The 57671-nt window shown below is 36.8% G+C and carries 61 protein-coding genes (2 of these 61 only partly in view); 48 read left to right on the top strand and 13 right to left on the bottom strand.

Annotated features, from left to right (window positions below; all coding sequences use genetic code 11):
* Nucleotides 1–357: the 3' portion of a 5'-methylthioadenosine/S-adenosylhomocysteine nucleosidase gene (gene mtnN / locus NC799_RS01590; protein WP_272444561.1), read on the top strand. Its footprint begins 339 nt before the window's first position; only the last 357 of its 696 coding nucleotides appear in the window; the start codon falls outside the window, past its left edge; the stop codon is at nucleotides 355–357.
* An 82-nt stretch (nucleotides 358–439) separates the two neighbouring features.
* Nucleotides 440–679 (top strand): YrhC family protein, encoded by a 240-nt coding sequence (locus NC799_RS01585; protein WP_272444560.1) that lies wholly within the window; start codon nucleotides 440–442, stop codon nucleotides 677–679.
* 69 nt (nucleotides 680–748) lie between these two features.
* On the opposite strand, the gene NC799_RS01580 is transcribed toward NC799_RS01585, so the two are convergent.
* The 9 genes from NC799_RS01580 to sda form a co-directional block, all read right to left on the bottom strand.
* Entirely contained in the window at nucleotides 749–952 is a 204-nt protein-coding gene (locus NC799_RS01580; protein WP_272444559.1) for a sporulation protein YjcZ, read from the bottom strand.
* An 86-nt stretch (nucleotides 953–1038) separates the two neighbouring features.
* On the bottom strand, nucleotides 1039–1755 hold the full coding sequence (gene sigK / locus NC799_RS01575; RefSeq protein ID WP_272444558.1) for an RNA polymerase sporulation sigma factor SigK: 717 nt from the start codon (nucleotides 1753–1755) through the stop codon (nucleotides 1039–1041).
* A 272-nt stretch (nucleotides 1756–2027) separates the two neighbouring features.
* On the bottom strand, nucleotides 2028–2402 hold the full coding sequence (gene mnhG, locus NC799_RS01570) for a monovalent cation/H(+) antiporter subunit G (RefSeq protein ID WP_272444557.1): 375 nt from the start codon (nucleotides 2400–2402) through the stop codon (nucleotides 2028–2030).
* Complete coding sequence (locus tag NC799_RS01565; RefSeq protein WP_272444556.1) at nucleotides 2383–2694, bottom strand: Na(+)/H(+) antiporter subunit F1; 312 nt, start codon at nucleotides 2692–2694, stop codon at nucleotides 2383–2385. Before NC799_RS01565 ends, mnhG begins: the two co-directional genes overlap by 20 nt.
* The gene (locus NC799_RS01560; protein WP_272444555.1) at nucleotides 2691–3167 is read right to left on the bottom strand and encodes a Na+/H+ antiporter subunit E; all 477 of its coding nucleotides are present in this window, start codon (nucleotides 3165–3167) and stop codon (nucleotides 2691–2693) included. The genes NC799_RS01565 and NC799_RS01560 overlap by 4 nt, the downstream gene beginning before the upstream one ends.
* A 4-nt stretch (nucleotides 3168–3171) precedes the next feature.
* Nucleotides 3172–4653 (bottom strand): Na+/H+ antiporter subunit D, encoded by a 1482-nt coding sequence (locus tag NC799_RS01555; protein WP_272444554.1) that lies wholly within the window; start codon nucleotides 4651–4653, stop codon nucleotides 3172–3174.
* Complete coding sequence (locus tag NC799_RS01550; RefSeq protein ID WP_272444553.1) at nucleotides 4646–4984, bottom strand: Na(+)/H(+) antiporter subunit C; 339 nt, start codon at nucleotides 4982–4984, stop codon at nucleotides 4646–4648. The genes NC799_RS01555 and NC799_RS01550 overlap by 8 nt, the downstream gene beginning before the upstream one ends.
* A 2-nt stretch (nucleotides 4985–4986) precedes the next feature.
* Nucleotides 4987–7320 (bottom strand): Na+/H+ antiporter subunit A, encoded by a 2334-nt coding sequence (locus NC799_RS01545; RefSeq protein WP_272444552.1) that lies wholly within the window; start codon nucleotides 7318–7320, stop codon nucleotides 4987–4989.
* 220 nt (nucleotides 7321–7540) lie between these two features.
* The gene (gene sda / locus NC799_RS01540; RefSeq protein ID WP_272444551.1) at nucleotides 7541–7684 is read right to left on the bottom strand and encodes a sporulation histidine kinase inhibitor Sda; all 144 of its coding nucleotides are present in this window, start codon (nucleotides 7682–7684) and stop codon (nucleotides 7541–7543) included.
* A gap of 385 nt (nucleotides 7685–8069) precedes the next feature.
* Here sda and NC799_RS01535 point away from each other — a divergent pair, with 385 nt between their 5' ends.
* The 8 genes from NC799_RS01535 to NC799_RS01500 are packed head-to-tail and all read left to right on the top strand — an operon-like array spanning nucleotide 8070 to nucleotide 13106.
* On the top strand, nucleotides 8070–8585 hold the full coding sequence (locus NC799_RS01535; protein WP_272444550.1) for a YqeG family HAD IIIA-type phosphatase: 516 nt from the start codon (nucleotides 8070–8072) through the stop codon (nucleotides 8583–8585).
* Nucleotides 8573–9685 carry a ribosome biogenesis GTPase YqeH gene (yqeH, locus tag NC799_RS01530; protein ID WP_272444549.1) on the top strand — a complete coding sequence of 371 codons (1113 nt, stop codon included), beginning with the start codon at nucleotides 8573–8575 and terminating at the stop codon, nucleotides 9683–9685. Before NC799_RS01535 ends, yqeH begins: the two co-directional genes overlap by 13 nt.
* 27 nt (nucleotides 9686–9712) lie before the next feature.
* On the top strand, nucleotides 9713–10555 hold the full coding sequence (gene aroE, locus NC799_RS01525; protein WP_272444548.1) for a shikimate dehydrogenase: 843 nt from the start codon (nucleotides 9713–9715) through the stop codon (nucleotides 10553–10555).
* A gap of 1 nt (nucleotide 10556) precedes the next feature.
* Nucleotides 10557–10847: a ribosome assembly RNA-binding protein YhbY gene (gene yhbY, locus NC799_RS01520; RefSeq protein ID WP_272444547.1), complete on the top strand. Its 291-nt coding sequence runs from the start codon at nucleotides 10557–10559 to the stop codon at nucleotides 10845–10847.
* A 10-nt stretch (nucleotides 10848–10857) separates the two neighbouring features.
* Nucleotides 10858–11421 carry a nicotinate-nucleotide adenylyltransferase gene (locus tag NC799_RS01515; protein ID WP_272444546.1) on the top strand — a complete coding sequence of 188 codons (564 nt, stop codon included), beginning with the start codon at nucleotides 10858–10860 and terminating at the stop codon, nucleotides 11419–11421.
* Complete coding sequence (gene yqeK / locus NC799_RS01510) at nucleotides 11414–12013, top strand: bis(5'-nucleosyl)-tetraphosphatase (symmetrical) YqeK (protein ID WP_272444545.1); 600 nt, start codon at nucleotides 11414–11416, stop codon at nucleotides 12011–12013. The genes NC799_RS01515 and yqeK overlap by 8 nt, the downstream gene beginning before the upstream one ends.
* Nucleotides 12006–12353, top strand: a complete 348-nt coding sequence (rsfS, locus tag NC799_RS01505; protein WP_272444544.1) for a ribosome silencing factor — start codon at nucleotides 12006–12008, stop codon at nucleotides 12351–12353. Before yqeK ends, rsfS begins: the two co-directional genes overlap by 8 nt.
* A 9-nt stretch (nucleotides 12354–12362) precedes the next feature.
* Nucleotides 12363–13106 carry a class I SAM-dependent DNA methyltransferase gene (locus tag NC799_RS01500; protein WP_272444543.1) on the top strand — a complete coding sequence of 248 codons (744 nt, stop codon included), beginning with the start codon at nucleotides 12363–12365 and terminating at the stop codon, nucleotides 13104–13106.
* A gap of 311 nt (nucleotides 13107–13417) precedes the next feature.
* Here NC799_RS01500 and comER read toward each other — a convergent pair whose 3' ends face one another.
* On the bottom strand, nucleotides 13418–14239 hold the full coding sequence (comER, locus tag NC799_RS01495) for a late competence protein ComER (protein WP_272444542.1): 822 nt from the start codon (nucleotides 14237–14239) through the stop codon (nucleotides 13418–13420).
* An 83-nt stretch (nucleotides 14240–14322) separates the two neighbouring features.
* Here comER and NC799_RS01490 point away from each other — a divergent pair, with 83 nt between their 5' ends.
* The 3 genes from NC799_RS01490 (at nucleotide 14323) to NC799_RS01480 (ending at nucleotide 17829) form a co-directional block, all read left to right on the top strand.
* Entirely contained in the window at nucleotides 14323–14916 is a 594-nt protein-coding gene (locus NC799_RS01490; RefSeq protein WP_272444541.1) for a helix-hairpin-helix domain-containing protein, read from the top strand.
* 117 nt (nucleotides 14917–15033) lie between these two features.
* Nucleotides 15034–15513, top strand: coding sequence for a ComE operon protein 2 (locus NC799_RS01485; protein ID WP_272444540.1), 480 nt, complete (start codon nucleotides 15034–15036; stop codon nucleotides 15511–15513).
* Between the two features lie 30 nt (nucleotides 15514–15543).
* Complete coding sequence (locus NC799_RS01480) at nucleotides 15544–17829, top strand: DNA internalization-related competence protein ComEC/Rec2 (protein ID WP_272444539.1); 2286 nt, start codon at nucleotides 15544–15546, stop codon at nucleotides 17827–17829.
* Nucleotides 17830–17902: 73 nt separating this feature from the next.
* Here the strand turns inward: NC799_RS01480 and NC799_RS01475 are convergent, their stop codons facing one another.
* Nucleotides 17903–18037, bottom strand: coding sequence for a YqzM family protein (locus NC799_RS01475; protein ID WP_272444538.1), 135 nt, complete (start codon nucleotides 18035–18037; stop codon nucleotides 17903–17905).
* Between the two features lie 340 nt (nucleotides 18038–18377).
* Between NC799_RS01475 and holA the strand changes: the two genes are divergently transcribed.
* A complete protein-coding gene (holA, locus tag NC799_RS01470) occupies nucleotides 18378–19424 on the top strand; it encodes a DNA polymerase III subunit delta (RefSeq protein ID WP_272444537.1) in 1047 nt (348 codons plus the stop codon).
* A gap of 133 nt (nucleotides 19425–19557) precedes the next feature.
* On the opposite strand, the gene rpsT is transcribed toward holA, so the two are convergent.
* Nucleotides 19558–19824, bottom strand: a complete 267-nt coding sequence (gene rpsT / locus NC799_RS01465; RefSeq protein WP_272444536.1) for a 30S ribosomal protein S20 — start codon at nucleotides 19822–19824, stop codon at nucleotides 19558–19560.
* A gap of 176 nt (nucleotides 19825–20000) precedes the next feature.
* On the opposite strand from rpsT, the gene gpr reads away from it, so the two are divergent.
* From gpr to deoC, 13 genes are all read left to right on the top strand, one after another.
* Nucleotides 20001–21095: a GPR endopeptidase gene (gene gpr, locus NC799_RS01460; RefSeq protein WP_272444535.1), complete on the top strand. Its 1095-nt coding sequence runs from the start codon at nucleotides 20001–20003 to the stop codon at nucleotides 21093–21095.
* Between the two features lie 225 nt (nucleotides 21096–21320).
* Nucleotides 21321–22475, top strand: a complete 1155-nt coding sequence (gene spoIIP, locus NC799_RS01455) for a stage II sporulation protein P (protein ID WP_417006659.1) — start codon at nucleotides 21321–21323, stop codon at nucleotides 22473–22475.
* Between the two features lie 11 nt (nucleotides 22476–22486).
* Complete coding sequence (locus NC799_RS01450) at nucleotides 22487–22834, top strand: DUF3679 domain-containing protein (RefSeq protein ID WP_272444533.1); 348 nt, start codon at nucleotides 22487–22489, stop codon at nucleotides 22832–22834.
* A gap of 218 nt (nucleotides 22835–23052) precedes the next feature.
* Nucleotides 23053–24870: a translation elongation factor 4 gene (gene lepA / locus NC799_RS01445; RefSeq protein ID WP_272444531.1), complete on the top strand. Its 1818-nt coding sequence runs from the start codon at nucleotides 23053–23055 to the stop codon at nucleotides 24868–24870.
* 157 nt (nucleotides 24871–25027) lie between these two features.
* The gene (gene hemW / locus NC799_RS01440; RefSeq protein ID WP_272444530.1) at nucleotides 25028–26185 is read left to right on the top strand and encodes a radical SAM family heme chaperone HemW; all 1158 of its coding nucleotides are present in this window, start codon (nucleotides 25028–25030) and stop codon (nucleotides 26183–26185) included.
* A 77-nt stretch (nucleotides 26186–26262) separates the two neighbouring features.
* Nucleotides 26263–27285, top strand: a complete 1023-nt coding sequence (gene hrcA, locus NC799_RS01435) for a heat-inducible transcriptional repressor HrcA (RefSeq protein WP_272444529.1) — start codon at nucleotides 26263–26265, stop codon at nucleotides 27283–27285.
* A 230-nt stretch (nucleotides 27286–27515) separates the two neighbouring features.
* A complete protein-coding gene (grpE, locus tag NC799_RS01430; RefSeq protein WP_272444780.1) occupies nucleotides 27516–28085 on the top strand; it encodes a nucleotide exchange factor GrpE in 570 nt (189 codons plus the stop codon).
* 30 nt (nucleotides 28086–28115) lie between these two features.
* Nucleotides 28116–29933, top strand: coding sequence for a molecular chaperone DnaK (dnaK, locus tag NC799_RS01425; RefSeq protein ID WP_272444528.1), 1818 nt, complete (start codon nucleotides 28116–28118; stop codon nucleotides 29931–29933).
* A 331-nt stretch (nucleotides 29934–30264) separates the two neighbouring features.
* The gene (gene dnaJ, locus NC799_RS01420; protein ID WP_272444527.1) at nucleotides 30265–31386 is read left to right on the top strand and encodes a molecular chaperone DnaJ; all 1122 of its coding nucleotides are present in this window, start codon (nucleotides 30265–30267) and stop codon (nucleotides 31384–31386) included.
* Nucleotides 31387–31509: 123 nt separating this feature from the next.
* On the top strand, nucleotides 31510–32448 hold the full coding sequence (gene prmA, locus NC799_RS01415; protein ID WP_272444526.1) for a 50S ribosomal protein L11 methyltransferase: 939 nt from the start codon (nucleotides 31510–31512) through the stop codon (nucleotides 32446–32448).
* A 17-nt stretch (nucleotides 32449–32465) separates the two neighbouring features.
* A complete protein-coding gene (locus NC799_RS01410; protein ID WP_272444779.1) occupies nucleotides 32466–33221 on the top strand; it encodes a 16S rRNA (uracil(1498)-N(3))-methyltransferase in 756 nt (251 codons plus the stop codon).
* Nucleotides 33222–33226: 5 nt separating this feature from the next.
* A complete protein-coding gene (mtaB, locus tag NC799_RS01405; RefSeq protein ID WP_272444525.1) occupies nucleotides 33227–34579 on the top strand; it encodes a tRNA (N(6)-L-threonylcarbamoyladenosine(37)-C(2))-methylthiotransferase MtaB in 1353 nt (450 codons plus the stop codon).
* Between the two features lie 217 nt (nucleotides 34580–34796).
* Entirely contained in the window at nucleotides 34797–35468 is a 672-nt protein-coding gene (gene deoC / locus NC799_RS01400; protein ID WP_272444524.1) for a deoxyribose-phosphate aldolase, read from the top strand.
* 50 nt (nucleotides 35469–35518) lie between these two features.
* Here deoC and NC799_RS01395 read toward each other — a convergent pair whose 3' ends face one another.
* A complete protein-coding gene (locus tag NC799_RS01395; protein ID WP_272444523.1) occupies nucleotides 35519–36454 on the bottom strand; it encodes a Na/Pi symporter in 936 nt (311 codons plus the stop codon).
* Nucleotides 36455–36650: 196 nt separating this feature from the next.
* Between NC799_RS01395 and rpsU the strand changes: the two genes are divergently transcribed.
* From rpsU to NC799_RS01290, 21 genes are all read left to right on the top strand, one after another.
* Nucleotides 36651–36827, top strand: a complete 177-nt coding sequence (gene rpsU, locus NC799_RS01390; protein ID WP_231093381.1) for a 30S ribosomal protein S21 — start codon at nucleotides 36651–36653, stop codon at nucleotides 36825–36827.
* Between the two features lie 18 nt (nucleotides 36828–36845).
* Nucleotides 36846–37292, top strand: coding sequence for a GatB/YqeY domain-containing protein (locus NC799_RS01385; RefSeq protein WP_272444522.1), 447 nt, complete (start codon nucleotides 36846–36848; stop codon nucleotides 37290–37292).
* A gap of 218 nt (nucleotides 37293–37510) precedes the next feature.
* Complete coding sequence (locus tag NC799_RS01380; protein ID WP_272444521.1) at nucleotides 37511–38836, top strand: NfeD family protein; 1326 nt, start codon at nucleotides 37511–37513, stop codon at nucleotides 38834–38836.
* Nucleotides 38837–38856: 20 nt separating this feature from the next.
* Nucleotides 38857–39849, top strand: coding sequence for a flotillin-like protein FloA (gene floA / locus NC799_RS01375; protein WP_272444520.1), 993 nt, complete (start codon nucleotides 38857–38859; stop codon nucleotides 39847–39849).
* A 29-nt stretch (nucleotides 39850–39878) separates the two neighbouring features.
* The gene (locus tag NC799_RS01370; protein WP_272444519.1) at nucleotides 39879–40400 is read left to right on the top strand and encodes a hypothetical protein; all 522 of its coding nucleotides are present in this window, start codon (nucleotides 39879–39881) and stop codon (nucleotides 40398–40400) included.
* A 397-nt stretch (nucleotides 40401–40797) separates the two neighbouring features.
* Nucleotides 40798–41079 carry a sporulation protein YqfC gene (gene yqfC / locus NC799_RS01365; RefSeq protein WP_272444518.1) on the top strand — a complete coding sequence of 94 codons (282 nt, stop codon included), beginning with the start codon at nucleotides 40798–40800 and terminating at the stop codon, nucleotides 41077–41079.
* Nucleotides 41080–41101: 22 nt separating this feature from the next.
* The gene (gene yqfD, locus NC799_RS01360; protein ID WP_272444517.1) at nucleotides 41102–42331 is read left to right on the top strand and encodes a sporulation protein YqfD; all 1230 of its coding nucleotides are present in this window, start codon (nucleotides 41102–41104) and stop codon (nucleotides 42329–42331) included.
* A gap of 2 nt (nucleotides 42332–42333) precedes the next feature.
* Nucleotides 42334–43290 carry a PhoH family protein gene (locus NC799_RS01355; RefSeq protein WP_272444516.1) on the top strand — a complete coding sequence of 319 codons (957 nt, stop codon included), beginning with the start codon at nucleotides 42334–42336 and terminating at the stop codon, nucleotides 43288–43290.
* 76 nt (nucleotides 43291–43366) lie between these two features.
* A complete protein-coding gene (locus tag NC799_RS01350; protein ID WP_272444515.1) occupies nucleotides 43367–45523 on the top strand; it encodes an HD family phosphohydrolase in 2157 nt (718 codons plus the stop codon).
* Nucleotides 45524–45991, top strand: a complete 468-nt coding sequence (gene ybeY, locus NC799_RS01345) for an rRNA maturation RNase YbeY (protein WP_272444513.1) — start codon at nucleotides 45524–45526, stop codon at nucleotides 45989–45991. It abuts the gene before it with no gap.
* The gene (locus tag NC799_RS01340; protein ID WP_272444512.1) at nucleotides 45966–46343 is read left to right on the top strand and encodes a diacylglycerol kinase family protein; all 378 of its coding nucleotides are present in this window, start codon (nucleotides 45966–45968) and stop codon (nucleotides 46341–46343) included. The genes ybeY and NC799_RS01340 overlap by 26 nt, the downstream gene beginning before the upstream one ends.
* Before the next feature lie 196 nt (nucleotides 46344–46539).
* On the top strand, nucleotides 46540–47445 hold the full coding sequence (era, locus tag NC799_RS01335; RefSeq protein WP_272444511.1) for a GTPase Era: 906 nt from the start codon (nucleotides 46540–46542) through the stop codon (nucleotides 47443–47445).
* A gap of 108 nt (nucleotides 47446–47553) precedes the next feature.
* The gene (locus NC799_RS01330) at nucleotides 47554–47697 is read left to right on the top strand and encodes a YqzL family protein (RefSeq protein ID WP_272444510.1); all 144 of its coding nucleotides are present in this window, start codon (nucleotides 47554–47556) and stop codon (nucleotides 47695–47697) included.
* 29 nt (nucleotides 47698–47726) lie between these two features.
* A complete protein-coding gene (recO, locus tag NC799_RS01325; protein WP_272444509.1) occupies nucleotides 47727–48470 on the top strand; it encodes a DNA repair protein RecO in 744 nt (247 codons plus the stop codon).
* Nucleotides 48471–48848: 378 nt separating this feature from the next.
* Nucleotides 48849–49742 (top strand): glycine--tRNA ligase subunit alpha, encoded by an 894-nt coding sequence (gene glyQ, locus NC799_RS01320; protein ID WP_272444508.1) that lies wholly within the window; start codon nucleotides 48849–48851, stop codon nucleotides 49740–49742.
* Nucleotides 49729–51813, top strand: a complete 2085-nt coding sequence (gene glyS / locus NC799_RS01315) for a glycine--tRNA ligase subunit beta (RefSeq protein WP_272444507.1) — start codon at nucleotides 49729–49731, stop codon at nucleotides 51811–51813. Before glyQ ends, glyS begins: the two co-directional genes overlap by 14 nt.
* Nucleotides 51813–52616 carry a pyruvate, water dikinase regulatory protein gene (locus NC799_RS01310; RefSeq protein WP_272444506.1) on the top strand — a complete coding sequence of 268 codons (804 nt, stop codon included), beginning with the start codon at nucleotides 51813–51815 and terminating at the stop codon, nucleotides 52614–52616. Before glyS ends, NC799_RS01310 begins: the two co-directional genes overlap by 1 nt.
* Nucleotides 52617–53171: 555 nt before the next feature.
* Complete coding sequence (gene dnaG, locus NC799_RS01305; protein ID WP_272444505.1) at nucleotides 53172–54992, top strand: DNA primase; 1821 nt, start codon at nucleotides 53172–53174, stop codon at nucleotides 54990–54992.
* Nucleotides 54993–55024: 32 nt separating this feature from the next.
* A complete protein-coding gene (gene rpoD, locus NC799_RS01300; protein WP_272444504.1) occupies nucleotides 55025–56146 on the top strand; it encodes an RNA polymerase sigma factor RpoD in 1122 nt (373 codons plus the stop codon).
* A gap of 645 nt (nucleotides 56147–56791) precedes the next feature.
* A complete protein-coding gene (gene cccA / locus NC799_RS01295; protein ID WP_272444503.1) occupies nucleotides 56792–57166 on the top strand; it encodes a cytochrome c550 in 375 nt (124 codons plus the stop codon).
* Nucleotides 57167–57479: 313 nt separating this feature from the next.
* A protein-coding gene (locus NC799_RS01290; RefSeq protein ID WP_272444502.1) for a tRNA (adenine(22)-N(1))-methyltransferase crosses the window boundary here: on the top strand, nucleotides 57480–57671 show its beginning. 513 nt of this gene lie beyond the right edge of the window; 192 of the gene's 705 nt are visible here — the first part of the coding sequence; its start codon is at nucleotides 57480–57482; its stop codon lies off the right edge, out of view.

Raw genomic sequence — 57671 nt, 5'->3', positions numbered from 1 at the left:
GGTATGCCAACGACTTTTAAAGCGAACGACGATTTAGTTTCTTTAACTGAAAAAGTGATTAATATGTCTCGTGGAATAAAAGCAGAGAAGGGTCTAATTGCAACTGGAGACTCTTTTATGCAAGACAAGCACAAAGTTGATTTTGTTCGTGATAAGTTTCCAACAATGCTTGCAGTAGAAATGGAAGCAGCTGCTATTGCTCAAGTATGTTATCAGTATCAGACACCGTTCGTTATTATCCGTGCATTATCTGACATAGCAGGGAAGGAGTCTTCGGTTTCCTTTGACGCATTTTTAGAAAAAGCAGCGACTAACGCAGCAAATTTAATTATGGCTTTGGTTAAAGAGCTAAAATAATTATTGTGTTAAGGCAATTCCATCATTTACATTTATTTTTCCCATCAGCTATATGGTATCCTTTAGTGGGGAGGGGAACTAAATGGAGATGGAGCAACAAAGGATAAAACAGAGAATAGAAGATTATAGTCGTTTTTTTATTACATTAATTGTTTTAAGTGTCTATTTTTATTTAGGTATGATTATTACTAATTATCTTGAACCTTCTGATAAAGGGATCTTGCTTGTTTGGCTATTATTGCTTAGTTTAATTAGTTCAGGTGTGTTTTTATACTTGGTTATTAAGTGGAAAAAGCAATTAAGTGATCTTTTACAAGATTAAAACCTCTGATCTATGGTAGAATCAGAGGTTTTTTCTCTTTAAAAGATAAGCAAGGCGCTTTCGCTTTTCTTATACATAATTAAAATAATAATAGGCTCCACCCAGAATTAACAATAGAACGATGCCAACAATAAATAAGGAATAACCAAATCCATTGCCGTATCCAAAACCATAACCAGGATAACCATAACCAAAGTCTCCATAGCCTAATGCATCATACCCATAGTTAGCATATCCTGTATAAGGATATCCTTGATATCCCCAGTATGGCATATTTATTCACCGCCTTTTGGATTCTTTACTAATAACTTATGAATAAAGGGCGGTTGTGTATAGGTCTTTGCCTTAATTTCAGTCAATTAATTTTCATTGCTTTTTTGCTTTTCCTTCTTGTAGTATTCATGGAATACTTTCATTAATGCACGTTTCTCTATTCTACTTACATAACTTCTAGAAATATTTAATTTTTTTGCTATCTCTCTTTGAGTCAAGTCTTCGTTATTACCAAGGCCATATCTTGCTGTAATTACTTCTTTTTCACGATCATCTAATATATCTAGGTATTCAGATATTTTAGCAACTTCCATGTTTAATTGGATGTACTCGATAACATCCTCGTTTTCTGCTTGTAAAATATCAATTAAACTTATTTCGTTTCCTTCCTTATCTTGGCCTATCGGATCATGCAATGAAACATCTTTTTTTGATTTTTTTAGTGCTCTCAAATGCATCAGAATTTCATTTTCGATACACCTAGCAGCGTAGGTAGCCAATTTGGTCCCTTTTCCACTTGAGAAACTTTCGATTCCCTTTATTAAACCAATCGTACCAATCGAGATTAAATCTTCCGTGTCTTCTCCAGTATTTTCAAATTTCTTTACAATATGAGCAACTAAGCGCAGATTATGCTCAATTAACATATCTCTTGCATGGGAATCACCATCTTGCATCTTTTCAATATATTTTGCCTCTTCTTCAGCTGATAATGGTTGTGGAAAGGCATGATTTTTAACGTAAGAAACGAAAAATAGCACCTCTTTAATTAGGAAAGTAAGCGCGCTTAGAATCGTGGACAAAACACATGCACCTCCTACAAGATTAGGCTAAGGCCTATAACATACTGTATGTGCAAAGTATGATTTTGTGCCTGTCCAGACCAAAAAAATTTACAAGCGCACAGTATTAACTCTAAAAAAAGTGCAGCTGCCTCTTCACAGCAAAGGATTATCTGTTGACATACTACTGAATTTTTTTCATTACGTAAAAAAACGACTCCAACAAATAATGTTAGAGTCGTTAACTGTATTTTAGACCAATGTAATGTTAATTAGATTTTCTAAGTTCTAGGCTAATTTTTATTTTTACTTTTCAGTGCATCGGCGAAATCATCCTTTAACTGTCCTCTTGACCAAGGCTTAACGCCGCTTTGATGCGCAGCTCTTGAGATCATATGACCAGAAACTGGGGCAGTTAACAAAACAAATACAATACCGAGGATAAGTTTTCCGCTTACTATTCCATTTTCCAAGTAAAGGAAAAGAAAAGCACCTATCATAACACCAGCAACACCAAGAGTTGCTGCTTTAGTTGATGCGTGGAGTCTAGTATACACGTCTGGAAATCTCAGAATTCCGATTGATGTTGAGAAGATAAAAAACGTTCCGACCAGTAAGCAAATGATGATGACGATATCGATGAGAAAATTAATCCAAGTCCCTGTCAATAATAACACCCTTTTCTATAAATTTTGCAATGGCTATTGTCCCTATAAATAGCAGAATGCCAATTAACAGTATGACATCATTAAACTTAGTCGTTAATAATAAAACTGCCACAAGACCTGCAAGTGCCATTAAATTTATTCCAATCGTGTCAAGTGCAATGGCACGGTCTGGGTTAGTTGGTCCAAAAATGACACGATAAAGTAGTAAAATAATCGAAAGTGAAATAACCACCATACATAAGACTGCTACGATTTGAATTAATTGTTGGGATGTTTCTAGCAAAGTACTCATCGTGTCACCTCCATAATGGCCTTTTCAAATGTATCCTTAATTGCTTGAATTGACTCCTCTACATCTCCTAAATCCATTGCGTGTATAAAAATGGTGGAGTTATCATCGGATACAGCTACAGATAAAGTCCCAGGTGTTAAAGTTATTAGGTTAGCGAGCATGGTAATTTCCCAATTGCTCTTTAACTCGGTAGGAAGAGCAAAAATACCTGGTTCAAAACTCGGCTTCGGTTTATACACTAGTTTAACTATTTCAATATTTGAAAGAAGGAGCTCTTTGAAAAATAATAAGACTAATCGAATTACTTTTACGACACGGATCATATAAAAGTTGTCTGGAATAAACCGCTGGAATGCAAGTAAGAGTAGTATTCCGATAATATAGCCTGAAATAAATGATGAAAATGTATAATTTTCACTTAAAAACATCCACATTATTGCAATGATAATGTTTAAAATCATCTGAAATGCCATAAGGTTACTCCTTTAAAACAGATTGTATATAGATTTCAGGGTCTAATAGATAGGCAGAGATATTTTTAACACCTGGGTAAAATAATTCTGCACCAACACCTAATAATACAGAGAAAAATAACAAGAAAATTGCGGGTATCGTAAGTTTATTTGCCATTTTTCTGTTAGGTTGAATTTCTTTGTTTTCTTCTCCCCAAAAAGCACGAATAAAGATTTTCATTACGGAAAATAGAATTAACAGACTCGACAGGAGACCGATAATAACAACAAGTATTTCGCCGTTTAAAAGCGCACCTTGTAGTAATAAGAGCTTGCCGATAAATCCGCTAAATGGTGGAATTCCTGCTAAAATTAAGGCAGCAAGGAACAACATCCAACCAAGCAATGGATAATGATGGATGAGTCCACCCATCTTTTTTAAATCCGTAGTACCCGTCAAGTGTACAATTGCCCCAATTAATAAAAATAAGGCAGCTTTTATAAGCATGTCATGAACCAAATAATATACTGTCCCGCTAACTGCTGTTTCATTGAGAATGCCAACTCCAAGTAACATAAAGCCCACTGCAGGAATAATGTTGTAAGCAATGATTAATTTTATATTATTTGTTGATAGAGCACCAATTACCCCAAAGATTAAGGTGAACACTGCTATCCATAGAAATAAATCATGGGTAAAAGTTGTTTGATAAACGAATATAAGTGTAAATATGCGAATGATTGAATAAATTCCTACCTTAGTTAACAATGCACCAAATAAGGCGGAAACTACCGGGTTAGGAACCGTATAGGGTTTCGGTAACCAATAATACAATGGGAATAAGGCGGCTTTTGTCCCAAAGACAAAGAATAGTAAAATAGCAATGGTTGTTAAAACACCCTTTTGTTCAACCTCACCGACTCTTTCAGCAATTTGAGCCATATTTACCGTTCCAACGACAGAATATAGAAAAGCAACTGTTGTTACAAACAGCATTGAAGAAAACAAATTGATTAGCACATATTTTATCGATTCACGTAATTGAACTCTTTCTCCACCGAGAACAATCAATCCATAGGAAGCCATAAGCAATACTTCAAAAAATACAAAAAGGTTAAACAAATCTCCAGTAATAAAAGCCCCGGACACACCAGTTATTAATAAAAAGAAAAAAGAATAGAAGTAAAACTCTTCTTGCTTTTTTGATAAAGTTAGTGGAGCATAAAAAACCGTTGCCAAGGCTATAATATTTGTCGTTAAAACGAGCGTTATAGAAAATATATCCGCTACTAAGATGATACCGTATGGAGCAATCCATCCACCGGTCTCTAGTACAACAGATCCATTATTAATCACATAATAAAAGACGTATAAAACAACAAGAAAGTTGATTATTGTTAGAACTTTCGCCAATGTTCTGACCAAAGGTAGTTTATTATGAAAAAAAGCAAGCAATACCCCGGCAATCAACGGCATGACAATTGGTAAAACAGCTAAGTTACTCATTTTCGTTACCCCTTAATAAATCCATATTGTCTGTTTCATTTCGTTTGGAAACGCGATATGCCAACACGAGTAATAAACTTGTGACCCCGAAGCTGATAACAATAGATGTTAGAATCAGAGCTTGTGGTAATGGGTCAGTATATTGACTAATGTCATATTCAAGTATTGGCGGTGCCCCTCTTTTTAACTTTCCCATTGTCAAGATGAATAGGTGAGCACCATGGGAAATTAATGCTGTCCCGATTATTATTCTAAGTAATTGTTTTTGTAACAGATTGTAGATGCCAGTTGTAAATAAAATGCCCGATAAAATAGACATGATTATTTCCATCGTTACTCACCCTCCTTTTCGCCTCGTAGCTTTACCATTCCGTAGATAGCAAGTGCAGCAATACCAAGAACAGTAATTTCAAATAACGTATCCAAGCCCCGCATATCGACTAATATGATGTTCACAATATTGTCTCCACCACCAAGCTTGTAGGATGTTTCTACATAGTAATCAGATATGGTTGGAAACCATTTACTACTGTGAGCAGAAATCGCAACCAGTGTCATCATCGTTCCAAAACTAGTAGCAATTATTCCATTTGTAAGCTTGATTCCGATTGTATCGTCTGTTTTTCTTAAATTAGGAAGATGGTAAAAGCATAGCAAAAATAATGCCACGGTTATTGTTTCGACAACTAACTGAGTTAAAGCAAGGTCTGGAGCCCGATAAATAACAAATAACAGAGATAACCCGTAGCCAACAACACCAAGGATTAGGATTGCGGCAATTTTATTTCTGGCAAAGACAGTTCCAATTGCTGCAAGCGCCATTGTAACTGCTACAAAAATCTCGGCATAAGATACTTCTGCCAAATCATCTGTCTTTATCTGAAATCCGCCGGTTGCAAAAATGGTAACAAATGTGGTCACGACAATCATTGTCATAATTAATGCTATATATCTTCTAAGTGAACCATTCATATAGCTGTTCGTAATCTTACTCGAGTATGTTTCAACCCCAACGATAATCTTGTCATAGACACGGTTAAAGCTAAGGTTACCTGGAATAACAGTGTAAACTTTTGACCACTTCTTTCTAGTCACATATAAAAGTGCTCCAAGCACAACAACTGTAATCGACATAAATAAAGGTGGAATAAATCCTTGCCAAAATACAATGTTCTTTTCAATTTGGTAGCCACTAATTGCCTCTGCGGTATGGGCTAGAAACGACTGATTAACTAGATTCGGAAATAGACCGATGACAATTACGGCAATCACTAATAGGATTGGTGACACAAGCATACCAAGTGGAGCTTCATGAGGTTTCTTAGGTAATTGATCTAATTTTGCCTTGCCTGTAAATGTACCAAAGACTAAATACATGGAATAGATAAATGTGAAAATACTTCCAATAACCGCTAAGTATGGTATTGCTTGCCCGAGTAATTGTGCTCCAACTAGTGGGTTATCATGTAATTCCAACGTTGCATCGAAAAACATTTCCTTACTATAAAAACCGTTTAGGAACGGTAAAGGCATTCCAGCCATTGAAAATGCGCCGAAAAATGCTAATGTTGCAGATATTGGTAATAAGGTCATTAACCCACCTAATTTACGAATATCTCTTGTACCTGTTTCATGATCGACTATGCCAGCAATCATGAACAAACTTCCTTTAAATGTTGCGTGATTCAAGGTGTGAAAAGCAGCAGCAAATATAGCTGTCTTCGTTCCGATACCTAACAAACTCATAATCAACCCTAACTGGCTGATAGTAGAGAATGCAAGAATCCCTTTTAAGTCTGTTTGTCTTACTGCCATAAATGATCCCCAACATAAAGTTAGTATCCCGATACCACTTACTACAACAAAGAACCATTCGTTTAAGACGAAGATAGGTAAGAAACGAGCAATCAGAAAGATACCAGCTTTTACCATCGTTGCAGAGTGCAAATAGGCACTAACTGGGGTAGGTGCTTCCATTGCATCAGGTAACCATATATGAAATGGGAATTGGGCAGATTTTGTAAATGCTCCTAGGAAAATAAATGTCATAATTATCGGCAAATAAGGACTTTCGAGAATAATATCCTTTTGTTGAATCATTGCTTGAATACTAGTAGTGCCTGTGATGACATTCAACAGAATTAATCCACCGAGCATACTTAGTCCGCCAAAAACAGTTATCATCATAGACTTTAAAGCACCATAACGGGAGGCGGCGCGGTGATGCCAATAACCAATAAGTAAGAATGATGAAATCGATGTTAGCTCCCAAAATGTATATAGTACAAATATGTTGTCAGACAATACAACACCTAGCATTGCAGCCATAAATAATAACAAATAAACATAGAAAGATCCAAGCCGCTCCGATTTATGTAGATAATAAATGGAATAAAAAGTGACTAGTGTTCCAATTCCACTAATAAGTAGTACAAATAATAAACTCAGTCCATCAAGGTAGAAAGATAAGGAAATCATTAGTGATGGTATCCATGAATAAGAAGCGGAAATTGGTTGAAAATCCTCACCAATAAATTGGAGATAGTAAATGAAAATGGATAATGGAACGAGAAGAACAAAATAGCCTGTATGAATTTTGTCTTTCCATTTTGCAAAAGCAGGTACAAAAATTGCAAATAGTAATGGGATGATAATAGTAAACAGCATCTTTAGTTAAAGTCCTCCTTTATATTGTGAAACAAGGAACAATATGAATGTACTTAACTCATCATAGTACATTTTTATCAAAAATAACAACAATATTCAACTAATGCAATCCTATAGATGACATATACTACTATCATACCAAAACAAAAAACTCTTGCCTTATATAAAAGTGACAAGAGTTCGACAAAATTTGTATTTTTCTCTACTGTTCTAGTTAGATTCAATTAGCCGAATAAATGATTTCGTGAACTAAGGAACGTTTTTCAATTTCTTTCTCAATTAAACGGATAAAATCTGGACTCAAACCTAATTCAGTTGCTTTAAAATAAGATTCAATTAACAATTCATCTGATAAGTGTTCCATATGCAGCCCCTCCTGTATTGGAAGCTTACTTCCTATACAATTTTAAAGGTTTTGAAGTTTGTCTAAGAAGTTAATAACACTTTATCATGAAAGGGATTGACGGACAAGTTGCAAGTTATCTACAGGGAATTGTATATAACTTGTTAGTAAACAGCTGTTTCTGACTAAATATATTGGTCTGTCACTGTGTATAATGTTAATAAAGTTATCCACAGCTCGACGCTTGTAGAAATTTGTCGAACGGTTTATAGAAAAAAATTAGAATTTCTGCATATACATGGTCACTTTGCTTTTTTGTTTGTATGATAAATTTTTTGAATCCTAGGAAATAAACGGGTATGATGATTAAGGATAAAAGTGGTTATTGTAAATTGAGGTGGGATTTTTGATAAAACGTTTTTTACCAAACGAGCATGTAAAGAGTGTCATGGATATAACACCTAAAACACTAAAAGAAAAAGGAATTAAAGGCATCATTACAGATCTTGATAACACACTTGTAGCGTGGGACGTGAAAAATGCTACACCCGAAATTGTAAAATGGTTTAAATCTATGGAAGAAAATGATATTAAGGTAACCATTATATCCAATAATAATGAGGAACGAGTTAAATTCTTCTCTGAGCCATTAAATACACCATTTGTGTACAGTGCAAGGAAACCATTAAGAAAAGCTTTTGTTAAAGCGGCAAAGGATATGGATTTAGACAAAACAGACATCGTTGTTATTGGTGACCAATTGTTAACAGATGTCTTGGGTGGAAATAGTTCTGGCTTTTACACCATTCTAGTTGTTCCGATTGTTGAAACGGATGGTAGGTTAACCCGAATCAACCGTTTTCTAGAACGAAGAATACTAAGTTGGATGAGAAAGAAAGGGATGGTAACTTGGAAGGAATAAATACGGAAGAAATTCATTGTCAAGGGTGTGGCGTTTTGATTCAAACAGAGAATCAGAACGAAGCGGGATTTGCCCCTAAGTCGGCTTTAGATAGGGAAGTTGTTATTTGTAAACGATGTTTTCGATTAAAGCATTATAATGAAGTACAGGATGTAGCCTTAACAGACGATGACTTTCTAAAAATGATTAGTCAAATTCGTCACAATCAAGGGTTAATTATTAAACTTGTTGATATTTTTGATTTTAATGGTAGTTTTATTTCTGGGTTACAACGACTAACTGGTACAAATCCAATTATTTTAGTGGGCAATAAAGTCGATCTGTTGCCTAAGTCTACAAACAAAAATAAGCTAAAGCAATGGTTGCAAATGTCTGCAAAGGAGTTAGGATTACCTGTTCAGGATGTGTTTCTTATCTCAGCTTATAAGGGCGTCGGAATGGAACGGTTAAAGACTGCAATGGAACAATACCGTAAGCGGAAAGATGTTTATGTTGTCGGCAGTACAAATGTAGGTAAATCAACTTTTATTAATCAGTTAATCAACCAGTCTACCGGTGTTAACGATGCGATTACTACGTCCTATTTCCCAGGAACTACATTAGGGTTTATTGAAATTCCATTAGATGACAAGAGCTCCTTATTTGATACTCCGGGTGTAATTAATCGTACACAAGTCGCTCATTATATTTCAGATGAGGATCTTAAAGTCATCACACCAAAGAAAGAAATTAAACCTAGGGTATTCCAATTAAATGAAAAACAGACATTGTTTTTCGGAGGATTAGCTCGGATTGATTTTGAACAGGGGCTACGCCAATCATTTGTCTGTTATTTTTCCAATGAATTAACCATACACCGGACGAAATTAGATAATGCAGATGAATTGTATCGAAACCATGTTGGTGAGATGCTTAAACCACCTAATCAAGATACAATCGCAAAACTACCGCCATTACGAGCTCATAACTTTCGTGTGAAAGGTAAAACAGATATTGTTTTTCCGGGTTTGGGTTGGGTTACGTTACCAGATGGAGAGGCGACAATTACTGCACATAGTCCAGAAGGTGTTCCAGTGTCGATTCGTTCATCACTGATTTAAAGCTGGATTAGAAGGGGGAGGAAACTGGTGACATTAGCTTTAGGATTAATTGGATATCCAATTGGTCATTCCTTATCACCATGGATTCATGGGCAATTTATGGACAAACTAGGAATTGACGGAGAGTATCGCTTGTATGAAACAACTAAGGCTAACCTCGGGGAAACGGTTAAGCTGTTGAAAAGTAAACAGGTGGACGGTTTTAATGTAACAGTTCCATATAAACAAGATATTATGGAATACTTAGATGAATTAGACCCAGATGCGGAAAAAATTGGAGCAGTTAACACAGTGGTTTCCAAAAATGGCACGTGGAAAGGCTATAATACAGATGGTCAAGGTTACGTTAGGTCGGTTAAAAGTGACTTTCCAGATGTGTTCCGTCCGGAAAATAAGGTCTTATTGCTCGGTGCTGGAGGTGCAGCAAGAGGGATATACCGTGCATTAGTGCAAGAAAACTTTGCATCAATTGATATAGCGAACCGCACCATAGATAGGGCTAAATCCTTTTTAGAATTAAAGGAAAATCACATAGAGACAACTATTCTATCCTTTGAAGAAGCTGAATCGATGCTCGAACACTACGATTTCCTAGTTCAAACGACATCTGTCGGAATGAAGCCTAATATAGACAGCAAAATCATTGCTTTAAATAAACTAAAGCATGATGCTGTTGTCAGTGACATCGTCTATCAACCTTTAGTAACATCCCTTCTTCAAGAAGCAAAGGTAAGAGGCGGCAGGATACATCAGGGTTACGCAATGCTTTTATATCAAGCAGAGTTAGCTTTTGAGATATGGACAAATGAAACTGTTGGGCTTGACGGTCTACTAAATAAACTAGAACTCAGATTGAGAGGTAAAGAATAATATGTTAACTGGTAAACAAAAAAGGTACTTAAGGTCACAGGCGCACCACCTTAATCCAATTTTCCAAGTTGGTAAAACAGGGGTGAACGATAATATGATTGATCAAATAAGTGACGCACTAGAAAAAAGAGAGCTGTTAAAGATTAGTGTATTACAAAATTGTCTCGAAGATAAAGATGAAGTAGCACATGCATTATCAAATGGAACGAATGCTGAATTAGTTCAAATTATTGGGAATACAATAGTTCTATATAAGGAATCTACAGAAAATAAGCAAATTGAATTACCTTAAGGAGATATAAATGAAGAAGGTTGGAATTCTTGGTGGTACATTTGATCCACCACATTATGGTCATTTGTTAATTGCTGAAGAAGTTTATCAAGCACTTAAGTTGGATGAGGTTTGGTTTATCCCGTCTTATGAGCCGCCACATAAAGAGAAGGCGACATCTACTGTTGAAAAAAGGTTGGCAATGCTTGAGGTTGCGATTGATAATAACGAACATTTTTCAATCAATAAGATTGAAGTGAATCGTTCTGTAAAGTCCTATACAATCAATACAATTTATCAATTAAACGAACAACATCCAGACATGGAATTCTATTTCATTATTGGTGCGGATATGGTCGAGTACTTACCACATTGGTATCGGATCGATGAATTGATGCAATTAGTAAAGTTTGTTGGTGTAAAACGTCCAGATTATACATTGAAGACAAACTATCCCATAATAGAGGTGGAAGTTCCTGCACTAGAGATTTCTTCAACTGAGATCAGGCAGCGGCTACAACAGGGAAAGTCCATTCGTTATTTAGTTCCTGATGGGGTATTGGCAGTAATAAAGGAGAATCAGTTGTATGGATAAAGAAAAAGCACTTGCGATTGTTAAACCTTTTTTAACAGATGCAAGATATGAGCATACGAAAAGGGTTGTCGATACAGCTGTTGAATTGGCAGCTTTTTATGAGGAGGATACTGCTAAAGCAGAAACGGCAGCCATTTTCCATGATTACGCCAAGTATCGTGATCTTATGGAGATGGAGGCTTTAATTAAAAACGAACAGAGCTTACCAAGTGAATTGTTAGTACATCACAGTGAACTGTGGCATGCTCCGGTTGGTGCTTTACTAGTCGAGCGCGAGGTTGGAATTGGTGATCCTGAAATTTTAAGTGCTATTCGCTGGCATACGACTGGAAAAGCGGATATGTCTCGGTTAGACAAGATCATCTTTCTTGCTGATTACATCGAACCTGGAAGGGATTTTCCTGGGATAGAAAAGGTTAGACCACAAGCGAAAGTTAATTTAGATTTAGCTTGTTTCCTTTCATCAAAAAATACGATAAATTTTTTGTTAAGTAAGAACCAACCTATCTATCCGGATACTATTTTTGCATATAATGATTTATTTTTAAAAGTAAAAGAAAACTTACATGGAGGGAAGGACCTGAATGGATAGTAGAAAATTAGCAGATCTTACTGCCAAGGCCTGTGATGATAAGAGAGCAGACGATATAGTCGTGTTAGATATGAAACATGTATCATTAATTGCCGATTACTTTTTAATTTGTGAAGGGTCAAGTGAAAGGCAAGTTCAAGCAATAGCTAATGAAGTGAAAGACCGTGCAGCGGAAAATGATATTGAAGTAAAAAGATTAGAAGGCTACGAACAGGCAAGGTGGATTCTTATCGACCTTGGTGACGTCGTTTGTCATGTCTTCCATAAAGATGAGCGAATGTACTATAATATTGAACGACTTTGGGGCGATGCTCCGTTAGTCGATGTTAGTCTAGATTAGAGGGTTACTATGTCTTATCAAAAAATGGCATATGTGTATGATGCTTTAATGGAAGATGCCCCGTACAATCTGTGGGAACAAATGACGTTAGCTATTTTTAATCAGTATGGTGAAAACATTCAAACGGTAGCAGACCTTGGGTGTGGCACAGGTGAAATCACCCGTCGTTTGGCAAATCATAATTATAAAATGTATGGAGTTGATATGTCTTTGGATATGCTTTCATATGCAGAGCATGCCAACGAAACCCAAACAAATTCGGTCATGTGGATTAGACAGGATATTAGGCAGCTAGATGGCTTTGAGGAATTAGATGCAATTATTAGTTATTGTGACGTAATGAATTACATTGTTAAGCTTTCTGATATTCAATCTGTTTTTAAGCGGGTGAAAACCAGTTTGAAAATTGGTGGCTTGTTTATCTTTGATGTACACAGTCTTAATCACGTTGAACAGAATTTAAAGGGACAAACATTTGCTGAGGTGTATGACGACCTTTCCTATATTTGGTTTTGTGAATCCGGTGAAAATGATGGTGAAGTATTCCATGATTTAACTTTTTTTGTGTTAGAGGGAAACCAATATGAGAGGTTTGACGAAACGCATCATCAGCGTACTTATTCTGTGAACACATATAAAGAATTACTCGAACAAACTGGTTTTTCACTCAAAGCAATTTTTGGGGATTTTGATATCAGTAACCAACTAGACGAACAAAAAAATCAGCGAATCTTTTTTGTTTGTCAGGCGTAAATAACAGTGTCTTGACTTTATTTATAAAAGAAAACCTAGTGCCTGCGGGAAAATGCGCCTTCATCAAAGCTAGTATTTTCCCGCAGCGCCACGTCAGGTCTTGTCTTATGTCTGACGGGTCTGACCAAGGCGCTTCCGCTTTTCTTATTGTCTAGCTTCAGCGCCTAGCCCCTCGGGACATAAGTCAATCCCTGCTGTGGCAAAGAGCGCCACGTCAGGTCTTGTCTTATGCCTGACGGGTCTGACCAAGGCGCTTCCGCTTTTCTTAAAAATGTTTGCAGGAGAAAAGATTGGAATGTCGAATTATAAATTTATTCGTTTAATTGATTAGCTATTTTCTTTATGTCCTCTTCATACTTATTGTGTGTGGCATGGATCAGATTGTTAAACAATTCCCCTATGGAATGGTCCATTGCTTTAATCCCTTCACCTGTTACACCACCTTTGACACAAACCTTTTCAATTAGTTGTGGCAGTGTATAATGACCATCTTCTAATAACTTTCCAAACCCAATAAACATTTTCTCTGTGAGTGCTGATGCTTGTTCTTTTGTGATATTTGTTTCCTGTTCGGCTGTATTAATGTATTTTTCTGCTAGATAGCCAAAAAAAGCCGGACCACAGGAGACGATATCTGATGAAATTCTTGTAACATCGTCATGGATTATTTCTGGTGTAGAATACAATTTACAACTTTGAAGCAAATAGCTTTTCATTTCTTCTCGGATGCTGCTTCCGAATGTAGCGAGAGTAACACCTGCAGTAGCTCGATTTGTAATACTTGGAATCAAACGAGCGACTTGACAAGGAACAATTGACTCTAATTTTTTGACAGAAAAAGGACTTGTAATGGACACTATACATTGGTCCTTGGTTAAGTAATCATATATGTCGATTAAAAGAGGGTGAATTTCTAGCGGTTTAACACAAATGTATAGAATATCTACATGCTGTACTAAATCTTTTATCTGCGTACAAACGTTAACCTCAGGATAATGTTCTTTAATTGCATATGCTTTAGCTATCGTCCGATTTGTTATATATAAATTATTTTGTTCCACAACCGATGAAGCCATCCATGCATCAATTAAGATTTCTCCCATGTTACCAGTACCAATTACTCCCCACTTCATTGTTGCTCCCTCCTAAATTACGCATTTACATTCCATCTTATGTCAAAGTAAGGATACTTATGAAAGGAATTGGTGTTTAAATTATGATTTCAGTTAATAAAAGTTGGATAATCGCGCTATTTGCCGCTGTCATCGTCATTATCTCTTTTTTCGATAATCGGAACGCAACTGATTCCGATGTGGTGACTGTTTCAGAAGAAGCGGCGACAACACAAGCCTTGACCCAATCAGAAGAATCTCCCAAAGTGAATACAACCACTCTTTATATAGATGTAAAAGGTGAAGTAATTAAACCGGGAGTTTATACGGTTACGGGGGAGACGAGGGTGGCTGATTTAATAGAGCTTGCTGGTGGGTTCACAACAAGTGCAGACATGGATCGTGTGAATCTTGCCCAAAAGGTTTACGATGAAATGGTAATTATAGTACCAAAACAGGGTGAACAGGGGACCGAAACGTTTGAACAACCGAACACCACTAATGGGAAGATCAGAATAAACTCCGCAACGAAGGAAGAATTAGCCCAATTAAATGGAATTGGAGAAGTGAAGGCTACTTCAATCATTACTTATAGAGAACAAAATGGACCTTTTCAAACTATGGAAGACATCCTTAAAGTATCAGGAATTGGAGAAAAAACTCTTGAAAAGTTCAAGGATCAAATTCAAGTTCCTTGAACCTTTATCTAACTTGTAAGTTCGATAAGCACTTATCTTGATAGTCTCTACTTATATATTGACTCGTCCATACGGTGTTAGTTAAACTGAAAAAAATAGAGAAGGGATGATATTGTTATGGAACGTATATCATGGAACCAATATTTTATGGCTCAAAGTCATTTGTTAGCACTCCGGAGTACCTGTGAAAGGTTAATGGTAGGTGCAACGATAGTTCGTGACAAACGGATTATTGCAGGGGGGTATAATGGCAGTGTGTCTGGAGGTGTCCACTGCATAGATGAAGGGTGTTATGTGATTGACGGTCATTGTGTGAGAACGGTTCACGCAGAAATGAATGCACTTTTACAATGTTCGAAATTTGGTGTGGCGACAGATGGTGCAGAAATTTATGTAACGCATTTCCCTTGTCTTCAATGCAGTAAGGCAATCATTCAAAGCGGTATAAAGAAGGTATATTACGCTAGTGATTACAAAAATCATCCATATTCATTAGAGTTGTTTAAAGATAGCCATGTTCAAGTGGAAAAGGTTGAGTTAGTCCAAGTTAGTATCCATTTAGAACAAGCAATCGAATCAAATAAAAGCAATGATTAAAAATGGTATTTCAAAAAGAGGTGTGAAGAGTTGAAAGGAACATGGCACCTTTTGGCTTTTTCAGCTTTATTAGCGGTAGCAGTTAAAACATGGCACCTTATCGTCGTAGTAATAGTGTTCGTCTGGCTTTGGCATTTAATGAAACAGTCTAGGCTAACCCCTGCTCAGGTCATAGTGATTTGTACAGGAATTATTTTCTTTTATTGGTTTACTGGATTTCAGACCCCAAAAAATGAACAAGTCCAGGCGAATAGCGGTGAAATAATTGGTCTTACTGGGAACATTGTTTCAGAAGTAAGAGTAAAGTCATACGGATTAGAATTTGTCCTAAAAGGTGACGATCAAAACGACTATTTAGTCTCTTATTTTTCTAAGGGGGATGTTAATGCAGATGTCCTTAATCAGTTGCAAACAGGAGCATCTTGTAACTTAAAAGGAAAAGTGGAGATTCCTGAATCAAGTAGTAATCCCGGTCAATTTAATTATCAAAACTATTTACGGAATAAAGGAATTCAATACCTTTTTCAAGTCCAAGTGGAGACAAACAGCTCCGTCAACTGTACAGGGTCTTCTTTCTTGCAACAAGTCTACAACGTACGACAATTTGTGTTGTCAAAAGCTAACGACAACCTGAGCTCCTTCACTGCTGGATGGGTGAAAGCTTTAGTACTCGGTGATAATGAAGGCATAGATCCGGGGACTATTGAATTATTTCAACGATTTGGCTTATCCCATTTATTGGCGATTTCAGGGTTGCATGTTGGTCTTTTAGTCGGCGGTTTATATTATGTTTTCGTTAAGTTCAATATAGTTACGAAAGAAAAGGCACAAACCTTAATTTTGCTCATCGTTGCTTTATATCCTCTAATTGGAGGTGGCTCGCCATCGGTTTGGCGTGCAAGTCTTATGACCATGTTCACAATCGTATTGGTCAAGATTCGTGTTCCCCTTCAAGTGACAGATATTGTAAGTCTCACTTTTCTGCTGCTTTATTTGATAGACCCACCTAACCTTTACCAATTAGGCTTTCAATTTTCTTTCCTCGTTTCTTTTGCCTTACTCTTATCGCAAAAGTTATGGAATAACACTCGGCCAATGTATCAAATCCTTCTTGTTAGTTTTATTAGCTCCTTGTCCATTTTGCCGATCCAAGTGTACAATTTTTATTATTTTAATCCGGTCTCCTTACTAGTTAATCTCATCATCGTTCCCTATTTTTCATTTTATGTTATGCCGTTTATGTTGCTTCTTTTATTATTATCCTTAACTTTTCCCGACCTCGTTTCTTTTCTAGATGTGGTGTTTCGGTTAAGTCACGAAACCGTTCTCCAAATTCTTGAACTAATGGATAAGTTCCTATTCTTCCCTTGGGTAATTGGTAAATTTCCACTTGCATTTTTTATTCCTTATTATTTACTTTTCATTATGATGATGGTATCGATTGGGGAAAATAAGAAAAAGAAAGCTTTCCTATTAGGAAGTTGTTTAACCATGTTGCTTGTTACTATTTCACTAAAGCCATATGTAAGCCCTCAAGGAACGATTACGATGTTAGACGTTGGTCAAGGAGATAGTTTTATTATCGAATTACCGTACCGAAAAGGTGTAATAATGATAGATGCTGCGGGATCTTTAGATGGTAATTTCGAACCCTCTAATAAACGATTTGAACAAGTAATTAAACCATTTTTATATTCACGTGGAATTGCGAGGATTGATCAAGTAATTCTAACACATCCTGACCTAGATCATGTGGGAAGTTTTCCGTATTTACTTGATGATTTCAATATTGAAAAGCTAATAATTAGCGATCTTTATGAGTTACCTGAGGATTTGCAAAATAAAATGCAAAATAAAATTGAGATCGTACGAGTCAGTGATAAAGATAAAATTTCGATTGGAACAAGTGTATTTAACGTACTCCATCCAGGAAACAGTAATGATTTGTTTGGTACAAATGAAACTTCTTTAGTTGTTTTTACGAAAATTGGTGGTTTACGATGGCTTTTCACCGGGGATATAGATGAGGGAGTCGAAAGTTTATTATTAAAGAAATACCCAAATTTAAAAGCAGATGTTTTAAAAGTTGCCCATCATGGGAGCAAAACATCAACTTCAGAAGCATGGATTGACCAACTAACACCTAAATACGCATGGGTTTCGGTAGGAGCAAACAATTCTTATGGGCACCCTAATCCAGATGTCATTCGTAGGTTAAGGGATAATCGGGTAGTTCTTTTAAGAACGGATAAATTAGGCGCCATCCAATACAATTTTTCAGGAAATAAAGGAACACTTTATCGTTATTCACCATAAAATAGCTTGTAAAGGAAGGTTGGCATAGAAAAAAAGAGACTGCAAAATTCAGTCTCTTTCCTTCTTCATTTGCCTAGGAGCCAATAATATCTACAACTACTCCGATGAAAAATATTACCATAAAGAAGACGAATGAATAAAGAAATCCTTTTCCAGAATCAAAAATGTCATGACTCTTGGATTGTACGTCTTTTTCAAATTCATTCATATGTATCCCTCCTACATCATTACTAAGTATAAATTATTCTTTGCAAAAAATCCACATTCATTAATTATACACAAAAAACGTCTTACCTCTAATAGCAAGAGTTTACAACCATATTATTTCGTATTTTGGTCAATCTATAAAGGAAAGAAAATATCGCTTAATTATCAGTGACCTAGGGCTGGTTTTTAAGCGTTGATATAGATTGCGGGGGGGAGTAGTGGCTGCTACTTCCCTCTTTATTACACAATAAAACATAAATGATAAGATTTCAACTAATTCTTGCTAGTTCCTTCTTTACCATTTACCATAATAAGTGAAGTGGTTCAAATGGAGGTTGAAAATGAATTATTTTGATGTGTTAAAGGTTATTAAGAAGAAACAATTTTCGCCAGTGTATTTTTTATTTGGAACAGAAACCTTCCTTATTGATTCGATAAAATACGAACTTATTACATACAGTTTGGATGATGAAGACAGGGATACAAATATATCTAATTATGATTTAGAAGAGACATCGATACAAGAAGTCATTGCAGATGCTGAAACTTACCCGTTTTTTGGTGAGCGAAAGATTATCTTTGCTTCGAACCCATCATTTTTAAAAGCAAAACCAGATAAAACGGCTGTGGAACATGATTTGGATAGTTTAGCATCCTACTTACTCCACCCTGTTGACTATTCGATCATAGTGCTAATTGCCCCATACGAAAAAATCGATGAGCGTAAAAAAATAACGAAAGTACTTAAACAAAATAGTAATGCTATCTCTTGTCAATCTCTCAAAGACTGGGAACTGGACCAGTGGATTACTACGATGGCTAAAAATGAGCACGTTTCTTTTGAAAAAGATGTGATTGGTAAATTAGTTCAGGAAATCGGGCCTAATTTAATGATGATAAAGCAAGAAATGGAAAAAATGGCAACATTTGTTGGTGTTGGGGGGACGATAACAAAACAAATTGCCGACCAACTCGTTTCACATCAACTAACGACTTCTGGATTAAAATTAGTAGATGCAGTAATTGAAAAAGATTTAAATGTGGCTATATCAATCTTTAAAGATTTAGAGCGGATGGGTGAAGACCCAATTGCATTGTTAGCCTTACTCGCTTCTCAATTTAGAACCATTTTACATGTCAAGTTATTAAAACAGAAAGGATATACCCAAAGTCAAATGGCACAGCAATTAAAAATCCATCCCTATGTTATTAAAATGTCAATGTCACGAGAAAAAAGCTTTGTACTTTCCGACCTAAAGCAAGCAATTAATAGCTGTACAGAAACAGATGCGAAGATAAAACAGGGGAGAATGGATAAATCACTAGCCTTCGAGCTACTCTTATATGAATTGATCCACTTAAATAAAAAGCAAGGGATTTCATTTTAAATGAAGTCCCTTGCTTTTTTAAAGTATAAAAAAATCCAAGAGCTGTCTAGCTCCAGGCGCCTACCTCGCCTGCTGCCCAAAACAAAAACGATCCAGCTTTGGATCGTTTACTTGTTGGTCAGGACGAAGATAATTATGCGCTTAGTCCGTTAACTATTTGTGTAAGACGAGATTTTTGGCGGTTACCTTTATTTTTATGGATAATGCCTTTTTGGACTGCTTTGTCAATTTTTGCGATAGCAGAAACAAGAGCTGTTTTCGCATTTTCTACATCATTACTTTCAACCAATGTTTCAACACGTTTAATTTGTGTACGCATGTCAGATTTAATTGAAATATTTTGTGCACGATGATCTTCGTTAACACGAACACGTTTGATTGCTGATTTAATATTTGCCAATTTTTTCACCTCCAAAGAAAAACATAAAATACATATTGGAACAAAAGACATTGTACCAAAGCGCGGACAAGTTTTCAAGTAGCAATCTATGGTGCATCTGTATAGTATGATTTTCAAAAAAATCGGTAAACCTATTAAAAAGCATGATTAGTAGACGCAAGGAGGCAATTTTAAGTATGGATGAACAAAACAAGTTTCAGGTTCGGACGGATTTAGCGATTGAAGCTAAAGATATGTTTGTTGAAAAGGAAAAATCTCAGGAACAAGAAATTAAAGGGGTAACGATTAAAGAAAGACAAGAGAATAACATGACAGTTTCTTATGTGCAAATTGATGAAACAGGTGCAGCGTCATTAGATAAAAAAGCTGGAAACTACATTACTATTCATTCAGAGGGAGTAAAAAAACAGGATAGTACAATACAAGAAGAGACTGCAAAGCTTCTTGCAAAAGAGCTTGTCGAATTAATGAAGCAATGTAACTTACCAAAGGATGCTAAATGCTTAGTGGTAGGCTTAGGAAATTGGAATGTAACTCCTGATGCACTAGGACCGATGACGGCGGAAAAGGTATTAGTGACAAGTCATTTATTTAAACTTCAACCCGAGCATGTCGAAGAAGGCTATCGACCTGTGTCAGCTATGACCCCAGGGGTTATGGGTGTGACGGGGATTGAAACGAGTGACATCATTTTTGGAGTTGTTGAGAAAACGAAACCCGATTTTGTTATTGCAATCGACGCACTAGCATCTCGTTCAATTGAACGGGTAAACGCAACGATTCAATTATCAGACTCAGGAATACACCCCGGCTCTGGTGTTGGGAACAAGCGGAAAGAATTAAGTAAGGATACATTGGGGATACCAGTTATCGCTATTGGTGTACCTACTGTTGTTGATGCAGTAACAATTACAAGTGATACGATTGATTATTTATTAAAGCACTTCGGTAGAGAATGGAGAGAAAAGGATCATCCTTCAAAAGCTTTAACACCAGGAGGAATGCGGTTTGGTACGAGAAAATTAACCGACGATGATTTACCAGGTCAGGAGCAAAGGAAGGCGGTTTTGGGTATGGTAGGTGAATTAACGGAAGAAGAAAAAAGATCATTAATTCAAGAAGTTCTTACACCTCTAGGTCATAATTTAATGGTAACACCTAAAGAAGTTGATGGGTTTATGAAGGATATGGCACATGTTATTGCTGAAGGACTAAATGCTGCGTTACATGAAAATGTAACCATCCAGAATTTTGGTAACTATACTAGATAAGTCATATTAGGGCAGTCCTCGGCTCATTAGTCTGGATATTCGTTCGCTGTAGCGGTGATATAGACCAATGGACGACTTCTTTTGGAATCATTTTTTGAATTTTTCTTATTTATTCTTGAAAACTTCACGTTCTACTTTCTGATTTTCTATCATAGATTCTATTAGAAATGATAGACAGGGTTCAGAAAGGATGGAACGATGAAACTGACGAATAAATTATCATCAATGAACAGGTTGATGAATCAATCGAAACCATTATACAAGAAAGCAAGTGCGATGATTTTACTAATCTGTGTACTATTTATTTTTATAGGTGTATTAACATCCATTCAACCAGCATATCGATTATCTTCATCAACAATCAATGATTGGACGAGTCAAATTAAAGGATCATCCTTTTTACACCTGATGAGTATGGAAAATAAGTCTTTTGAACGAGCATATCCTGAAAATACCGAATCGATTGACTGGTCTGATGTAGCTTTTCAAATGGCTACAAGTGTCAAACCTAATGATGCGAGAAGCTTATTGGGCAGGGAACTACCAGGATTTGAATCGTACGACCGGAAAATATTAATTGCTGGTGAGGGCACCGATTATACTAATCTTACGTATGAGTCGACCCCGCCACTTGACACTGTATTAAAGGATAGAGAAGCGCAGATGCCAGAAGAAGAGGTTAATGATAAAGAAAGTGAGCAGAATTCGAGTAACCAAACAACTGGTGACCGAGATGTTGTGTTCATCTATAATTCCCATAATCGGGAATCGTTTCTACCCTCTCTTCCAGACGCTAAAAATGCGGATGATGCTTATCACTCTGAAGTGAATATAACAAAGGTAAGTGAAAAACTTGGTGAAGCATTGGAAAATTACGGAGTAGGAACCCAAGTAGATAAAACAGACATAATGAATTTGTTGGTGGAGAAAAATTGGAATTATACAGATTCTTATAAAGCTTCTAGACCAATAGTAGAGGAAGCTTTAGCGAGTAACAAATCCTTAGACTTTGTTTTTGATTTACACCGAGACAGCTCAGGTCGAAAGCTTACTACAAAAACTATTGATGGAAAAGAGTATGGCAAAATTATGTTTGTTATTGGTGGTAACAATGCTAATTACGAAAAAAACTTCCAGCTAGCTTCCGAACTACATGACCGGCTTGAGGATAAATACCCTGGTTTAAGTAGGGGTGTTGAAAAGTACCAGGGAGCAGGTCGAGATGGAGTCTACAACCAGGATGTTTCATCGAACGCAATAACAATTGAAATCGGTGGGGTAGATAACTCTTTTGATGAGTTATATCGAACCGCTGATGCATTAGCTGAAGTGTTTAGTGATTATTACTGGGATGCAGAAAAAGTACAAGCGAATCCATAGAGGTGAATGTGATGTTACGTATAATGACAATGTTTTTATTGATGGTTGTATTGTTTTTAGGTGGAGTAGTATTTGGAATTGACCGAGCAAATAAAGGTGTGGCAAATACAAGGGGATATTCACCACAAAGTTTTAATAATGCCATTGAAGTTGACGCATCTAGCGATGATCAATATGAAATTAAAGTAATGGGTGAAAATATTCAACAGGTTGATTTACGGGATAAACAAGAAAAATATGAAGCCATTCAATCGAATCATTTCACCCAAGCGCTAGCAGGAAACTTGGAATATGGTGTTAAGTGGTTTTACAACAAAATGATACAATCAGCATATCAACTTACGCAATCTTTCTTTTAATACAACCTCCTTAACAAGCAATCTGTCTTATAAAAAGTCACAGTTTACCTAAACGGCTCAGGTCTATACTGAGTCGTTTTAACTGTCTGCAAACTGCGAACGGTATATGTACCGGTAGTAAGGATTTTGCTGATAAAGTATTCAATATTGAATAACCTAGTTACGACTGCTATAATCAATGCTAGTATTGTTGCCCCGAAAAATAGGAGTGATCACCATTGGCAAAAGGAAGAAAACAGAGTAATGTACGTAATTTTTCAATCATAGCTCATATTGACCATGGAAAATCAACATTGGCTGACCGCATTTTAGAAAAAACAAAAGCTCTTACATCTAGAGAAATGAAAGAGCAATTCTTGGATGCAATGGATTTAGAGAGAGAACGTGGAATTACAATTAAATTAAATGCTGTTCAATTAAAATATCAGCGTGAAAATGGAGAAGAATATATCTTTCATTTGATCGATACCCCAGGGCACGTTGATTTTACTTATGAGGTTTCGAGAAGTTTGGCTGCATGTGAAGGGGCCATACTTGTCGTTGATGCAGCCCAAGGGATTGAAGCCCAAACGCTTGCAAATGTATACTTGGCACTTGACAATGACTTAGAAATAATACCCGTAATAAATAAAATTGATTTGCCAAGTGCAGACCCTGACCGCGTGAAAGATGAAATCACAGATGTTATCGGGATTGATGGTGATGAAGCAGTATTGGCAAGTGCCAAGGCGGGGATTGGAATTGAAGAGATATTAGAACAGATTGTTGAAAAAGTTCCGCCACCAGCTGGAGACCCAGAAGCCCCCTTAAAAGCACTCATATTTGATTCTCTTTATGATTCGTATCGTGGCGTTATTGCCTATGTATGTATCAAAGAAGGCTCGGTAAAAGTTGGAGATAAGATTAAAATGATGGCAACTGGTAAGGAATTTGAAGTTAATGAAGTGGGTGTGTTTAATCCAAAACCGATTCCACTAGACGAGCTAACAGTTGGTGACGTAGGATATCTAACAGCATCCATTAAAAATGTAGGTGATACTCGGGTCGGGGATACAGTTACCCATGCTAATCGTCCTGCAAAAGAAGCGTTACCTGGTTACCGTCGCTTAAATCCAATGGTATTCTGTGGGTTATATCCCGTCGATGCAAACAACTACAACGATTTAAGAGAAGCGTTAGAACGATTGGAACTTAATGATTCATCCCTACAATATGAAGCAGAAACGTCGCAAGCACTTGGTTTTGGATTCCGCTGTGGATTTTTGGGCTTACTTCACATGGAAATTGTTCAAGAGCGAATTGAGCGAGAGTTTAATATCGATCTAATTACAACTGCACCAAGTGTTATTTATAAAGTTATTATGACCGATGGAACGGAGAAATCGATCGACAATCCGTCGTTTATGCCTGATCCTCAAAAAATCGAAGAAATTCAGGAACCGTATGTAAAAGCAAAAGTAATGGTGCCAAACGATTTTGTTGGACCTGTTATGGAGCTTTGTCAAAAAAAACGTGGTGACTTCATTGATATGCAGTATCTAGATGATAATCGCGTAAGTGTTGTGTATGAAATTCCATTATCGGAAATAGTGTATGACTTTTTCGATCAACTAAAATCACAGACAAAAGGTTATGCATCATTTGATTATGAGATGATCGGTTATAAGGTTTCTAAATTGGTTAAAATGGATATATGGTTAAACGGAGAAACGATTGATGCCCTTTCCTTTATCGTTCATAAAGATTTTTCTTTTGAACGCGGAAAACAGATAGTAGAGAAGCTAAAAACATTGATTCCAAGACAACAATTTGAGGTTCCTGTTCAGGCTGTCATTGGAAATAAGGTTGTGGCAAGATCTACGATTAAAGCCATGCGAAAAAATGTTTTATCCAAATGTTATGGTGGGGATATTTCTCGTAAACGGAAATTGTTAGAGAAGCAAAAAGAAGGTAAAAAACGAATGAAGATGGTTGGGTCAGTTGAAGTCCCACAAGAAGCATTTATGGCTGTTTTACAAATGGATGACGATAAGTAAGAGAAAGTGTTATGTAGTGCCTGATTTCAATCCGTTACACGTTCTAAAGATGTTTTCTTTAGTTTTGGTGTGGGTTTGAACAAATCAGGCACTTTCGTTATTCTAAAATTCTTATTTTTAACAATAACAAATCAGAAAATGAAAGGGGCGTTAAATCATGGTTTCTTCCGTCTACATTCACATCCCATTTTGTCATCACCTATGTCATTATTGTGACTTCACAAAGTTTTTTTACAATGAAGCGATGGCAGATGAATATCTTGAGGCACTTCAAAAGGAAATGTCAACGTATGTAGAAGAGCCTAAACAAGCTGTTAAAACCATTTTCGTTGGTGGAGGCACACCAACTGCCTTAAATGATCGTCAATTAAAAGCGTTGCTTGAGACTATTTCACAATACTTTAATGTAAGTGATTGTGAAGAATATACGTTTGAAGCTAACCCGGGCGATTTGAATGTTGAAAAAATTAAATTGTTAAAAGCATACGGTGTTAATCGAATATCGATGGGGGTTCAAGTCTTTGATAACCAAATGCTTGAGGAATTAGGAAGGTTTCACCGGATAAAAGATGTTTATCAAAACATAGATGCATTAGCACAACATAATCTTTCCAATGTTAGTATCGACTTGATATACAGTCTGCCTAATCAAACTGTTGAGCACTTTGATAGCACGTTAAAGGAAGCATTAAGCTTTAATTTACCTCATTATTCAGCCTATTCGTTACAGATTGAACCAAAGACTGTGTTTTATCAACGATTTCAGATGGGAAAGCTGCAAAAGCCGAAGGAAGAGGATGAGGCAGAAATGTTTCAGTTGTTAAGAGACAGAATGGAAGCACATGGAAAGGTTCAATATGAAATAAGTAACTTTGCAAAGCCGGGGTGGGAAAGTAAACATAACTTAACATATTGGAACAACGATTTTTATTTCGGCTTTGGAGCAGGTGCGCATGGTTACTTACCAGGAAAAAGAATAATTAACGTGAGACCCTTTCCGGCATATGTGAAAAAAGCAATGGAAAATGGTCGCCCCGTTTTACACATAGATGAGGTTGGTAAAAAGGAAAGAATCGAGGAAGAAATGTTTTTAGGGTTACGTAAAATAAAGGGTGTGTCAAAGCGGAAGTTCCAATCGAGATATGGTCTTCGCTTGGAATCCGTTTATCGGGATGCGTTACGAACATTAGTTGAAAGAGGTTGGATTTACGAAACAGATGATACCGTTGCCCTAACAGAAGAAGGACAGTTATTTGGTAACGAAGTATTTCAAGAATTTTTACTTGATGACGATTCTCTTAAGCTTTCGCATTGACAATCGGAAATGCTTTTGGTAATTTATTATTAGATTTAGCACTCGACAGATAAGAGTGCTAACAGAGGTGATCATCGATGTTAACGAATAGACAATTGCTCGTATTACAAGTCATTATTGATGAATTCATCCAGACTGCACAGCCAATTGGTTCACGTGCGATATCTAAAAAGGATGGGGTCTCGTATAGTTCTGCTACAATCCGTAATGAGATGGCTGACTTGGAGGATTTGGGTTATATTGAAAAGACTCATTCCTCATCTGGACGTGTTCCTTCTGAGAAAGGGTATCGTTTTTATGTTGACCATTTGTTATCGCCATTCCACCTATCGTCATCGGATATGCGAGTGATTAAGCATACATTTGACAGAGGCATGGTGGAATTTGAACAGGTCGTTCAAAAGTCTGCAAAAGTTTTGTCAGATTTAACAAATTATACGTCTATCATATTAGGTCCGGAAGTGTTCGAAACGAAGTTGAAGCAAATTCAAATTATTAGTCTTTCCGATACAACCGCTGTTGCTATATTAGTTACTAATACTGGACATGTTGAACATCGTTCGTTTAGTGTTCCAACAGAAATCCATCCATCAGATTTAGAAAAGTTAGTTAATATCCTAAACGATAGATTAGTAAACGTACCAATTGTTAAGCTTCAAGAAAAGTTATATACGGAAATCGCTCAACTTATCGACACCTTTACTAGTGACCTTGATAAAGCCTACCAATATTTAAAGGCAGCATTGTTAGATGAACAGCCTGTCAAACTATACGTTGGTGGTAAGACAAACATATTGATGCAGCCTGAATTCAAAGATATCGAAAAAATAAGATCCCTTTATTCAGTTATTGAACGGGAAGATAAACTGGCAAATATTCTACGTTCTAACTCAGATGGAATTAAGGTTTCGATAGGTCATGAAAACAAAATTGAGGAAATGGCAGATTGTAGCTTAATTACGGCGACGTATTCACTCGGTGATGTTCAAATGGGGACAATTGCTTTGTTAGGACCAAAGAGAATGGAATATTCCCGGGTCATATCCTTGTTAAATGTATTATCCAATCAACTTTCGAAGACATTTAATTCTTGGTATTAAATAGTGGATAAACGGGAATAGTTACTAAAGGAATCTTGTATAGAGAAACTAGTACATCTATCACCTATAAATATAAGTAACCTGATACGTCCTGTGTCAGGTTACTAAAATGACCGTCGAGGCGATTGAGTATAAAACAGACATGCTGTTGATTTACTAGACTATACCTTTTATGGTATAGTCAGGCATGAAATTTTTATTATAATCTTTAGTAGTTATAGGGGGTGACAATCGTGGAGAAAGATCAATTAAACAAGGACCAACAAGAGGAAGTAATGGAAGATGTTGAACAAGAACTTGTCGATGACAATGATCAGTTAAATCAGCAGGAAGAACATTCAGATGAGTTAAATGTAGAATTAGAATCAGTGAAACAAGAAAAAGAGGAACTCTATCAACGATTGTTAAGATTACAGGCGGAATATGACAACTTTCGCAAACGCACACAAAAAGAAAAAGAAGCCGATCGCAAATATCGATCCCAATCACTAGTAACAGAATTATTACCTGTTGTTGATAGTTTTGACCGTGCATTAACTGCTGAAATTAAGGATGATGCAGCTGCTAGTTTTGTAGATGGAATGAAAATGGTCTACCGACAGTTAACAGAAGCACTTCAAAAAGAAGGGGTAGAGGCAATCAAAACAGAGGGAGAACCTTTTGATCCTCACCTGCATCAGGCTGTCATGCAAGTAGAAGACGACAATTACGATTCAAATGTAGTTGTTGAAGAACTTCAAAAAGGTTATACATTAAAAGATCGGGTTATTCGCCCTGCAATGGTAAAAGTAAATCAGTAATACATACGGAAAGTAAGGAGGAAATTAGTAATGGGAAAGATCATTGGTATTGATTTAGGAACAACAAACTCATGTGTAGCAGTAATGGAGGGTGGGGAATCAAAGGTTATTCCTAACCCGGAAGGTAACCGTACAACTCCTTCAGTTGTCGCCTTTAAAAATGGTGAACGTCAGGTTGGTGAGGTTGCTAAGCGTCAAGCTATTACAAACCCTAACACAATTATTTCAATTAAGCGTCATATGGGTACCGATTACAAAGTTGAAATTGAGGGAAAAGAATATACACCACAAGAAATATCAGCTATTATTTTGCAGTATATTAAATCCTATGCCGAAGACTATCTAGGAGAAACAGTTGATAAGGCTGTAATTACAGTTCCAGCATACTTTAACGATGCAGAACGTCAAGCAACGAAAGACGCTGGTAAAATTGCAGGTCTTGAAGTGGAAAGAATTATAAACGAACCTACTGCAGCTGCTTTGGCATACGGAATTGATAAAGATGATCAAGATCAAACAATTCTAGTTTACGACCTTGGTGGAGGTACTTTCGACGTGTCTATTCTTGATATTGGGGATGGTACGTTTGAGGTTGTTGCGACAGCTGGTGATAATCGTCTCGGTGGCGATGACTTTGACCAAGTAATCATTGACCATATGGTTGCTGAGTTTAAAAAAGAAAATGGTATTGACTTATCAAAAGACAAAATGGCCCTTCAACGTTTAAAAGATGCTGCTGAGAAGGCTAAAAAAGATTTATCTGGTGTAACGCAAACACAGATTTCACTTCCATTTATCACTGCGGGTGAAGCGGGGCCATTACACTTAGAAATGAACCTAACTCGTGCTAAGTTTGATGAACTTTCAGCTGATTTAGTAGAGCGTACAATGGGACCAACTCGTCAGGCATTAAAGGATGCTGGAATGGCAGCTAGTGAAATTGACAAAGTAATTCTTGTAGGTGGTTCTACTCGTATTCCTGCAGTCCAAGAAGCAATCAAAAAAGCAATTGGTAAAGAACCATCTAAAGGGGTGAATCCTGATGAAGTAGTTGCCTTAGGTGCAGCTATCCAAGGTGGAGTACTCCAAGGGGATGTAAAAGACGTAGTACTATTAGACGTTACTCCATTATCTCTAGGTATTGAAACAATGGGTGGCGTTACAACAAAATTAATTGAACGTAATACAACAATCCCTACAAGTCATTCACAGGTCTTCTCTACTGCTGCTGATAACCAAACAGCTGTAGACATCCATGTGTTACAAGGGGAACGTGAAATGGCTGCAGATAATAAAACACTTGGCCGTTTCCAATTGACTGATATTCCACCAGCTCCACGTGGTGTGCCTCAAATCGAAGTTTCTTTCGATATTGATGCAAATGGTATCGTTAATGTTCGTGCAAAAGACTTAGGTACAAACAAAGAACAGTCGATTACCATTAAGTCTTCTTCTGGTCTATCTGATGAAGAAGTAGAACAAATGGTAAGAGATGCAGAAGAAAACGCAGAAGCAGATAAAAAGCGTCGGGAAGAAATTGATCTTCGTAACGAAGCAGACCAAATGATTTTCACAACGGAGAAAACATTAAAGGATCTTGGAGATAAAGTTACTGAAGATGAAAAGCAAAAAGCAGAAGCGGCAAAAGATGAGTTGAAGAAAGCTTTAGAAGAAGGTGACATCGACTCAATTAAAGCGAAGAAAGAGGCTTTGGAAGAGCAAGTTCAAGCTCTTTCTGTTAAACTTTATGAGCAGGCTCAGGCGCAAGCTGGAGGAGAAGGTGCTGATAAAGGCGACGATGTGGTAGATGCTGACTATGAAGAAGTTACTGACGAGGAAAAGAAATAAATTAAGAAATAACTCAACTATATACTAAATATAAAAGTCAAAGTCAGGATCCCCTTGACTTTGACTTTTTTCTTCAAAAGAAAAGAAAGTATAAAAAAATCCAAGAGCTGTCTAGCTCCGGGCGCCCTGCGCTTTTCTTATCAGGTTAGAAAGTTCTAATTAAAGAAGATGTCTAGCTTCTGTATTTCGCTTTTTTCTTTAAAACGGTTGTGTTATTACTTGTGGGTTGTCTAGCTAAGCTAAACTAATCTAACTAAATGTTTGCTATCAAAATAGGTTCAGTGTTATCATATACTCTATGTGAAAAGAGAGTCGGGAGAGTGGTTTTAGAGTGAGTAAACGAGACTATTACGAGATATTAGGTGTTTCGAAAGACGCCTCAAAAGAAGAAATTAAAAAAGCATACCGGAAATTAGCACGAAAATATCATCCAGATGTGAACAAAGAAGAAGATGCTGCAGATAAGTTTAAAGAAGCGAAAGAAGCATACGAGGTGCTTGGAAATGAACAAAAACGTGCCCAATATGATCAATTTGGTCATGCTGGTCCACAAGGTCAAGGCTTCGGTGGTGGCTTTGGTGCGGAAGACTTTGGTGGCTTCGGAGACATTTTTGATATGTTTTTCGGCGGAGGACGTCGTCGGGACCCAAATGCACCTCGTCAAGGGGCAGATCTACAGTACACCATGACGTTGGATTTTGAAGAAGCAATCTTTGGAAAAGAAACCGACATCGAAATCCCTAAAGAGGAAGAATGTAATACGTGCCATGGCTCAGGTGCTAAACCTGGAACGTCTCCTAAAACTTGTAGTCACTGTAATGGTACTGGTCAACTAAATATGGAACAAAATACCCCATTTGGACGTGTTGTCAATAAACGCGTGTGTCATTATTGTCAAGGTTCGGGCAAGATTATTGAAGACAAATGTGATACGTGTGGCGGTGCTGGAAAAGTTAGAAAGCGGAAAAAAATCCATGTCAATATCCCTGCTGGAATTGATGAAGGTCAACAAATTAGAGTATCAGGGCAAGGTGAGCCTGGGGTAAATGGTGGTCCTGCTGGTGACTTATATGTAGTCATTCAAATTAGACCGCATGATTTTTATCAACGGGAAGGAGATCATATATTCTGTGAGATGCCAATCACCTTTACCCAAGCAGCACTTGGGGATGAAATTGAGATTCCAACCGTTCATGGTCGGGTCAAATTAAAAGTTCCAAGCGGAACCCAAACAGGGAAAACCTTCCGATTAAAAGGGAAAGGTGCGCCAAATGTTAGAGGTTATGGCCACGGTGACCAACATGTGAAAATCAGAGTTATAACACCTACCAATTTATCTGAACGGCAAAAAGAACTGTTGCGCGAATTTAATGATATCAGTGGCAACCATCCTGCTGATGAAAATGAGGAGTCATTTTTTCAACGGGTTAAAAAGGCATTTAAAGGCGACTAATGTTTTCCTTTGTCTAGTTCCGAGCGCCCAAGTTCGCCTTAAGCTATTCGGGGGTGACCAAGGCACTTTCGCTTTTCTTTATAAAAATACAGGTGAGATAGCCTAAGAAATGAGTTGATTTATTTGAAGTGGTCTGAGCTTTGTATTCATACAACTAACGAGGCAATTGAACCAATTTCAAATATTTTGCACGAAGCAGGTGCAAGCGGTGTCGTGATTGAAGATCCTAATGATTTAGTGAAGGAAAGAGACACTTTTTTAGGAGAAATTTATGAATTGAACCCTAGTGATTATCCGGAAGAAGGTGTCTACGTTAAAGCTTATTTACCAATTAATAGCTTTTTGGGTGAAACCGTCGATGAAATTAAGCAGGCTATTAATAATCTTTTACTTTATGATATTGATATAGGAACAAATCAGATTACGTTAAGTGAAGTAAATGAAGAAGAATGGGCTACAGCTTGGAAGAAATATTACAAACCAGTGAAAATTTCCGAAAAGGTGACGATAACCCCTACGTGGGAGGAATACACACCCGTTTCAACCGATGAACTTATTATTGAATTAGATCCGGGCATGGCATTTGGAACAGGTACACATCCGACTACTGTTTTAAGTATTCAAGCATTAGAGCAGTATGTTGCAGATGGGGATACGGTCATTGATGTAGGAACTGGCTCTGGGGTATTAAGTATTGCATCTGTTTTACTTGGAGCAGAACAGGTGTTTGCTTATGATTTAGATGAAATTGCTGTTAAAATTGCCGGAATTAATGCAAAGCTTAATAAGGTCGATGAAAAAATTAAAGTAAAACAAAATAATCTGCTTGATAATGTTGATGTGACAGCTGACGTTATAGTTGCTAATATTTTAGCAGAGATAATTCTCCGCTTTGAAAAGGACGCCTTTAAGCTTTTAAAGCCTGGTGGAATTTTTATTACTTCAGGGATCATCAAAAAGAAAAAACAAGATGTGAAAAACGCACTTATTAACGCGGGGTTTGAAGTTGTAGAAATTAACCAAATGGAAGATTGGATTTCAATCATTGCTAAGAAAAAGTAGGAAAGCTGGTGCATGTCATGCAACGTTATTTTATCTCAGCAGATAACTGGATATCTGATCAACAAATTAACATTGATGGAGACGATTTTCACCATATCACTCGTGTGATGAGAATGAGTGTTGGGGATGATGTTATTTGTAACCACCCAAATGGTAGTGCTGCAGAATGTGTCATTGTAGATGTGAAAAATGACTATCTTGTCTTATCTGTCAAAGCATGGCTAAATCAATCAGTTGAGTTACCGGTGCATGTGACGATAGCGCAAGGCCTTCCAAAAGGAGATAAAATAGACCTTGTGTTACAAAAAGGAACGGAGCTCGGTGCAGCAAGGTTTATCCTTTTTCAAGCGAGTCGCTCAGTTGTCAAATGGGATGAAAAGAAAGCACTAAAAAAGCAAGACAGATTTAATAAAATAGTTAAGGAAGCAAGTGAACAGTCACATCGGAACAAAGTACCTGAGGTAGAAGGTGTTTCAAGCTTCCAACTATTGTTAGAGAAAAGTGAAACCTATAATGTTAAACTATTTGCATATGAAGAAGAGGCGAAATCCGCTTCCTTTACTCGTCTAAGCTCCATTTTCAATGAAATAACAGCCGATATGTCTGTTCTTGTTTGTATTGGGCCAGAGGGTGGTTTTTCACCTGATGAGGTAAATTTGTTGAAAGCAGCTGGTTTCTCTTCTGTTCGTTTAGGCCCAAGAATTCTTCGAACAGAAACAGCTTCCTTATACTTTCTATCTAGTATTTCCTATCATTTTGAAGAATTGAGGTGATGAAAATGCCTACAGTGGCTTTTCATACATTAGGTTGTAAAGTAAATCACTATGAAACAGAAGGCATTTGGCAAAAATTTAAGGCTGCAGGGTATGAGCGCGTTGATTTTGATCATGAATCAGATGTCTATGTGATTAATACATGTACCGTTACGAATACTGGTGATAAAAAAAGTAGACAAGTTATCCGCCGTGCCATTCGTAAAAATCCAGATGGTGTAGTATGTGTAACAGGTTGTTACGCCCAGACATCTCCAGGTGAAATTATGGAAATACCAGGTGTTGATATAATAGTCGGTACTCAAGATCGAGGCAAAATGATTGAGTACATTGAAGACCATAAAGAAACCAAGATGCCTATAAATGGTGTTTCTAATATCATGAAAAATCGTGTATTTGAGGAAATGGACGTTCCTGAATTTTCAGATCGGACAAGGGCTTCACTCAAGATTCAAGAAGGATGTAATAACTTTTGTACTTTTTGTATTATCCCATGGTCCAGGGGATTATTACGCTCAAGAGAACCGGAAAATGTACTAAAACAAGCCCAACAGTTGGTGGATGCAGGTTACAAAGAAATTGTTCTAACAGGAATCCACACGGCTGGGTACGGCGAGGATATGAAAGATTACAATTTTGCGCAACTACTCCGTGAACTGGAATCAAATGTTGAGGGCTTAAAACGAATTCGTATTTCATCGATTGAGGCTAGTCAAATTACAGATGAAGTTATTGAGGTGCTAAATAACTCGGAGAAAGTTGTTAGGCATTTGCATATTCCATTACAATCAGGCTCTGATTCAGTTCTTGAACGAATGAGACGGAAATATTCTTCTTCTTTCTATAAAACTCGTGTTGACAAAATCAAACAGGCTTTACCAGGACTTGCGATTACATCGGATGTAATTGTCGGTTTTCCTGGTGAAACAGAACAAGAATTTATGGAAACTTATGATTTTATCAAAGAAATTGGTTTCTCAGAGCTTCATGTTTTCCCGTTTTCAAGAAGAACAGGTACTCCTGCAGCTAGAATGGATAACCAAGTAGAAGATGATGTTAAAAATGACCGCGTACACCGGTTGATTGAACTTTCAAATCAGCAGGCTTTAGCTTATGCATCTTTATATGAAGGTGAAGTGTTAGAAGTTATTCCTGAAGAAATGGATGCAGAAGATCCGAATGCATTGATTGGTTATTCTGATAACTATTTAAAGGTTAAATTTAATGGTTCAGAAGATATGATTGGTAAAATTGTCCGTGTTAAAATAAAAACACCTAGTTATCCAATCAATGAAGGTGCGTTTGTTAGAGTAATGGATGAGCCAATGATCAGAGATAAAGTGAAAATTTCTTTATAGGTTAAAAGGGTTTGTGGGCTGTATACCACAGGCTCTTTTTTTCTAGGTAAGAAAGATAAAAAACAAAAGAGCATTCTAGCTCAGGGTGCCTAACCTCTTTTAGGTCTTAAATCAATCCTCTACACGGAAAAGACTGTGTACGAGCCGCCTTGGTTTTTCCTATAAAAACATGCTATGATGGATGGAAATATCCGAGGTAATGGAAGGAGTAAAGTCAATGAATGTAGAACTAGCAAAAATGATAGACCATACACAATTAAAACCTGATACTAATCAAGCAAAAATTGATCATATAATCAATGAGGCAAAAGAATATCAGTTTGCTTCTGTTTGTGTAAATCCGTATTGGGTCAATTACTGCTATGACAAGTTAAAAGATACAGAGGTAAAGGTATGTACGGTAATTGGATTTCCTCTAGGTGCAACTACGTCTGAAACAAAAGCATTTGAAACAGAACGAGCACTAAAAGACGGTGCCACTGAAGTTGATATGGTTATTAATGTAGGCGCGTTAAAATCGAACCAATTAGAATTAGTTGAAAAGGATATAAAGGCAGTAGTGGATGTAGTAAAGGGGAAGGCTTTGCTTAAAGTAATTATTGAAACATCACTTTTAACTGACGCAGAGAAGGTAATTGCTTGCCAATTAGCAAAAAAAGCGGGAGCTGATTTTGTCAAAACTTCTACAGGTTTTTCAGGTGGAGGTGCAACTGTCGAAGACATAAAATTGATGAGAAAAACAGTAGGCGAATCAATGGGCGTAAAGGCTTCTGGAGGGGTGCGTGACCTTGAGGCGACCAAGGCATTGATTGATGCTGGTGCAACTAGGATTGGTGCTAGTTCAGGAGTTCAAATACTCAAAGGGGAACAAAGTACTTCCGGCTATTAGAGATGACGAAAGGTGGGGGGGAATATCCCCCACTACAAACTATTGATTCTTTACCCTTTTAAAGGATTGTAGTAAACCCGTTCAATAAATCGTTGAAAATACGAAATAAACGGTAAAAAAATAATGACAGCTGCCACATTAAAGAGGACAGAAAAATGAGCTAGCTGTTCTTTGAGATTGGTCGATAATAGCTGAGTTAAATCGGTTAAACTTGTTAGAAAAGGAAGAAAGATCAATACGCCAATAATGTTAAACCAAATATGTGCAAACGCGACAAGCTTTGCTTCTTTACTTGTTCCTAATCCAGCAAGTAGTGCTGTGATGCATGTACCGATATTAGCCCCAAGTACAATGGCTATGGATGATGCCAAAGTTAGAACTTCTTCATCTAAAAAGCTCATCGTAATTCCAATTGTAGCACTCGATGATTGAATTAGTGAACTAATGACAATTCCGATAAGCACTCCGCTATAAGGGTTTTGACTGGAATAATTGAACGCTTCTTTAAGCAATGGTAGTTGAGCAAGTGGTTGTGCCAACGATGAAAATCCGTTTAAAGCTACAAAAATACTCCCTAACCCAACTAGAATTGCACCAAGACTAAATGCAACACGATGATTGATGAATAATAAGAAAGCACCGATAATGATAAAAGCTGTCTCTGGTAAAATATCAGAAAATGCTAGCAACTCCCCTGTAACTGTTGTACCTATATTAGCACCTAACACAACCCCAATCGAGTTTTTGAATGAAAGTACACCAAGGCTTACAAAACTAATTGTTAAGACAGTTACAAGTGAACTACTTTGTAAGATTGCCGTAGCAACTAATCCAGTGAGTATCCCAAGAAAGATATTATTCGTGAAATTTTCGAGAAAATACTTTGTTTTTTCATAAGAAATCTGATATAAGCCTGTCCGTAAGATTACCATACCCATAAAAAAAAGCATCAAAAAAACGGCTAATAGTGAAAGAAGATCTGCCAACTTGTTCACCTCTATACATCTATATGGACAAGGATGGAAAAAGATGATTACTTTATGAAATATTCTTTTTGTTTGGATATTCTTCCGAAAAAAGTTGACCTAAAAATTGGGTTATATTATAATTGTCGATAGGCATACGAGATATAAAACGTATGCGTAACAAATTGTTGTATGCTTCGGAGGGAGGGAAATTAGTATGTCAAACACAACTCGCGTTCGTAAAAACGAGTCTCTTGAAGATGCTCTTCGTCGCTTTAAACGTAGTGTATCAAAGAATGGTACATTGGCTGAATATCGTAAAAAAGAATTCTATGAAAAACCTAGTGTGCGTCGTAAGAAAAAGTCTGAGGCTGCTAGAAAGCGTAAGTTCTAAAGAGGGTGCAAATAAGAAATGTCATTAACTGAACGTCTTAACCAGGATATGAAGCAAGCGATGAAAGATAAGGACAAGCAAACCTTAAGTGTCATCCGCATGGTAAAAGCTTCTATTCAAAATGAAGCAATTAAACTGGGGAGTGACAATTTAACAGAAGATGAAGAACTATCCGTTTTGACTAAAGAGTTAAAACAAAGAAAAGATTCCCTCCATGAATTTGAAGAAGCTGGACGCGATGATCTTGTTGAAAAACTTAAAGACGAACTAAAAGTTTTGCAAGCATATATGCCTAAACAGCTAACAGAAGAAGAGCTTGAAAATATTGTATTAGACACAATAAAAGAGGTTAATGCTAGTTCTAAACAGGAAATGGGCAAAGTAATGAGTGCAATCATGCCTAAAGTAAAAGGAAAAGCTGATGGGTCCAAAGTGAATGAACTTGTCCAAAAGCACCTTTCTTAGCATTAATTATTCATGAAAGGATCAATCCCTTGTCATCATTTTTTGACAAGGGATTTCCTGTTTTGCAAGGTAAGAAAAGGTAGAAAAGTACAGACTGTCTACTCCAACACCTCCCAAACTTTAGTGTTTTGTCAAATCAAAGTGGATCACAAAAAACTAATTGAAACCTGCTCCCTAATTGAAACGTACTACTATATGAGAAGGGGGAAAGGTTTGATGTGAATTGGTATTTGAATAAGTATTTAAAGTATTTATTAAGCATCATTTTTTTACTTTTTTTTCTTTTACCAGTGACAATGAATGCAGACACTGGTAAAGATAAATTGGTTTATATTATTCCGATTGAAGATGATGTAGAAAGAGGATTAGAATCATTTATCAACCGAGTGACGAAAGAAGCAGTCGAGGCTAATGCTGACCAAGTAATATTCGAGATAGATACTCCTGGTGGCCGGGTTGACGCAGCTATTAATATAGGAGAAATTATTCAAGATATTGATGTGCCTACTACTGCGTTTATAACAAGCCAGGCATTGTCGGCAGGCTCTTACATAGCTCTTAATACCGATGCTATTTACATGAAACCAAATGCAACGATAGGATCTAGCGGAGTAATTACTTCTGATGGAAATGCTGCAGATAAAAAAAGTCAATCGGCTTGGCTTGCAGCAATGAAGACTGCAGCGTCATCAAAAGGGCGAGATCCATTATATGCAGCTGCCATGGCTGACCCGAACATAGATCTTCCAGAGTTTGATGCACCAGAGGGCGAATATTTGACACTAGGACCTACCCAAGCAGTCGAAGTAGGCTATGCAAAAATGGTAGTAAATCACAGAACAGCATTACTTGATGAGTTAGGCTTAACTGATGCATCAATTGTTGAAGTAGACAAGTCATTAGCTGAAAAAATTGCCGGATTTCTTACAAACCCTGTTGTTGTTCCTATTTTACTATCATTGGCAAGTATCGGGTTGATTGTTGAATTGTTTTCCCCTGGGTTCGGTATTCCGGGGATAGCTGGGCTTTTATCATTGGTATTATTTTTCTATGGACATATTGTTGCTGGTCTCGCAGGGTATGAAGCGGTCGTACTTCTGTTGCTAGGAATTGCCATGATTGTTCTCGAGTTATTTGTTCCCGGTGGCATTATAGGGATTTTAGGAATAGGTTCAGTAGTTGGATCGTTATTCCTGTCGGCTGAGGATATTGGTCAAATGGCGATGAGTATTGGCATTGCAGTATTAGTTACCCTTCTAGTTTCTGTTATCTTATTTAAAACAATAGGCATTGAAAAAGGATTATTTAAACATATTATATTGAAAGAACGAACGACAACCGAATTAGGTTACGTCTCAACTGTTAATCGATTAGAATTAATCGGCATGACTGGTGTTACTGTGACCCCGCTAAGGCCATCTGGTTCAGCTGTGTTTGATAAGGAGCGGTTAGATGTTATATCAGAAGGTGGATTTATTGATAGGGATAAAAGCGTTCAGATTATTAAAACAGAAGGTACTCGGATTGTCGTTCGGGAAAAATAAATTTTTAGGAGGAAAAGCGAATGGGAATTGGTGAACTAATGCCGATAATATTAATCGGGATCATTATTATTGCACTAGCAGTTTTATTTACATTTATTCCGGTTATGCTCTGGATTAGTGCATTAGCTGCTGGTGTACGTGTTAGTATCTTTACGTTAGTAGGGATGAGGTTACGAAGAGTTGTACCTGCAAGGGTTATCAATCCATTAATTAAAGCACATAAGGCAGGACTGAATGTAAATACGAATCAGTTAGAAAGTCACTATTTAGCAGGTGGTAATGTTGATAGAGTTGTCAATGCGTTAATTGCTGCTCAACGTGCAAACATTGATCTAGCCTTTGAACGTGCTGCAGCAATTGATCTTGCTGGTCGTGATGTATTAGAAGCTGTCCAAATGAGTGTAAATCCAAAAGTTATTGAAACACCTTTTATTGCCGGTATCGCTATGGACGGAATTGAAGTGAAAGCGAAAGCAAGAATTACAGTACGTGCTAATATCGACCGTTTAGTCGGTGGTGCTGGGGAAGACACGGTTATTGCCCGTGTAGGTGAGGGTGTTGTCAGCACAATTGGTAGTTCGACAACACATAAAAAAGTATTAGAAAATCCTGATTCAATCTCGAAAAATGTATTAAATAGAGGCCTAGATGCAGGAACAGCTTTTGAAATCTTGTCGATTGATATTGCTGACGTGGACGTGGGTAAAAACATTGGAGCAATCTTGCAAACAGACCAAGCAGAAGCCGACAAAAATATTGCTCAAGCAAAAGCGGAAGAACGTCGAGCCATGGCTGTTGCACAAGAACAAGAGATGCTTGCGCGTGTACAAGAGATGCGAGCGAAAGTTGTTGAAGCAGAAGCTGATGTTCCACTTGCATTAGCAGAAGCTTTACGTTCTGGTCATATGGGTGTAATGGACTATATGAATTACAAAAACATTAATGCTGATACCGATATGAGAGATTCGATTGGGAAAATTTCGAAAAATGAAACTGATGAGGATGAAAAATAAGAAGTGACCACAGAAAGGATGCGGTTGTCGTGGAAAATTTAATCGGAATAATTGTGACGATTTTTGCTATCCTTAGCTGGTTTTTCGGTAACTCAAAGATGAAAGAGGATGAGAACCCAAGACCAGTAAAAAAAGTGGACCAGCCTTTTCAGCCTAGAAAAAAAGAAATAAAACAGTCACACCCAACAAAATCGGAAGGGCCTCGTCCTGCTCCGACACCATCTGGGCGAGTTTATCCTGAGGTGGATTCAACTAGAAGTGAAGAAGCGAAGCAAGCTTTTGAGCCACCAAAAAAAAAGCAGCATGAATCGTTAAAAACCAACGTTCAACATGAAAGTAATGAGAAAAATCAAGAAATTACCATTCAAGAAGTTAATAAATCTGTTGGCAAAACCAAAACCAATGCTAAACAAAATAAACCAACAGTAAAACTAAATGTAACTAAACATTTGTCTGAACAAGCTTTAGTAGAAAGCGTCATAATGACGGAAATTTTAGGCCCACCTAAAGCGCTGCAACGGAACAAAAACAGATATGGAAATAGAAGATAACCCCTGAAAAACCTTTGTCACGAATCGTGACAAAGGTTTTTTTAAAAGGGATAAGAAAAAGATCCAAGAGCTGTCTAGCAAGGCGCCCTGCGCTTTTCATAAGTGAAAAGAAATAAATAGATTCAGGCATGGATACATTCACCGACAGCCACGTACAGCTTCTGCACTTTTGTTCTACAATTTCTCATCTGCTCATAGGTATATGTAAGTACGAATCATGTTTCACCTCTGACTAGAGGTTGATCAAAAGTAGTGATTTGATTCCGTACGGTTACTGCGAGCTTATTTATAGCAACTTGCATGGTTCTTTTGAATAGGATTGTTGATTTGGGTGGATTATCTGTTCTGATAAAGAGGTATCTTTCATACACATAGATTGTGAGAGGGGGCACCTTAGATGAAAAAATGGCAACAAAGAATTGGAAACTGGTTAACAGAACATCTTGAATTACCTTCTGATGTCGTCCTCGAGTTACCGAGAATTACAACAATTGGACAAATACATGCATATATAGAAAATCATCAGGGATTAATTTTGTTTTCTGACAATGAACTGCGCCTGAAAATGAAACAAGGGTATTTAAAAATCACTGGGAATAAATTTGTCCTCCGGATGATGTTACCAGAAGAGATTTTGTTAGAAGGAACAATTAAAGAAATTGTGTTTATAGAAGATTAATAGGGGTGGAAGGAGAAAGGTCATGAAACATACACAAGGGGTATTCTTTTCTGGATACGTAACAATCAAAGTGCATGGACACCATCCTGAGTTATTCTTTGACTTATGTTCGAGAAATGGAATAACTGTTTGGAATATTAAGAAAACCGAAGCGAAAACGTGTATAGGCAATATTAAACTTGAGGAAATACCTCAAGTAAAAAGGCTAAGACGGAAAACAATTTTTAAGGTATCGTTTATACATAAAAAAGGGTTACCTTTTCTTTCTAATAAACTTTTTGTTCATAAGCCGTTGATTATTGGCTTAGTTCTTAGTTTGTTTTTTGTTGGTTTTTTGTCTAACATTATTTGGGATGTGCATGTAAAAGGTGTTCATCCAGAAATGGAAAAGCAAATTGAAAAACAATTATCTTCATATGGCATTCGTCCAGGTGCTTTTAAATTCAAGGTGCAATCACCAAGTAAAATACAGAAGCAATTATTGGATGATATTCCTGAATTGCTCTGGGTTGGTGTAACTGAAAAAGGGACAACTTACCAGCTAGAAGGGGTCGAAAAGACGCTAGTGGAAGAAGGTGAAAAAAAATATCCTCGTAACCTTGTTGCAACGAAAGAGGGAGTTATTGTTGACATGTATGTATCAAGGGGACAACCTATGGTAGAAATAAATGATTTCGTTGAAAAGGGCGATATTTTAGTGTCAGGGACCTTAGGTGAAAAGGAAGAAGAAGCAAACTCTAGTCCAGAGGAAGAAAAAAAAGATAAGAAAAACGAATTAGTTTCAGCCGAAGGGGAGGTCATAGCTAAAACTTGGTATAAGTCCAATGTAAATATTCCTCTAAAAGCGAATTATGAGACGCTAACTGGACAGTATACAAATAAATACTATTTAAGGTCTTGGGGTTTTTCTATCCCGATTTGGGGGTTTAAAAACCCTGGATATGAGAAAACCTCGACTGAAATAGTTGACAATCCATTTCGTTTTTTAAAATGGGAATTACCGATTAGTTTTGTGAAACAAACCGTTTATGAGAAGACTGAAAAATTCGTGGACAGAACGAAGCAAGAAGCAAAATCAGCTGCCATTAAGCAAGCACAAAAAAACCTTCAAAGTAAGCTTGGTAACGATGCTGAGATTAAATTCGAAAAAGTTTTGCACGAAAGGGAAGAGAATGGTAAAGTAAAATTAACACTATACTTTACTGCTTTGGAAAATATAGCAGAAATTCAACCTATATCTCAAGGAGATTGATTATGCCTGAAGATTTAAAAACGATTGATTTACAAATTGATAATCCAAACGAAGCATTAAGCTTATTTGGAATAGAAGATAAGAACTTAAAACAAATTGAACAACAATTAAATGTTTCCATCATTACTCGAGGTGAGCAAGTCAGGGTTTCTGGTTCGGACGAGGATTTTCAATTAATTCAAGAAATATTACTAGCATTACTAGGCATCGTTAGGAAAGGATTGACGATATCTGAACGAGATGTCGTGTACGCAGTCGAACTAGCCAAAAAAGGAAATATAAAACAATTCGAAACCTTGTTTGAGGACGAGATTACCAAAAATGCTAAAGGGAAATCGATTCGTGTTAAAACACTCGGTCAGCGAACATATGTGAATGCAATTAAAGGAAATGATTTAGTGTTTGGTATCGGTCCAGCTGGTACTGGTAAAACTTATTTGGCCGTTGTGATGGCTGTAAATGCATTAAAACAAGGTTTAGTAAAAAAAATCATTTTGACAAGACCAGCTGTTGAAGCGGGAGAGAGTCTAGGCTTTTTACCAGGGGATCTGAAGGAAAAAGTTGATCCATACCTAAGACCCCTTTATGATGCGTTACATGATGTACTTGGTAACGAACAAACGGTTAGGTTAATTGAACGTGGAACGATTGAAATTGCTCCGCTTGCTTACATGCGCGGAAGAACATTAGATGATGCATTTGTTATTTTAGATGAAGCTCAAAATACGACACAGGCACAGATGAAGATGTTTTTGACTCGTTTAGGCTTTGGATCAAAAATGGTTATAACTGGTGATATTTCACAAGTTGATTTACCTAAAGGGGTAAAATCTGGATTAAAAGCGGTTGAAACGAGGCTATCAGCAATCAAAGGAATTTCGTTTATTTATTTAAAACAAGCTGATGTTGTACGTCATCCACTTGTTCAGAAGATCATCGATGCATATGAACAGGAATAAATTTACTTCTTTGCTTAAGACCCTAAACAGGGGTCTTATTTCTGTATTCATTGCTCTTTGAAGGGGAGAAATCAATATGAAGCTTTGGTGGAAGCAGTTTATTCAGTTAATGAAAAATCAAGAAAAGTGGATTAGAATTTGTGTACCAGTGGTATTGTTAGGTGGGATCTTTTTTCTTTCTACCTTGTCAAATGTCTACACGCAGACATATGATATTGAGCGGTTTAGCAATGCTAAACAGACAATACGTTCCCCGCTGACAATTGAGAATAAAAAAGAAACCGAAAGAAAAATTCGTGAGGCGATACAATCAGTCGACGATCGCTATAGTATTTCCAGTGAAATTACCGAGGAACGAATTGCATTTGTTCAAGAGGTGTTTGACGCAATGGATAAGCAAAATGAAGAACTAGAAGAAGCTAATAGCAAAGAAGAAGAATCTGATGATAAAATTGCTGAAATTAGTGATGAAGAAAAGGTCCAAGAATTATTTCAAATATTAAGTCCAGCAATCGGTGAAGCAGTTAGTAAGGAAGACCTTTTATATTTAGTGAAAGCGACAGACAATGAAAGGTCGGTAGCACGCGAATTATTAACAACTACTCTATATGATCTGTTAAATGAGGGTGTGAAAAATGAAGAAGTACCAGAAGCAATTAGAAGTGTTAACCAAAAACTTCGGTATTCATCCCTAGACGAGGAGGTAAAGGAGTCATTATACTCGTTAAGTAGTTTTGCTGTAGTTGCTAATTCATTTTATGCTGTTGACAAAACAAATGAAGCACAAAAACAAGCAATTAGTAATGTTGAGCCTGTAATGATTCGAGCTGGTGAGGTAATCGTCCGTGAAGGTCAAACCATTACGAACGATATATACGAGAAATTAGCTCTAGTTGGCTTACTAAATAGTGACCGTAATATTTATCCTGTTATTGGATTACTACTTTTACTAATCCTTTTGTGCGGAACCATAGCTTATGAGTTAAATGTTTTTTCGCAAAAGTTGTTACTAGATAACGGAAAAATAGCATCTATATTTATTATTAGTTTTATTATGGTTGGATTAATGAAAATTATTAGTTTTTATACAACACCAGTAAATCAGTTTTTTCTACTTGTTCCTGTAGGTGCTAGTGCAATGTTGTTGAAAATTTTATTGAATGACCGCATAGCTATCGTCATGTCTATTATTTACGCCGTAATTGGTAGTGTGATTTTTAATTCCCAAATCCCAGGGTCATTAAATGTAGAAGCAAGTATTTATCTTTTGTTCTCTCAGCTTTCAGGTATTATCTTTTTAGTCAGTTTGAAAGACCGCTCAGCTATTCTTAAAGCAGGGCTTGGTATGTCACTTGTGAATATCGTAACTGTATTAATATTTCTATTATTATCTTTTGAAAAGTATTCCTTTTATGATTCTGTTTTATTAATTGGTTTTGGAATCTTGTCAGCATTTGTTTCGGCTGTTCTAACAATTGGCCTTTTACCTTTTTTTGAAGCCGGATTAGGAATCTTGTCAGATACTAAATTACTTACACTATCTAGTCCTAACCATCCGTTATTGAGGAAAATCTTAACAGAGGCTCCAGGCACCTATCATCATAGTGTTATGGTGGCTAATCTTAGTGAAGCATCTTGTGAAGCGATTGGTGCGAACGGACTTTTGGCGAGGGTGGCATCTTATTATCATGATTTAGGTAAAACGATTCGCCCGCATTATTATATTGAGAATCAGATGGGGATTCGTAATCCACATGATTTTATCGAGCCAATTCAAAGCGCTGAAATAATTATAAGTCATCCTTATGATGGTGCAAAGATGTTGAAAGAGCATAAGCTCCCCAGGGAAATTATTGATATTGCCGAGCAACATCATGGCACGACACTACTTAAGTATTTTTACTATAAGGAAAAAGAAAAACAAAAAAATGTAGATGAAAAAGATTTTAGGTATCCCGGTCCAAAACCGCGGTCTAAAGAAGCTGCCATTATCAGTATTTGTGATTCGATTGAAGCAGCGGTTCGATCACTTAAGGAGCCTACAAATGAGAAAATAAGTGACATTGTAACATCAATTATTAATGATAGGTTAATGGATGGCCAATTAAATGAAAGCTCGTTAACCTTTCGTGAATTAGAGAAAATTAAAAAAGCCATTTGCGAAACGTTAAATGGTATTTTTCATTCGCGAATTCAATATCCTACTAACAAAGAAGTTAAGGAGGCAAACTAAGTGCACATTGATTTTCATGACGAAACAAAGAAGGTAACAGAGGAATATATTGATATGCTGCAACGCTTAATTACATTTGCTGGGAAAGAGGAGAATGTTTCACCGGAAGCAGAAATATCAATTAGCTTCGTTGATAATCGGGAAATCCAAATTATCAACCGGAATTATCGTCAGATTGATAAACCAACGGACGTCATTTCATTTGCTCTACAAGAAATTGGTGAGGGCGAAATGGAGGTAGTAGGTGGTGATCTTCCTGTTGTTTTGGGCGACATTGTCATTTCGGTAGATAAGGCTATGGAGCAGGCTGCTGAGTACAACCATTCGTTTGAACGAGAATTGGGCTTTTTGGCTTTGCATGGTTTCCTTCATTTACTGGGGTATGACCATATGACAGAAAAAGATGAGAAAATCATGTTTAGAAAGCAAGAGGACCTTCTAAATGAGTTCGGATTGTCGAGAAAATAAGAAAAAACAAATTGGATGGAAACATGCTTTTCGTGGCATGGTTCATGCTGTTAGGTCAGAAATTAATCTCCGGATAGAAATCTTAGTAGCTATCTGTGTCATTGTATTAGGGTTTCTATTACGGGTATCCTTGCTTGAATGGGCAATTTTGATGTTAACGATTGGGTTTGTGTTGACGATAGAGCTCATCAACACAACGATTGAAAGGATTATGGATTTTTATTCCCCACAAAGGCATTCTATCGTCGGATTAATAAAAGATATTGCGGCGGGAGCGGTCCTTTGTTCAGCGTTTTTTTCGATTATTATTGGCTGTATTATTTTCTTACCTAAAATAATTGATTTACTTTAACAAAATAAACCCTAAAGGGTTTATTTTGTTTTTAAATAGGGAAATGTAGCAAAACCTAAAACAAACTCTATGCAGATGATAATAGGATATGTCATCATTTTTATGGAGGTTTTGTCGAAAACATGAAAGATAAATGATTTTATAGTAAAATGTAAATAACAGTAGAAACCTCGTAACATAAAATGGAGGATACAACATGGAAAAAACTTTCAAATCAGGCTTCATCTCTATTATTGGTCGGCCAAACGTTGGGAAATCAACGTTCATGAATCGAGTAATTGGTCAGAAAATTGCAATTATGAGTGATAAGCCACAAACAACAAGAAATAAAATACAGGGTGTCTTAACACAGAATGATGCTCAATTTATTTTTATCGACACACCTGGAATTCATAAACCTAAACACAAGCTTGGCGATTTCATGGTCAAGGTCGCTGAAAATACATTAAATGAAGTAGATGTCATTATGTTTATGATTAATGCGGAAGAGGGATATGGCCGTGGAGATCAATTTATTATTGATCGTCTCCAAACGGTTAAAAATCCCGTCCTCTTAATCATCAACAAGGTTGATAAGGTACACCCTGATAAACTACTTCCATTAATTGATCAATACAAGGACAAGTATGATTTTGCAGAAATTGTCCCAATTTCTGCGTTAGAAGGAAATAATGTAGATCATTTATTAGAAACGCTGAAACAGAAATTACCAGAAGGACCACAGTATTATCCTGAAGATCAAATTACAGATCACCCTGAGCGATTTATCATTAGTGAATTAATTCGTGAAAAGGCATTGCAGTTAACTAGAGAAGAAATTCCTCATTCGCTTGCAGTAATTATTGAGAACATAGAAAAGAATGAACAAAATGGCAAAGTGTTTATACAGGCTACTATAATAACCGAGAGAAAGTCTCAAAAGGGGATTATTATCGGAAAACAAGGTTCCATGCTAAAAGAAATAGGGATGAAAGCAAGAGAAGATATTGAAGCATTACTTGGAACAAAGATTTTCCTTGAGCTATGGGTTAAAGTTCAAAAGGATTGGAGAAACCGCGAGCATCAGTTGAATGAATATGGTTTTAACAATAAAGAGTATTAAGCTTAAAACCTTGTTGGAAAATATTTAAACTCATGCTTTACTGTCTATTGGGTCATTCTATAGTTAAGAAAGTTTTTTAACAAACTCGAAGAAAGGTGGAGATTTCTTGTGCTAGACTTTACTTGGAAAATCTTTAGTCAAACAGGAAACATTGAAACCTATTTATTAATGAAGGAGTTAGAGTCAGATTATCGTGAAAATAGCTCTTATTCCTTCGAGGAAGACGTGACAGAATTCGATACCCAGATTTAATAACGATTATCGGGGAATGGGTGAAAAACTTGTTAGAGAAAGTTGAAGGTATTGTATTACGTACACAGGATTATGGTGAAACACATAAAATTGTTACATTATACACAAAAGAAAAAGGGAAAATTGGCGGAATTGCACGTGGAGCAAAGAAGCCTAAGAGTAGAATGGCTGCGGTTACGCAGCCTTTTATACATGGTCTTTTTTTGTATCAAACAGGGGCAAATTTAGGAACACTACAGCAAGGTGAGGTTCTTTCCCCGTTGCGTAAAATAAGAGAGGATATCATAAAAACTGGTTTTGCAAGCTACATAGCAGAATTAACTGACAAATTAGTTGATGAAAAGCAGCCAGATTCCTTCCTTTTTAACCAATTACTAAAAACGCTTGAGTGGATTGCAGAAGGAAAAGATGCTGAAGTTTTAACAATCATTTATGAACTTAAAATATATAAAAAGGCAGGAATTGCACCTATTTTGGACCAGTGTGCTGTCTGTAGGCAAAAGGAGAATGCCTACTTCTTTTCAGTAGCTGAAGGAGGGCTAATTTGTTCTAGCTGCAAGTGGAAGGATGGCCAAGCAATCGAGTTGAATGAAAAGCTTTCGAGACTCCTCTATCTTTTTTTAGAAATAGATGTTGAAAGAATTGGTAATATCTCAATCAAGGAAGAAAATAAGGAACTATTAAAACAAATCATGGAGTTATATTACAATCAATACGGTGGATTTTTTTTAAAAACAAAAAAATTTCTAAAGCAAATTGACTTGTTTAAATAACCGATAAAGTTGACAAACGGTACTATTTTAAGTATGATTTATTACAAAATTCATACTTTGCATGGATGAAGAGTAGTAATTAAGATACGTCTTTCCTAGCGAGTCCAGAATGGTGAAAGCTGGACAAAGGCAACTTAACGAAGGCGCTTTTGAGCAAATCAAACGAAAAGTGGCTATTTAGCATACTGTCTTAAACTAACAGATAGTCTAAAATAGCAAGTAGGGTGGAACCGCGGAAATCCCGTCCCTATGTCTCCAGACCATAACTGGATACATAGGGATGGGATTTTTTTGTGGTCTTTACGAGAAATACCCAACCTTTCGTGACAAAAAGAATGAAGACTAACAAGGAATGTATTAACGGATGGAGGTAATACGATGAATATTCAAGAAATGATTTTAACTTTGCAGAAACATTGGTCTGACCAAAATTGTATTTTAATGCAGGCTTATGATGTGGAAAAGGGTGCAGGAACAATGTCTCCGATGACCTTATTACGAAGCCTTGGACCAGAGCCTTGGAATGTTGCTTATGTCGAACCTTCTAGAAGACCTGCAGATGGACGTTATGGACAAAATCCTAACAGGCTTTATCAACACCATCAATTTCAAGTCATTATGAAACCATCTCCTGATAATATTCAGGATCTCTATTTAGAGTCCTTAAAAGCGTTGGGAATCGACCCACTAAAGCATGATATTCGCTTTGTTGAGGATAACTGGGAAAACCCGACACTAGGTGCTGCTGGACTAGGGTGGGAAGTGTGGCTTGACGGAATGGAAATTACCCAATTTACCTATTTTCAACAAATTGGAGGCCTAGAAGCAAGACCTGTAGCTGTTGAATTAACATACGGTATTGAGCGACTCGCCTCTTACATTCAGGATAAGGAAAATGTGTTTGAATTAGAGTGGACGAATGGAGTTACTGTTGGTGATATATTCTATCAACCGGAATATGAACATTCCAAATATACCTTTGAAGAATCCAATACTGATATGCTTTTTGACTTATTTAATACGTATGAAGAAGAAGCAAAGCAAACAATGCAAAAAGGTTTAGTTTTTCCAGCGTATGACTATGTTTTAAAATGTTCCCACACCTTTAACCTGCTTGATGCAAAAGGAGTTATTTCGGTAACTGAAAGAACTGGTTACATAGCAAGAGTTAGAAACTTGGCAAGGGAAATCGCAAAGTTGTATGTGGAAGAAAGAGAGAGACTCGGATTTCCGATGTTAAAAGAGGGGGCATCTAATAATGACCAAGACTAACGTGTTATTTGAGATAGGATTAGAAGAAATGCCAGCTCGTTTCTTAAATGGGGCAAGGCAGCAGTTAGAGCAAAAAACGGTTGAATGGTTAGATTCTTTGCGTTTACCATACGAATCGATCAAAACCTATACTACACCTAGAAGGCTAGCTGTTTTCATTGAAGGTGTAGCGAACAAACAACCAGACATGGAAGATGAGGTAAGGGGACCAGCAAAAAAGATAGCTTTAGACAAGGAAGGAAATTGGAGCAAGGCTGCCATCGGATTTTCAAACGGTCAAGGAAAAACAGTTGATGATATTTATTTTAAAGACGTGAAAGGCACAGAATATGTGTTTATTAACAAATTTATCGAAGGCAAAAAGACAAAAGAATTACTCCCGCAATTTCAAGACATTATCTTAGGCTTAACGTTCCCTAAAAATATGAGGTGGGGAAATTATCAGTTGCGATATGCACGTCCGATTCGTTGGCTGGTTGCTTTACATGGTTCGGATATTGTCCCGCTTCAAGTCGAGAATGTATCATCGGGGAACCGGACGTTTGGTCACCGTTTTCTTGGAAAAGAAATAGAAATAAACAATTCTGATTCCTACGTCACGTTATTAAAAGAACAATATGTAATAGTTAGTCCAGAAGAGCGTAAAGAATTAATTGTTGAAGGGTTAAAACAATTAGAGGAAACGAAGGATTGGCAAATTATGTTAGATAAGGAATTACTGGATGAAGTTCATCACTTAGTTGAATATCCGACCGTCTTTTTTGGTCAGTTCAGTGAAGAGTTTTTAGAAGTGCCGGATGAAGCGCTCATTACATCAATGAAGGAACACCAACGTTATTTTCCAGTCCTATCAAAGGATGGGAAATTACTCCCGTATTTTGTCGCTGTCCGCAATGGCAATGACCAATATATTGAGACAGTCGCAAAAGGTAATGAAAAAGTACTTAGGGCAAGATTGTCAGATGCAAGATTCTTCTATGAAGAAGACCAGAAATTAAGTATCGAACACAATTTAGAAAAGTTAACAAGGATGGTATTCCAAGAACGGTTAGGCACGATTGCAGACAAAGTAAATCGAGTGGTTAGTATATCTAGTAACATTGCTCACTTCCTTGACTTAGACGAAGAACAAACAAATAAAGTAATCCGTGCAGCCACTATAAGCAAATTCGACTTAGTGACGAATATGGTTAATGAGTTTACTGAATTGCAAGGGATCATGGGAGAAAAATATGCAGTCTTATTCGGTGAGGATCCAAATGTGGCAAAAGCAGTGAACGAGCATTATATGCCAAGGGCGTCAAAAGGAAAGCTACCGACTACGATAGAAGGAGCAATCGTTAGTGTAGCTGATAAATTGGACACGATTGTTGGTTGCATTTCTGTTGGGTTATTACCTACAGGCTCACAGGATCCATACGCACTTAGAAGACAATCGCTAGGCGTTTTGCAAATAATCAATGAACGAAAATGGAATGTCACTGTGGAAAAACTGATTTCTTCGACACAAGACGTGTATGACACTGTGTTAAGCGGGATTAACAAAATCGATGTCGCACAAAACATCAAGGAGTTCTTTAAGGGGAGGGCAACCTATATCTTGAAAGAACAACAAATAGACCAAGATATTATTGAAGCAGTATTGTCTGGAGAGGTAGGAGTAGTGTCTTTTACTCTTGATAAAGCGAATATCTTATCCAGACTTAAACAAGATGAATCTTTCAAACTAACGCAGGAAGGATTAGTCAGAGTACTCAATCTAGCTACGAAGGGAGAGGATTTAGGAGTTGATGTGGAGCTATTTGAAAATGATTACGAACGGGAATTGTATTCAGCTTATCAAACTACTAAAGATCAATATATTGAGCTTCTTAAGGAGCAACAAGGCTCTCCTGCAATGGATGTGCTTAGTAATTTAGCAACTCCGATTCATCAGTTTTTTGAACATACGATGGTTATGGCTGAGGATGAAAAAATACAAAGCAACCGATTGTCATTGCTGAATAAAATCGCCGAACTAGTGTTTATGTTTGCTGATTTTACTAAGATTCAATGGAAGCAACAGTACTAATGGAAAAGCCTGTTGTCTTTGTAATTTCTGATTCAGTAGGAGAAACGGCAGAATTTGTCGTAAAAGCAGCACTCAGTCAATTTATTTATGACCAAGAATATGAAATGCATCGTTTTCCTTATATCGATAATAAGATGACATTGAAAAAAGCTGTTCAGTTAGCTAAAGATAAACAAGGTATCATTGGATTTACATTAGTTGACCCAGAGCTTCGAAATTATTTGAAGACAGAATCTAAGATACAACATGTAGAATGCATTGATATTATGGGGCCGATGATTTCCGCAATGGAACGTGCTTTTAGCCGTAAACCACGTTTAGAACCAGGCTTAATTCATCAGTTAGATGAGGACTATTTTAAAAGAATCGAAGCAATCGAGTTTGCAGTTAGGTATGATGACGGAAGGGACCCACGAGGGATACAACAATCAGACATTGTGTTGATTGGAGTGTCAAGAACGTCAAAAACACCACTTTCACAATATTTAGCACATAAACGTTTGAAAGTTGCAAATGTCCCAATCGTTCCAGAGGTAGAACCACCTAGTGAGCTATTTAAAGCCAATCCAGCTAAATGTATTGGATTAAAAATAAATCCTCAAAAACTTAATGATATAAGAAAAGAACGTCTAAAAGCTTTAGGTTTAGGGGACAGGGCTATCTATGCAAATATGGAAAGAATAAATAAAGAATTAGAACATTTTCAATCGATTGTTGAGAAAATCAAATGTCCTGTCATTGATGTTTCTTATAAAGCAGTTGAAGAAACCGCAAATGTCATTTTGACGATAATGAGGAAATAGAATAGAAGGGTTCATTCTAATCTAATTATGAATGAACCCTTTATTATTTTTGAGCAAGGTGCAACTTACGCTTTTGTATAAGACAAGCCTCGTGCATGGCAAAGAGCGCCACGTCAGGTCTTGTCTTATGCCTTTCGGATCTAACCAGGCGCTTTCGCTTTTCTAAAAAAGTTATAGTAATTTCCTTTTTATTGTATTATAATTAATTTTTGTGAAAAAATGTTTCTATATTTATTAATTTTCTTAGCAATTTGGGGGTAAATCAAAGAAATTATCCTAGAAAGCAGGAAAATTTTCATCCTTGTAGAATAATGACTAGGTAAGAGGATTTTTCTTTCAAGCTAAGGTGCGCTAAAATTGCAAAAATATTTGAAAGAAAATATAATGAAAACTTGACATAAAGTGGTTTTATATGTTTATTTAATTTTTTTAGAGGTATTACTAGATGTATAAAACAAAAAATTTTAACCTTTCGAAAAAATATTGTCGAAATATGAAGGGTTTTCGTTATTTATCTAGAAATAAAGAAAGATATGGAGATATGGTGATGCATAAATGCCAAGTCAGATTCCAGAAGAAACGATTGAAGAAATAAAAAAGGGTAATGACATCGTTGATATAGTTGGGGAGTATGTTCAGCTGAAAAAACAGGGTAGAAACTTTTTTGGGTTGTGCCCTTTTCATGGTGAACAAACACCATCGTTTTCTGTTACACAAGATAAACAAATTTTTCACTGCTTTGGATGCGGAAAAGGTGGTAACGTTGTAACGTTTGTAATGGAAATTGAGGGATATAGCTTTATCCAAGCAATCGAGTTCTTGGCGAATAAAAGTGGACATGTATTACCTGGGATGGATGTCCAAGCTGAACAGTCGCCATATAAACGAGAACAAAACGATGTACTTAAGGCTTATGAATGGTTAAGTAAATTATATCATCATTTGTTGAGACATACAAAGGAAGGTAAAGAAGGATACAATTATTTACTTTCGAGAGGTTTTACAGATGATATTATTGATAAGTTTCAACTAGGTTTTTCACCAGGTTCCAAAGATTTTATTGCTGAGTTTTTAGAGAAAAAAGGATTCCATAAACAATTAATGGTCAAGGCCGGTATCCTTTCAGTAAATGAACAAGATGTTGTTACGGATCGATTTCGCAGTAGGGTAATCTTTCCAATACGTAATCATCTTGGTAAATGTATTGCCTTTGGTGGTCGAACGATTACGAATCAAGAACCTAAGTATTTAAATAGTCCTGAGACTGATTTATTTCAAAAGGGAAAATTGCTTTACAATTTTGATTTAGCAAGAAGTGCAATTAGAAAAGAACAAAAAGCTGTATTGTTCGAAGGATATATGGATGTAATTTCCGCCTACAAAGCGGGAGTTCATAATGGAGTTGCGACACTAGGAACTTCGATTACAGAGTCTCAGGCCAAGTTGCTACGTAGGTATGTGGATACAGTTGTCATTTGTTATGATGCTGATAAGGCAGGTGTTCAAGCTGCGTACAAGGCAGCGAAATTACTTAAAAGTGTTAATTGTACTGTGAAAGTTGCAACAATGCCAAATAATTTAGACCCAGATGAATATATTGGTCAATATGGTGCGGATCGTTTTAAACAGGATGTTCTTGATGCTAGTGACACGTACATGACCTTCTTAATGAAATTTTTGGCAAAGGATTATAATCTTCATTTAGAAGGAGATAGAATTCAATATGTAGAAAGGATTCTAGATGAAATTGCATTGATGGAACGGCCGATAGAACGGGAGTATTATTTAAAGGAATTGTCAAACCAATTTGATTTATCTTTAGATACATTGTCCTTAGAGGTTCGTAATCGACTGAAAAAGACTGTGAGTAAACCGGATAACCAACGACAGGTTAGCCATACTAAGATAACAAAAGGAGCTTTTTCCAATAAAAAATTACTTCCAGCCTTTCATAACGCAGAACGTCGATTAATAGCGTATATGCTCCACAATCAATCAATTTGTGAAAAGGTAAAAGAAGAAATTGGAGGATTATTTAACATTGATGATCATAAAGTCATTGTTACTTACTTATATGCGTATTATGAAGAGGGGCATTCTCCAGACGTAAGCAACTTTATTGAAAAACTTCCTGATACAACGATACAGAACTTGGTTGTTCAAATTGCAATGATTCCAGTCCTTGATAACATAAGTGATAGAGAAATAAATGATTATATCCGAACAATTAAAGCAGAACAAGGTGACCATGCTAAGATAAAGTCTTTAAAAGCTGAACAAAGATTAGCAGAGAAACAAAAAGATCCTGTCAAAGCAGCACAGATTGGTATGGAAATTCTTTCTATTCAAAAGAGATTGAAAAACTTTAATGGTTGAAGATAGATGTGAGTTTGGAAGGAGGGGGACTTATGGCGAACAATAAGCCATCACGTTCAAAAGAAAATGATACAGAATTAACATTAGATCAAGTAAAAGAACAGTTGTTAGAGCTTGGAAAAAAGCGCGGTGTTTTAGCATATGAAGAAGTAGCAGAACGACTATCCAACTTTGAATTAGAGTCAGACCAAATGGATGAATATTACGAGTTCCTTGGCGAGCAAGGTGTAGAGGTTATTGGTGATTCGGAAGAAGATCCTAGCATGCAGCAATTGTCCAAAGAGGAAGAATTTGATCTCAATGATTTGAGTGTTCCACTAGGGATTAAAATCAATGATCCTGTAAGAATGTACTTAAAAGAAATTGGAAGAGTAGACCTCCTATCTGCGGCAGAGGAAATTGATTTAGCAAAGCGAATTGAAGAAGGAGAAGAGGAAGCAAAACGTCGTCTAGCAGAAGCAAACTTGAGACTTGTTGTCAGTATCGCCAAAAGATATGTCGGTAGAGGGATGCTATTCCTAGATTTAATCCAAGAAGGAAATATGGGTCTAATTAAAGCAGTGGAAAAATTTGACTATCGTAAAGGGTATAAATTTAGTACTTATGCTACTTGGTGGATAAGACAAGCAATAACACGTGCAATTGCTGACCAAGCGAGAACGATTCGGATTCCTGTTCATATGGTTGAAACTATTAATAAGTTAATAAGGGTTCAGCGTCAATTATTGCAGGATTTAGGAAGGGAACCAACTCCTGAAGAAATAGCAAAAGACATGGAGCTAACACCAGATAAGGTAAGAGAGATTTTAAAAATCGCGCAAGAACCAGTTTCATTAGAAACACCAATTGGAGAAGAAGATGATTCCCACCTTGGTGATTTTATTGAAGACCAAGAAGCAACATCCCCTTCTGATCACGCGGCCTATGAGCTGTTAAAAGAGCAGCTTGAAGATGTATTAGATACCTTAACAGATCGAGAAGAAAATGTTCTTCGCCTACGTTTCGGGTTGGATGATGGTAGAACAAGAACACTAGAAGAAGTTGGTAAAGTGTTTGGAGTTACACGAGAACGTATTAGACAAATTGAAGCCAAAGCTCTTCGAAAACTAAGACACCCTAGCCGAAGCAAACGATTAAAAGATTTCCTTGAGTAATCCCTTATTTGAAAAGCTCAGTCATTGTATGACATGCAATGACTGTGCATTTTTATTTCATTTGGTTACCATGAGGTAAATATACGGTAGGTCAACGTAAGGAAATAATGAATTGGAAAAAGAAATAAAATATGCTTCTGGCCCAGTATTGTAATTATCTACTCCTGCGTATACGTAGGGAAAGGTAACCAGACGAAGTTTTTAACTTTTAGTGTCAATATAGATCATCCTTACTAATTTGTATTTCTTGTCTTTTATTTTACTGAATTACACGTTATATTGCAAATCTCGGTAATCTTTATTATCTTAGCAATTTCCTATCTGATTTCCCATTTTTTATACAAACATAAAGCATTAGAACGCCTTTTTTCATTAATTATCTTCCAATTAATTTTATTTTTATCAACACTTCATGTGGTCGATTTTTTAAGCTGTTTGGTGAATTTTCATCCAAATTATGGAAAGTGCAATTTTTTTTACTACAAATTTATGTAATCATTTGAAAATAACAGGATTAACCCTTTTCTCTTTTTAACATTTAAAGTAAAATAAAGTTAGTTTTGTATATAGAAGTGCAGAAATTATATTTTGCTATACCACTTTTTAACATCTCAAATGAGGTATACATAAGGAGGACAAAGAAAAATGAAAAGAAACCCAGTTATCCCTTATGCAATTATCGCTGTTCTAGGGATCCTAGCAATGATTATTCTTTCTGTTGTCGGGGTGAATCAGCAAGAAAAAATTGAATTAGCTCAGGAAAATGGAGGTCAAGCAGAAGGCGGAGAATTAAAAGAGCCAGATGCAATTGCTCAGGCTTGTATCAGTTGCCATGGAAGTGATTTATCAGGTGGCGTCGGACCAAGCTTACAACAAGTTGGGAATAAGTATTCTGAAGAAGAGATTTTAGAAATCCTTAAGAACGGTATTGAGGGAACTGCAATGCCGCAAATGGCACCGGGAACGATTAGTAATGAAGAAGCGCAAGTACTAGCTGGCTGGTTAGCTGAGAAAAAATAATGCAATAAAACCAAAGCTTTCTGCATGCAGAAAGCTTTTATTTCATAAGACAAGTCCTTTTGTGGCAAAGGCCGTCACGTCAGGACTTGTCTTGCTTTTCAGGGGTGACCAAGGCCCCCAGCGCTTTTCTTATAAGATAAGAAAGTATAAAAAATGCAAGAGCTGTCTAGCTCCGGGCGCCTACCCCCTCGAGGTCTTAAGCAGAAAATCTTTGTGTCAAAGAGCGACACATAGATTTTCTGCTTAAGCTTGTCGGGGGTGACCAAGGCCCCCTGCGCTTTTCTTATAAAAATGTGTGTGGAGGATGTCATTGATGAATCAACTTATGTTATCAGAACGTTTGAAAACCGTAGCAACGTACATTCCAAAAAAGGCTAACTTTGCTGATATAGGTTCAGATCATGCCTATCTTCCTTGCTATGTATGTACGAAAGATATTGAAGCCAAGGCCATAGCAGGTGAGGTAAATGAAGGACCGTTTCAAAGTGCCGTTACCAATGTCAAG

This window comes from Aquibacillus salsiterrae (genome assembly GCF_028416595.1).
GTDB classification, from domain to species: Bacteria; Bacillota; Bacilli; order Bacillales; family Amphibacillaceae; genus Aquibacillus_A; species Aquibacillus_A salsiterrae.
This window is presented reverse-complemented; position numbering and strand designations above follow the sequence as displayed.

What these genes read in the sequence shown, in the direction of transcription:
- rpoD (WP_272444504.1), top strand. Translation starts at nt 55,025, where the DNA reads ATGGCGAACAATAAGCCATCACGTTCAAAAGAAAATGATACAGAATTA.
- NC799_RS01585 (WP_272444560.1), top strand. Translation starts at nt 440, where the DNA reads ATGGAGATGGAGCAACAAAGGATAAAACAGAGAATAGAAGATTATAGT.
- rpsU (WP_231093381.1), top strand. Translation starts at nt 36,651, where the DNA reads ATGTCAAACACAACTCGCGTTCGTAAAAACGAGTCTCTTGAAGATGCT.
- hrcA (WP_272444529.1), top strand. Translation starts at nt 26,263, where the DNA reads ATGTTAACGAATAGACAATTGCTCGTATTACAAGTCATTATTGATGAA.
- NC799_RS01560 (WP_272444555.1), bottom strand. Translation starts at nt 3,167, where the DNA reads ATGGCATTTCAGATGATTTTAAACATTATCATTGCAATAATGTGGATG.
- NC799_RS01580 (WP_272444559.1), bottom strand. Translation starts at nt 952, where the DNA reads ATGCCATACTGGGGATATCAAGGATATCCTTATACAGGATATGCTAAC.
- NC799_RS01545 (WP_272444552.1), bottom strand. Translation starts at nt 7,320, where the DNA reads ATGCTGTTTACTATTATCATCCCATTACTATTTGCAATTTTTGTACCT.
- comER (WP_272444542.1), bottom strand. Translation starts at nt 14,239, where the DNA reads ATGAAGTGGGGAGTAATTGGTACTGGTAACATGGGAGAAATCTTAATT.
- NC799_RS01385 (WP_272444522.1), top strand. Translation starts at nt 36,846, where the DNA reads ATGTCATTAACTGAACGTCTTAACCAGGATATGAAGCAAGCGATGAAA.
- rsfS (WP_272444544.1), top strand. Translation starts at nt 12,006, where the DNA reads ATGGATAGTAGAAAATTAGCAGATCTTACTGCCAAGGCCTGTGATGAT.
- NC799_RS01410 (WP_272444779.1), top strand. Translation starts at nt 32,466, where the DNA reads ATGCAACGTTATTTTATCTCAGCAGATAACTGGATATCTGATCAACAA.
- dnaG (WP_272444505.1), top strand. Translation starts at nt 53,172, where the DNA reads ATGCCAAGTCAGATTCCAGAAGAAACGATTGAAGAAATAAAAAAGGGT.
- NC799_RS01340 (WP_272444512.1), top strand. Translation starts at nt 45,966, where the DNA reads ATGAGTTCGGATTGTCGAGAAAATAAGAAAAAACAAATTGGATGGAAA.
- era (WP_272444511.1), top strand. Translation starts at nt 46,540, where the DNA reads ATGGAAAAAACTTTCAAATCAGGCTTCATCTCTATTATTGGTCGGCCA.
- deoC (WP_272444524.1), top strand. Translation starts at nt 34,797, where the DNA reads ATGAATGTAGAACTAGCAAAAATGATAGACCATACACAATTAAAACCT.
- NC799_RS01355 (WP_272444516.1), top strand. Translation starts at nt 42,334, where the DNA reads ATGCCTGAAGATTTAAAAACGATTGATTTACAAATTGATAATCCAAAC.
- NC799_RS01475 (WP_272444538.1), bottom strand. Translation starts at nt 18,037, where the DNA reads ATGAATGAATTTGAAAAAGACGTACAATCCAAGAGTCATGACATTTTT.
- NC799_RS01550 (WP_272444553.1), bottom strand. Translation starts at nt 4,984, where the DNA reads ATGGAAATAATCATGTCTATTTTATCGGGCATTTTATTTACAACTGGC.
- yqfD (WP_272444517.1), top strand. Translation starts at nt 41,102, where the DNA reads ATGAAACATACACAAGGGGTATTCTTTTCTGGATACGTAACAATCAAA.
- NC799_RS01555 (WP_272444554.1), bottom strand. Translation starts at nt 4,653, where the DNA reads ATGAGTAACTTAGCTGTTTTACCAATTGTCATGCCGTTGATTGCCGGG.
- cccA (WP_272444503.1), top strand. Translation starts at nt 56,792, where the DNA reads ATGAAAAGAAACCCAGTTATCCCTTATGCAATTATCGCTGTTCTAGGG.
- NC799_RS01490 (WP_272444541.1), top strand. Translation starts at nt 14,323, where the DNA reads ATGATTTCAGTTAATAAAAGTTGGATAATCGCGCTATTTGCCGCTGTC.
- yqeK (WP_272444545.1), top strand. Translation starts at nt 11,414, where the DNA reads ATGGATAAAGAAAAAGCACTTGCGATTGTTAAACCTTTTTTAACAGAT.
- NC799_RS01350 (WP_272444515.1), top strand. Translation starts at nt 43,367, where the DNA reads ATGAAGCTTTGGTGGAAGCAGTTTATTCAGTTAATGAAAAATCAAGAA.
- holA (WP_272444537.1), top strand. Translation starts at nt 18,378, where the DNA reads ATGAATTATTTTGATGTGTTAAAGGTTATTAAGAAGAAACAATTTTCG.
- dnaK (WP_272444528.1), top strand. Translation starts at nt 28,116, where the DNA reads ATGGGAAAGATCATTGGTATTGATTTAGGAACAACAAACTCATGTGTA.
- sda (WP_272444551.1), bottom strand. Translation starts at nt 7,684, where the DNA reads ATGGAACACTTATCAGATGAATTGTTAATTGAATCTTATTTTAAAGCA.
- NC799_RS01565 (WP_272444556.1), bottom strand. Translation starts at nt 2,694, where the DNA reads ATGAGTACTTTGCTAGAAACATCCCAACAATTAATTCAAATCGTAGCA.
- NC799_RS01310 (WP_272444506.1), top strand. Translation starts at nt 51,813, where the DNA reads ATGGAAAAGCCTGTTGTCTTTGTAATTTCTGATTCAGTAGGAGAAACG.
- NC799_RS01500 (WP_272444543.1), top strand. Translation starts at nt 12,363, where the DNA reads ATGTCTTATCAAAAAATGGCATATGTGTATGATGCTTTAATGGAAGAT.
- floA (WP_272444520.1), top strand. Translation starts at nt 38,857, where the DNA reads ATGGGAATTGGTGAACTAATGCCGATAATATTAATCGGGATCATTATT.
- mtaB (WP_272444525.1), top strand. Translation starts at nt 33,227, where the DNA reads ATGCCTACAGTGGCTTTTCATACATTAGGTTGTAAAGTAAATCACTAT.
- NC799_RS01515 (WP_272444546.1), top strand. Translation starts at nt 10,858, where the DNA reads ATGAAGAAGGTTGGAATTCTTGGTGGTACATTTGATCCACCACATTAT.
- glyQ (WP_272444508.1), top strand. Translation starts at nt 48,849, where the DNA reads ATGAATATTCAAGAAATGATTTTAACTTTGCAGAAACATTGGTCTGAC.
- NC799_RS01485 (WP_272444540.1), top strand. Translation starts at nt 15,034, where the DNA reads ATGGAACGTATATCATGGAACCAATATTTTATGGCTCAAAGTCATTTG.
- NC799_RS01450 (WP_272444533.1), top strand. Translation starts at nt 22,487, where the DNA reads ATGTTACGTATAATGACAATGTTTTTATTGATGGTTGTATTGTTTTTA.
- spoIIP (WP_417006659.1), top strand. Translation starts at nt 21,321, where the DNA reads ATGAACAGGTTGATGAATCAATCGAAACCATTATACAAGAAAGCAAGT.
- yqfC (WP_272444518.1), top strand. Translation starts at nt 40,798, where the DNA reads ATGAAAAAATGGCAACAAAGAATTGGAAACTGGTTAACAGAACATCTT.
- hemW (WP_272444530.1), top strand. Translation starts at nt 25,028, where the DNA reads ATGGTTTCTTCCGTCTACATTCACATCCCATTTTGTCATCACCTATGT.
- yhbY (WP_272444547.1), top strand. Translation starts at nt 10,557, where the DNA reads ATGTTAACTGGTAAACAAAAAAGGTACTTAAGGTCACAGGCGCACCAC.
- glyS (WP_272444507.1), top strand. Translation starts at nt 49,729, where the DNA reads ATGACCAAGACTAACGTGTTATTTGAGATAGGATTAGAAGAAATGCCA.
- gpr (WP_272444535.1), top strand. Translation starts at nt 20,001, where the DNA reads ATGGATGAACAAAACAAGTTTCAGGTTCGGACGGATTTAGCGATTGAA.